This is a genomic window from Salmonella sp. 32070601201500089SM (assembly GCF_017573605.1).
In the GTDB taxonomy this organism is placed as follows: Bacteria; Pseudomonadota; Gammaproteobacteria; order Enterobacterales; family Enterobacteriaceae; genus Salmonella; species Salmonella enterica.
In genome coordinates, this window is the sequence record NZ_JAGETK010000010.1 from 1 (window position 1) to 57671 (window position 57671).

46 protein-coding genes and 2 pseudogenes (1 of these 48 running past the window's edge) are annotated in these 57671 nt (G+C 53.4%); 28 read left to right on the plus strand and 20 right to left on the minus strand.

Translation table 11 applies throughout. The features are described 5' to 3' along the window. Positions 1 to 313 precede the first annotated feature (313 nt). The 4 genes and pseudogenes from J4728_RS24000 to J4728_RS16105 form a co-directional block, all read right to left on the minus strand. Positions 314 to 742: pseudogene (locus J4728_RS24000) on the minus strand (IS3 family transposase); the annotation flags it as partial. A gap of 389 nt (positions 743 to 1131) precedes the next feature. Then, on the minus strand, positions 1132 to 3201 hold the full coding sequence (glyS, locus tag J4728_RS16095) for a glycine--tRNA ligase subunit beta (RefSeq protein WP_208212057.1): 2070 nt from the start codon (positions 3199 to 3201) through the stop codon (positions 1132 to 1134). A 9-nt stretch (positions 3202 to 3210) separates the two neighbouring features. Next, the gene (gene glyQ, locus J4728_RS16100) at positions 3211 to 4122 is read right to left on the minus strand and encodes a glycine--tRNA ligase subunit alpha (RefSeq protein WP_001168551.1); all 912 of its coding nucleotides are present in this window, start codon (positions 4120 to 4122) and stop codon (positions 3211 to 3213) included. Positions 4123 to 4260: 138 nt separating this feature from the next. After that, entirely contained in the window at positions 4261 to 4563 is a 303-nt protein-coding gene (locus tag J4728_RS16105; RefSeq protein ID WP_000605590.1) for a YsaB family lipoprotein, read from the minus strand. 165 nt (positions 4564 to 4728) lie between these two features. Between J4728_RS16105 and J4728_RS16110 the strand changes: the two genes are divergently transcribed. Next, complete coding sequence (locus tag J4728_RS16110) at positions 4729 to 5724, plus strand: acyltransferase (protein WP_208212058.1); 996 nt, start codon at positions 4729 to 4731, stop codon at positions 5722 to 5724. A gap of 22 nt (positions 5725 to 5746) precedes the next feature. Here the strand turns inward: J4728_RS16110 and J4728_RS16115 are convergent, their stop codons facing one another. The 3 genes from J4728_RS16115 to xylA form a co-directional block, all read right to left on the minus strand. Continuing rightward, positions 5747 to 6100, minus strand: coding sequence for a YiaA/YiaB family protein (locus tag J4728_RS16115; RefSeq protein ID WP_208212059.1), 354 nt, complete (start codon positions 6098 to 6100; stop codon positions 5747 to 5749). Between the two features lie 174 nt (positions 6101 to 6274). Continuing rightward, positions 6275 to 7729 carry a xylulokinase gene (gene xylB / locus J4728_RS16120; protein ID WP_000275326.1) on the minus strand — a complete coding sequence of 485 codons (1455 nt, stop codon included), beginning with the start codon at positions 7727 to 7729 and terminating at the stop codon, positions 6275 to 6277. A gap of 99 nt (positions 7730 to 7828) precedes the next feature. After that, positions 7829 to 9151 carry a xylose isomerase gene (gene xylA, locus J4728_RS16125; RefSeq protein ID WP_001149561.1) on the minus strand — a complete coding sequence of 441 codons (1323 nt, stop codon included), beginning with the start codon at positions 9149 to 9151 and terminating at the stop codon, positions 7829 to 7831. 362 nt (positions 9152 to 9513) lie between these two features. Between xylA and xylR the strand changes: the two genes are divergently transcribed. Then, positions 9514 to 10692 carry a D-xylose utilization transcriptional activator XylR gene (gene xylR, locus J4728_RS16130; protein WP_000459824.1) on the plus strand — a complete coding sequence of 393 codons (1179 nt, stop codon included), beginning with the start codon at positions 9514 to 9516 and terminating at the stop codon, positions 10690 to 10692. Positions 10693 to 10752: 60 nt separating this feature from the next. Here the strand turns inward: xylR and J4728_RS16135 are convergent, their stop codons facing one another. Beyond that, positions 10753 to 11577: a protein bax gene (locus J4728_RS16135; protein ID WP_001575119.1), complete on the minus strand. Its 825-nt coding sequence runs from the start codon at positions 11575 to 11577 to the stop codon at positions 10753 to 10755. Between the two features lie 315 nt (positions 11578 to 11892). Between J4728_RS16135 and J4728_RS16140 the strand changes: the two genes are divergently transcribed. Both J4728_RS16140 and avtA read left to right on the plus strand, forming a co-directional pair. Continuing rightward, on the plus strand, positions 11893 to 13920 hold the full coding sequence (locus tag J4728_RS16140) for an alpha-amylase (protein WP_208212060.1): 2028 nt from the start codon (positions 11893 to 11895) through the stop codon (positions 13918 to 13920). Positions 13921 to 14093: 173 nt separating this feature from the next. After that, positions 14094 to 15344, plus strand: coding sequence for a valine--pyruvate transaminase (gene avtA, locus J4728_RS16145; RefSeq protein WP_000144384.1), 1251 nt, complete (start codon positions 14094 to 14096; stop codon positions 15342 to 15344). A 36-nt stretch (positions 15345 to 15380) separates the two neighbouring features. On the opposite strand, the gene J4728_RS16150 is transcribed toward avtA, so the two are convergent. After that, on the minus strand, positions 15381 to 15854 hold the full coding sequence (locus J4728_RS16150; RefSeq protein WP_001078814.1) for a 4Fe-4S dicluster domain-containing protein: 474 nt from the start codon (positions 15852 to 15854) through the stop codon (positions 15381 to 15383). 116 nt (positions 15855 to 15970) lie between these two features. After that, positions 15971 to 16771 carry an IclR family transcriptional regulator YiaJ gene (gene yiaJ / locus J4728_RS16155; RefSeq protein ID WP_000081338.1) on the minus strand — a complete coding sequence of 267 codons (801 nt, stop codon included), beginning with the start codon at positions 16769 to 16771 and terminating at the stop codon, positions 15971 to 15973. Between the two features lie 229 nt (positions 16772 to 17000). Between yiaJ and yiaK the strand changes: the two genes are divergently transcribed. From yiaK to araD, 10 genes and pseudogenes are all read left to right on the plus strand, one after another. Next, positions 17001 to 17999, plus strand: a complete 999-nt coding sequence (gene yiaK, locus J4728_RS16160) for a 3-dehydro-L-gulonate 2-dehydrogenase (protein ID WP_000869012.1) — start codon at positions 17001 to 17003, stop codon at positions 17997 to 17999. Positions 18000 to 18010: 11 nt separating this feature from the next. After that, positions 18011 to 18475, plus strand: a complete 465-nt coding sequence (locus J4728_RS16165; RefSeq protein ID WP_000576102.1) for a YhcH/YjgK/YiaL family protein — start codon at positions 18011 to 18013, stop codon at positions 18473 to 18475. 23 nt (positions 18476 to 18498) lie between these two features. Beyond that, positions 18499 to 19431 carry a DUF4862 family protein gene (locus J4728_RS16170; protein WP_208212061.1) on the plus strand — a complete coding sequence of 311 codons (933 nt, stop codon included), beginning with the start codon at positions 18499 to 18501 and terminating at the stop codon, positions 19429 to 19431. Between the two features lie 138 nt (positions 19432 to 19569). Further along, positions 19570 to 20043: pseudogene (gene yiaM / locus J4728_RS16175) on the plus strand (2,3-diketo-L-gulonate TRAP transporter small permease YiaM). Positions 20044 to 20045: 2 nt separating this feature from the next. Then, positions 20046 to 21323 carry a 2,3-diketo-L-gulonate TRAP transporter large permease YiaN gene (gene yiaN / locus J4728_RS16180; RefSeq protein ID WP_000301818.1) on the plus strand — a complete coding sequence of 426 codons (1278 nt, stop codon included), beginning with the start codon at positions 20046 to 20048 and terminating at the stop codon, positions 21321 to 21323. 11 nt (positions 21324 to 21334) lie between these two features. Further along, complete coding sequence (gene yiaO, locus J4728_RS16185) at positions 21335 to 22321, plus strand: 2,3-diketo-L-gulonate TRAP transporter substrate-binding protein YiaO (RefSeq protein WP_000766340.1); 987 nt, start codon at positions 21335 to 21337, stop codon at positions 22319 to 22321. 3 nt (positions 22322 to 22324) lie between these two features. Beyond that, positions 22325 to 23821 carry an FGGY-family carbohydrate kinase gene (locus J4728_RS16190; RefSeq protein WP_208212062.1) on the plus strand — a complete coding sequence of 499 codons (1497 nt, stop codon included), beginning with the start codon at positions 22325 to 22327 and terminating at the stop codon, positions 23819 to 23821. Beyond that, entirely contained in the window at positions 23818 to 24480 is a 663-nt protein-coding gene (ulaD, locus tag J4728_RS16195; RefSeq protein ID WP_208212064.1) for a 3-keto-L-gulonate-6-phosphate decarboxylase UlaD, read from the plus strand. The genes J4728_RS16190 and ulaD overlap by 4 nt, the downstream gene beginning before the upstream one ends. Continuing rightward, positions 24473 to 25333, plus strand: a complete 861-nt coding sequence (locus tag J4728_RS16200) for an L-ribulose-5-phosphate 3-epimerase (protein ID WP_001528309.1) — start codon at positions 24473 to 24475, stop codon at positions 25331 to 25333. Before ulaD ends, J4728_RS16200 begins: the two co-directional genes overlap by 8 nt. After that, a complete protein-coding gene (gene araD / locus J4728_RS16205; RefSeq protein ID WP_208212066.1) occupies positions 25327 to 26022 on the plus strand; it encodes an L-ribulose-5-phosphate 4-epimerase in 696 nt (231 codons plus the stop codon). Before J4728_RS16200 ends, araD begins: the two co-directional genes overlap by 7 nt. A gap of 160 nt (positions 26023 to 26182) precedes the next feature. Here araD and J4728_RS16210 read toward each other — a convergent pair whose 3' ends face one another. Further along, positions 26183 to 26998: an AraC family transcriptional regulator gene (locus J4728_RS16210; RefSeq protein ID WP_208212068.1), complete on the minus strand. Its 816-nt coding sequence runs from the start codon at positions 26996 to 26998 to the stop codon at positions 26183 to 26185. Between the two features lie 263 nt (positions 26999 to 27261). Here J4728_RS16210 and J4728_RS16215 point away from each other — a divergent pair, with 263 nt between their 5' ends. Then, complete coding sequence (locus J4728_RS16215; protein ID WP_208212070.1) at positions 27262 to 29217, plus strand: glycoside hydrolase family 127 protein; 1956 nt, start codon at positions 27262 to 27264, stop codon at positions 29215 to 29217. A gap of 173 nt (positions 29218 to 29390) precedes the next feature. On the opposite strand, the gene aldB is transcribed toward J4728_RS16215, so the two are convergent. Further along, positions 29391 to 30929 carry an aldehyde dehydrogenase AldB gene (aldB, locus tag J4728_RS16220; RefSeq protein WP_000183988.1) on the minus strand — a complete coding sequence of 513 codons (1539 nt, stop codon included), beginning with the start codon at positions 30927 to 30929 and terminating at the stop codon, positions 29391 to 29393. Between the two features lie 168 nt (positions 30930 to 31097). Here aldB and J4728_RS16225 point away from each other — a divergent pair, with 168 nt between their 5' ends. Beyond that, on the plus strand, positions 31098 to 31979 hold the full coding sequence (locus J4728_RS16225) for an ROK family protein (protein WP_001188271.1): 882 nt from the start codon (positions 31098 to 31100) through the stop codon (positions 31977 to 31979). A 247-nt stretch (positions 31980 to 32226) separates the two neighbouring features. On the opposite strand, the gene selB is transcribed toward J4728_RS16225, so the two are convergent. The 3 genes from selB to J4728_RS16240 all read right to left on the minus strand — a co-directional run bounded on the left by selB (position 32227) and on the right by J4728_RS16240 (position 36172). Beyond that, a complete protein-coding gene (selB, locus tag J4728_RS16230; protein ID WP_208212072.1) occupies positions 32227 to 34077 on the minus strand; it encodes a selenocysteine-specific translation elongation factor in 1851 nt (616 codons plus the stop codon). Further along, positions 34074 to 35465, minus strand: a complete 1392-nt coding sequence (gene selA / locus J4728_RS16235) for an L-seryl-tRNA(Sec) selenium transferase (protein ID WP_001522236.1) — start codon at positions 35463 to 35465, stop codon at positions 34074 to 34076. Before selA ends, selB begins: the two co-directional genes overlap by 4 nt. A gap of 98 nt (positions 35466 to 35563) precedes the next feature. After that, positions 35564 to 36172, minus strand: a complete 609-nt coding sequence (locus J4728_RS16240; protein WP_000766681.1) for a glutathione S-transferase — start codon at positions 36170 to 36172, stop codon at positions 35564 to 35566. A 475-nt stretch (positions 36173 to 36647) separates the two neighbouring features. Here J4728_RS16240 and mtlA point away from each other — a divergent pair, with 475 nt between their 5' ends. The 3 genes from mtlA (at position 36648) to mtlR (ending at position 40520) form a co-directional block, all read left to right on the plus strand. Continuing rightward, entirely contained in the window at positions 36648 to 38564 is a 1917-nt protein-coding gene (mtlA, locus tag J4728_RS16245) for a PTS mannitol transporter subunit IICBA (protein ID WP_000093287.1), read from the plus strand. A gap of 220 nt (positions 38565 to 38784) precedes the next feature. Continuing rightward, complete coding sequence (mtlD, locus tag J4728_RS16250) at positions 38785 to 39933, plus strand: mannitol-1-phosphate 5-dehydrogenase (RefSeq protein WP_000645377.1); 1149 nt, start codon at positions 38785 to 38787, stop codon at positions 39931 to 39933. Further along, on the plus strand, positions 39930 to 40520 hold the full coding sequence (gene mtlR, locus J4728_RS16255) for a mannitol operon repressor MtlR (RefSeq protein WP_000193201.1): 591 nt from the start codon (positions 39930 to 39932) through the stop codon (positions 40518 to 40520). The genes mtlD and mtlR overlap by 4 nt, the downstream gene beginning before the upstream one ends. A gap of 9 nt (positions 40521 to 40529) precedes the next feature. Here mtlR and J4728_RS16260 read toward each other — a convergent pair whose 3' ends face one another. Then, positions 40530 to 40739 (minus strand): hypothetical protein, encoded by a 210-nt coding sequence (locus J4728_RS16260; protein WP_001062558.1) that lies wholly within the window; start codon positions 40737 to 40739, stop codon positions 40530 to 40532. Between the two features lie 290 nt (positions 40740 to 41029). On the opposite strand from J4728_RS16260, the gene J4728_RS16265 reads away from it, so the two are divergent. The 7 genes from J4728_RS16265 (at position 41030) to trmL (ending at position 51318) form a co-directional block, all read left to right on the plus strand. Next, the gene (locus J4728_RS16265) at positions 41030 to 41392 is read left to right on the plus strand and encodes a YibL family ribosome-associated protein (RefSeq protein ID WP_000665687.1); all 363 of its coding nucleotides are present in this window, start codon (positions 41030 to 41032) and stop codon (positions 41390 to 41392) included. Positions 41393 to 41879: 487 nt separating this feature from the next. After that, positions 41880 to 42563: a DUF3251 domain-containing protein gene (locus J4728_RS16270; protein ID WP_208212074.1), complete on the plus strand. Its 684-nt coding sequence runs from the start codon at positions 41880 to 41882 to the stop codon at positions 42561 to 42563. A gap of 43 nt (positions 42564 to 42606) precedes the next feature. Beyond that, on the plus strand, positions 42607 to 46866 hold the full coding sequence (gene sadA / locus J4728_RS16275; protein ID WP_208212076.1) for a trimeric autotransporter adhesin SadA: 4260 nt from the start codon (positions 42607 to 42609) through the stop codon (positions 46864 to 46866). Positions 46867 to 47164: 298 nt separating this feature from the next. Further along, entirely contained in the window at positions 47165 to 48820 is a 1656-nt protein-coding gene (gene lldP, locus J4728_RS16280) for an L-lactate permease (RefSeq protein ID WP_001055305.1), read from the plus strand. After that, positions 48817 to 49593, plus strand: a complete 777-nt coding sequence (gene lldR, locus J4728_RS16285) for a transcriptional regulator LldR (protein ID WP_000636696.1) — start codon at positions 48817 to 48819, stop codon at positions 49591 to 49593. Before lldP ends, lldR begins: the two co-directional genes overlap by 4 nt. Beyond that, entirely contained in the window at positions 49590 to 50780 is a 1191-nt protein-coding gene (gene lldD, locus J4728_RS16290; RefSeq protein ID WP_061375526.1) for an FMN-dependent L-lactate dehydrogenase LldD, read from the plus strand. The genes lldR and lldD overlap by 4 nt, the downstream gene beginning before the upstream one ends. A gap of 64 nt (positions 50781 to 50844) precedes the next feature. Then, positions 50845 to 51318, plus strand: a complete 474-nt coding sequence (trmL, locus tag J4728_RS16295) for a tRNA (uridine(34)/cytosine(34)/5-carboxymethylaminomethyluridine(34)-2'-O)-methyltransferase TrmL (protein ID WP_000932335.1) — start codon at positions 50845 to 50847, stop codon at positions 51316 to 51318. Positions 51319 to 51385: 67 nt separating this feature from the next. Here the strand turns inward: trmL and J4728_RS16300 are convergent, their stop codons facing one another. Further along, positions 51386 to 52390, minus strand: coding sequence for a LacI family DNA-binding transcriptional regulator (locus J4728_RS16300; protein WP_001537635.1), 1005 nt, complete (start codon positions 52388 to 52390; stop codon positions 51386 to 51388). 318 nt (positions 52391 to 52708) lie between these two features. On the opposite strand from J4728_RS16300, the gene J4728_RS16305 reads away from it, so the two are divergent. Next, a complete protein-coding gene (locus J4728_RS16305; protein WP_001218249.1) occupies positions 52709 to 53905 on the plus strand; it encodes an L-talarate/galactarate dehydratase in 1197 nt (398 codons plus the stop codon). Positions 53906 to 53978: 73 nt separating this feature from the next. Beyond that, the gene (locus tag J4728_RS16310; protein ID WP_001092104.1) at positions 53979 to 55289 is read left to right on the plus strand and encodes an MFS transporter; all 1311 of its coding nucleotides are present in this window, start codon (positions 53979 to 53981) and stop codon (positions 55287 to 55289) included. 64 nt (positions 55290 to 55353) lie between these two features. On the opposite strand, the gene cysE is transcribed toward J4728_RS16310, so the two are convergent. From cysE to secB, 3 genes are all read right to left on the minus strand, one after another. Then, positions 55354 to 56175: a serine O-acetyltransferase gene (gene cysE / locus J4728_RS16315; RefSeq protein WP_001112113.1), complete on the minus strand. Its 822-nt coding sequence runs from the start codon at positions 56173 to 56175 to the stop codon at positions 55354 to 55356. Between the two features lie 77 nt (positions 56176 to 56252). Then, positions 56253 to 57272, minus strand: coding sequence for an NAD(P)H-dependent glycerol-3-phosphate dehydrogenase (gpsA, locus tag J4728_RS16320; RefSeq protein WP_001076596.1), 1020 nt, complete (start codon positions 57270 to 57272; stop codon positions 56253 to 56255). After that, positions 57272 to 57671 carry the 3' portion of a protein-export chaperone SecB gene (gene secB, locus J4728_RS16325; RefSeq protein ID WP_000003370.1) on the minus strand. The gene runs 68 nt beyond the window's last position, so the window shows 400 of its 468 coding nt (coding positions 69–468); the start codon falls outside the window, past its right edge; it ends in the stop codon at positions 57272 to 57274. Before secB ends, gpsA begins: the two co-directional genes overlap by 1 nt.

Genomic DNA, 57671 nt, shown 5'->3' on the forward strand with positions numbered 1-57671 from the left:
TGATTACATCGAAATGTTTTATAACAGTAAGCGTCGGCATGGTTCGAGCGATAAGATGCCACCGACAGAATATGAAAACCGATATTACCGACGACTCGAAAGTGTCTAGATTATCCGTGGCAACTCAGAATAACGATATTTCATCCCCATTACTGAACCTTCTGATTTTCATAAAACCTCATTGTGAGAGTTACTTGTAGAACAATACTAATTTTTGTGAAATAGGGCGTCCGTTCCTCGCTCATAGCAGACATTTACGTGAGCGTATCCACCAACGTTCAGGTTTCCTGATAGCATCCCTGTACAGACCTTGTTAATTTCGGCCTTGATAGCTCTTTAGGCGGTATTCAACCGGGCTGAGTCCGTTAAATTTAAGGCTAATTCGTCGGGTATTGTAGTATCGTATGTAATCCTCAATAGCTATCTTAAGTTCATCAATATCCTTAAATTTACTGGTGTAAAAACTTTCTGATTTTAAAGTCCCGAAAAAACATTCTGCACAGGCATTATCAAGGCAGTTGCCTTTGCGGGACATACTTTGGATGATGCCAAACTCTCGTAACTGATACTGGTACCATCAATGACGGTATTGCCAGCCCTGATCTGAATGAAGAACCGGATTGGTACCCGCATCAAGTCTGGCAAATGCCTTCATGAGCATGTCATCGATCATCGGCATAGTTGGACGTTCTGAAATACTGCAGGAGATCGCTTCGTTATTGAAGAGATCAATAATGGGCGCAGTGCACTTTTGATTTATATACCCTTCATACTTCAAGTTGCTTATGTGTTGGCTACGCTCGCTCACCCCAGTCACATAGTTATCTATGCTCCTGGGGACTCACTCCCTTGCCGCCTTTAAGCAACTCGAATTATTTTGGGTATAGTCAGGTGGGGATTTTCTCTGTCTGCCTTTTGGTGAATACCTGAGACAAACAGTCTCAAGCACCCGCAGCTATTCTAACGCCAATATCCGTACCGCCAGCGTTAATGTATTCCTGAAATAATTCTTGCCAATCAATAGAGATAGCCGCGTCTATGAGTTACAGAATTATTAGCGAATCAACTAATACTATTTATGTTATAAAAAAACCTGCCCGAGAGCAGGTTTTTGTTTATTTAACTGAACGCTTATTGCAGTAACGAAATATCCGCAACCTGCAGGAACAGTTCGCGTAGTTTCGACAACAGCGTCAGGCGGTTGATACGGATATCTTTCTCTTCCGCGTTAACCATGACATTTTCGAAGAATTCATCCACCGGCGCGCGCAGTGCCGCCAGCTCAATCAACGCTTCCTGATAACGACCATCGGCAAAGTACGGCTGAAGCTTATCACGCAGCACAACCAGATGTCTGGCCAACTCAATTTCCGCCGCTTCTTTCAGTACGGAGGCGTGGACGATATCGTTCAGCGGCTCAGTGGCTTTCGCTAGGATGTTGGAGACGCGCTTGTTCGCCGCCGCCAGCGCAGAGGCTTCTTCCAGGGTACGGAAATGAGACACCGCCTTCATGCGGGCATCAAAATCTGCCGGACGGGTCGGACGACGCGCCAGTACCGCCTGGATAGTGTCGACGGTGTAACCTTCATCCTGATACCAGGCGCGGAAGCGACCCAGCATAAAATCGATCACATCATCGACTACGTTGGCATTGGTCAGCTTGTCGCCATACAGACGCACCGCTTCTTCGGTCAGCGTTTGCAGATCAAGAGCGAGGTTCTTCTCAACGATGATGCGCAGCACGCCCAGCGCGGCACGACGCAGCGCAAACGGGTCTTTGTCGCCTTTCGGATGCTGACCAATACCGAAGATACCCGCCAGAGTATCCATCTTATCGGCGATCGCCAGCGCGCAGGCCACCGGGTTAGACGGCAGGTCATCACCGGCAAAGCGTGGCTGATACTGTTCGTTCAGCGCCACGGCCACATCTTCCGCTTCACCATCATGGCGCGCGTAGTGCATCCCCATCACGCCCTGGGTGTCGGTGAACTCGAAGACCATGTTGGTCATCAGGTCGCACTTGGAGAGCAGGCCCGCACGAGTGGCGTGGTTGACGTCAGCGCCAATCTGACCGGCAATCCAGCCCGCCAGCGCCTGAATACGGTCGGTCTTGTCGCGCAGCGTGCCCAGCTGTTGCTGGAACAGCACGGTTTGTAGACGCGGCAGATGGTCTTCCAGACGTTTTTTACGGTCGGTATTGAAGAAGAATTCAGCATCTGCCAGACGCGGACGCACCACTTTCTCGTTACCGGAGATAATCTGGGTCGGATCTTTCGACTCGATGTTGGCGACGAAGATAAAGTTCGGCAGCAGCTTGCCCGCGTTGTCATAAACCGGGAAATACTTCTGGTCGCCCTTCATGGTGTACACCAGCGCTTCGGCAGGCACGGCGAGGAATTTCTCTTCGAATTTCGCCGTCAATACCACCGGCCATTCCACCAGCGAAGCTACTTCTTCCAGCAGGCTTTCGCTCAGGTCGGCATTACCGCCAATCTTACGTGCTGCTTCTTCAGCGTCCGCTTTGATTTTGGCTTTACGCGCTTCGTAGTCGGCAATGACTTTACCGCGCTCCAGCAGAATTTGCGGGTACTGGTCAGCATTGTCGATAGTAAACTCCGGCTCACCCATAAAGCGGTGGCCGCGAATGACGCGGTCAGACTGAATACCCAGAATAGTCGCCGGAATGACCTTATCGCCCAACAGCAGGGTCACGGTGTGCACCGGACGCACGAAGTGTACGTCAGACGCGCCCCAGCGCATCAGTTTCGGGATCGGTAGTTTCGCCAGCGAGGTGGCTACCATGTTCGGCACCAGCGCTTCGGTACTTTCGCCCTTCACGTGGGCACGATACAGCAGCCATTCGCCTTTGTCGGTCTTCAGACGCTCGGCCTGATCAACGGTGATCCCGCAGCCGCGCGCCCAGCCTTCTGCCGCTTTGCTCGGTTTGTCTTCGGCGTCAAACGCCTGAGCAATCGACGGACCACGTTTTTCGACTTCGCGATCGGGCTGAGATTCAGCAAGATTCGCCACTTTCAGCGCCAGACGGCGCGGGGCGGCAAACCATTCAACGTTACCGTGCGCGAGGCCGGCGTTATCCAGCTCCGCAGTGAAGTTCGCAGCAAAGGACTCAGCCAAACTGCGCAGTGCTTTTGGTGGCAGCTCTTCAGTGCCGATTTCCACCAGAAAAGTTTTCTCAGACATGGCCGCCTCTTACTTGTCTTTGTTGCACATCGGGAAGCCGAGGGCTTCACGGGAAGCATAATAAGCCTCTGCCACTGCTTTGGTCAGGGTGCGAATACGCAAAATGTAGCGCTGACGTTCGGTGACGGAGATAGCTTTACGCGCATCCAGCAGGTTGAAGCTATGGGCGGCTTTCAGAATACGCTCGTAGGCCGGCAACGGCAGCGGGTTTTCCAGCGCCAGCAGCTGCTGGGCTTCTTTTTCATACTGCTCGAAGCAGGTGAATAAGAAATCCACATCGGCGTATTCAAAGTTATAGGTGGACTGCTCCACTTCGTTTTGATGGAACACGTCGCCGTAGGTGGTTTTACCCAGCGGGCCATCGCTCCAGACCAGGTCGTAAACGCTGTCCACGCCCTGGATATACATCGCCAGACGTTCCAGACCGTAGGTGATTTCACCGGTCACCGGCTTGCACTCCAGGCCGCCGACCTGCTGGAAGTAGGTGAACTGCGTCACTTCCATGCCATTCAGCCACACTTCCCAGCCGAGTCCCCAGGCGCCCAGAGTCGGGTTTTCCCAGTTATCTTCCACGAAACGGATGTCGTGAATGGTCGGGTCCATACCCAGCTCTTTCAGAGAACCGAGGTACAGCTCCTGAATGTTGTCCGGAGACGGCTTAATCACTACCTGGAACTGATAGTAGTGCTGTAAGCGGTTCGGGTTTTCGCCGTAGCGGCCATCGGTCGGACGACGAGAAGGCTGCACATAGGCAGTCGCCATCGGCTCTGGCCCCAGCGCGCGCAGGCAGGTCATTGGATGAGAAGTTCCCGCGCCGACTTCCATGTCCAATGGTTGAACAATGGTGCAGCCCTGGCGAGCCCAGTAATCCTGTAAGGTCAGGATCAAGCCCTGGAAGGTCCTGGTATCAAACTTTTGCATATTATTTCGTGCTGGATACGTGTGGATTTAAAGGAAGGAGCCAGTATACCCGCTGGATGCGAGATATACAGTATGAAACCGGTTTGTTTAGCGAAAATTGCCGGATTTCGCGGCATCACACCTCACCAGGCGCGGCTTTTACCGCATAGAAAGATGTAAAAACTGCCCATCTGCATCAAAAGAGCAGACAAAACTCTCTTTACGGAAGGTATTACCCCGCATCTCATAGCTCCCCTGAAACTGTTCGAAACCGGTAACAGCAATTTTCTGTGCGCCAGTATTGTAACGCTGCGCCGCCTGAGCTTTACACAATGCTTCCATATCCAGCGTGCGTGTTGGGCTCACTTTACTCTGCTGGGCTTTTTGCGTCGGTGGCGGTGTCGCTGTGCATCCCACCAGAGCGATGGCTATCATCACAGAACAGAAATACTTCATTATCATTTTTATTACCGTCTGGTTTGCTGGTCAGTCTTATTATTAAGGTTTGTGGGTAGCAGACACATTGTGCGAATCTCCTTACGCCATCACAAGATGTAGCGTAGAAAGTCGGATTTTTCCAGTGATCCACCGCGCTGGAACTCTATTGAAACGGAAGCTGAGGAACTGATGCAGCCTAAAATTAACTGGATTGATAACCTGCGAGGGATCGCCTGTTTAATGGTAGTGATGATCCATACTACAACGTGGTACATCACCAACGCCCACAGCGTCAGCCCGCTAAACTGGGATATTGCGAATGTCCTGAATTCGGCTTCGCGCGTTAGCGTTCCCCTGTTTTTTATGATTTCAGGCTATCTTTTTTTTGGCGAGCGCTGCGCGCAACCGCGGCATTTTTTACGTATCGCCCTGTGCCTTATCTTTTACAGCGTTGTCGCCCTGGCTTACATTTCACTTTTTACTTCGATCAACGTCGAGCTTTCGCTAAAAAATGTGCTGCAAAAACCCGTGTTTTACCACCTGTGGTTTTTCTTTGCGATTGCGGTGATCTACCTGGTATCGCCATTAATCCAGGTAAAAAACGTGAGCGGCAAAATGCTCCTGATGCTGATGGTGATCATTGGTATTATTGCTAACCCAAATACTGTGCCGCAAAAAACTGGCGGCGTTGAATGGTTGCCCATCAATCTGTATATCAACGGCGACACGTTCTACTACATTCTCTACGGTATCCTGGGCCGCGCCATTGGCATGATGGAGACGCAAAAGCCATCGCTGACGCTTATCTGCGCTGCCCTGTTCATCATCGCGGTATTTGTTATTTCTCGCGGCACATTGCATGAATTACGCTGGCGCGGAAATTTTGCCGATACCTGGTATCTGTATTGCGGTCCCATGGTGTTTATTTGCGCCGTCTCACTGTTCACGGTAGTTAAAAATAAGCTGAATGCGCGGACGTTACCTGGACTGGGGCTTATCTCCCGCCACTCGCTGGGTATTTATGGTTTCCACGCGCTGATTATCCATGCGCTACGTACTAATGGTCTGGAGTTAAAACGTTGGCCGCCGTTAGACATCGTGTGGGTTTTTGCCGCGACGGTGACAGGAAGCCTGCTACTTTCCATGCTGTTACAGCGTATTGATAAACGGAAATGGGTTAGCTAAACGACAATGATGGCTCCGGCCATCATTCATCATCACTGTAGGAAGCGTAAAGATCGGTTCCATATATACTGACCCCCAGCGCCACCAGACACAGTATTTTCAGCGCGCCCGCCAGCGCCAGGTTAAATACGCCGACCGCGACCATGCCGATGCCAAGCAACAGCAAAGATTTGCAACGAGAAAGCAAGCGGCCATTTCCCGTGTGTTCCTGGCGAATTAAGACTGGAAAACCACACATGACGATTGCCGCAAAAAAATATCCCTTTTCGCTTAATGTATGACAGCTTGGCCACAGTCCCACCAGGTATACCACTGCACCGACAACTAACATTCCCAGGCCGAATATCCGTTTCCTGCGCGCAACGTGATCGTCCATCTCACTCTCCTTGTGGTTGTGTTAGACACATTAAGCGAAGAAATAGCGATGAAAAAGGCGCCTGCCCAGCAATAATATAAAAATCAGAAAACACACATACTTACTTCGATATAATTCAATAGAATCAATATTTACGGGAAATGCCTTTCAGCCAAAACCGAAAGGCATTCTGACTTATGACATCAACGGCAACAGCTGCTGATAGAGTCGACGGAAGGTTTCACGACGTTGTTGATAAACCGCATGACGCTGCGCATCAGGATAATGCGCCTGCTCCAGCGGCAACTGCGGCAATACATCGGCGAGCGGGGTCTGTTTATTCACCGCAATTTGCGCCAGACGCGCCGCGCCCAGCGCTGGCCCTACATCGCCGCCAGTACGATAATCAAGCTGTAGCCCGCTAATATCAGATAGCATCTGACGCCAGTATTCGCTGCGCGCCCCGCCGCCGATAAGCGTCACGCTGGCGGGTTTGACGCCGCAGGCGTGAACCACATCCATACCGTCCGCCAGAGCATATCCCACGCCCTCCAGTACCGCCCGCGCCAGTTCCGCCGGGCCATGCTGATGGGTTAAACCAAAGAAAACGCCTTTTGCCTGCGGATTATTGTGCGGCGTGCGCTCGCCGGACAGGTACGGCAAAAACCAGATCGAATCGGCATGCTCATCCGCCTGCTGTGCGGCGGCAATCAGCGCCGGGACGTTCTCCTGCCCGGTGAGTTTAGCCGCCCAGTCCAGACAAGAGGCGGCGCTCAACATCACAGACATTAAATGCCAGCGTTCCGGCAGCGCATGGCAAAAACTGTGTACTGCGCTCTCCGGTTTACTCAGAAAGCCGTCGCTGACGGCAAAATAGACGCCCGATGTTCCGAGTGAGAGCATCGCCTGTCCGGCATCGATCATTCCTACGCCGACCGCGCCAGCCGCATTGTCGCCGCCGCCCGCCACCACAGGTACTGCTGGCATTCCCCATGCGCTGGCCACCTCCGGCAGCAACGTTCCGGTAATGTCACTACCTTCAAATAACGCTGGCATCTGCTGTCGGGTTAAATGACAGGCGTTGAGCATAACGTCGCTCCAGTCGCGCTTTTTCACGTCCAGCCACATCGTTCCCGCCGCATCCGACATATCGCTGGCAAAGACGCCTGTCATTCGCAGCCGCAGAAAATCTTTCGGCAGCAGAACCTTGTCTATCTGGTAGAAAATATCCGGTTCGTGGCGCTGCACCCAAACTAATTTGGGCGCGGTAAAACCGGGCATCATCAGATTACCGGTTATCGCTCGCGACTGTGGCACCTGTTTTTCCAGCCAGGCGCACTCTTCGCTACAGCGTCCGTCATTCCATAAAATCGCTGGTCGCAGAACCTGCTGACGGCTATCAAGCAATGTCGCGCCATGCATTTGTCCGGCGATGCCCAACGCCCGGACGCCGCTTAACGACTGTTGCCGACCTAAACCTTTAACCGCACGATCCGTCGCCTGCCACCACTGCTCTGGTTCCTGTTCCGACCATAAGGGATGCGGACGCGATACGGTCAGTTTTTCAGTATGCGTAGCCAGCACATCGCCCTGCTCATTCAACAGGATAGCTTTTACACCCGATGTACCAAGATCGATCCCGATATACATATTGTGGGTTCCTTTACTGAAAGCGCCCGGCAGCGCTACGCTTACCGGGCTAATCACAACTACAGGCCGGGCTAACGCGGAGTCGCCCGGTAGATAGGGTTATTTATCAAACAGATAACGGTTAACCAGATTTTCTAACAGCTCCTGATGACCGCTTTGATGTACTGGCGCCAGATTATGCTGCTCCGCATACTGCGCCAGTTCGCCTAAGGAGAGTTGTCCTTTCAGAATCTGCTGACCCAGCTCGCCATTCCAGCCGGCATAGCGCTTCGCCACGCGTTTATCCAGCTCGCCGTCTTCAACCATTCGCGCGGCGATTTTCAGCGACAACGCCATCGTATCCATCGCGCCGATATGACCGTAGAACAGATCGTATTTATCGGTGCTCTGGCGACGAACTTTGGCGTCGAAGTTGAGACCGCCCGTCGTGAATCCGCCCGCTTTCAGGATTTCGTACATCACCAGCGCGTTCTCTTCAACGCTAATCGGGAACTGATCGGTATCCCAGCCCAGTTGCGCATCACCGCGGTTGGCATCAACGGAGCCAAAAATACCCAGCGCGATAGCGGTCGCGATTTCATGGTGGAACGAATGGCCCGCCAGCGTCGCGTGGTTCGCCTCAATGTTCACTTTGATCTCTTTTTCCAGGCCGAACTGTTTGAGGAAGCCATAGACCGTTGCAACGTCATAATCATACTGATGTTTTGTCGGTTCCTGCGGTTTCGGTTCAATCAGCAGCGTGCCCTGGAAGCCCATTTTATGTTTGTGCTCGACCACCATTTGCATAAAGCGGCCAATCTGTTCGCGTTCCTGGCGCAGATCGGTATTCAGCAACGTTTCATAACCTTCGCGCCCGCCCCACAGGACGTAATTTTCGCCGCCCAGTTTATGCGTGGCGTTCATTGCCGTAACCACTTGCGTCGCTGCCCAGCTAAAGACTTCCGGGTCCGGGTTAGTGGCGGCGCCTGCGCCATAGCGCGGGTTGGTAAAGCAGTTCGCCGTTCCCCACAGCAGTTTTACGCCGCTCTGCTCCTGTTTCGCCGCCAGCACATCCACCATCTGCGCGAAGTTGTTTTTATATTCTTTCAACGACGCGCCTTCCGGCGACACATCCACGTCATGGAAGCAATAAAAAGGCACATTCAGTTTGTGGAAAAATTCAAACGCCACGTCCGCTTTGCGTTTCGCCAGCTCCAGCGCTTCGCCCGGTTGCTGCCACGGACGATTAAACGCGCCTACACCAAACATATCCGCGCCGTTCCAGCAGAAGGTATGCCAGTAACAGGCCGCGAAACGCAGGTGATCTTCCATACGTTTACCTAAAACCAGCTCGTCGGGATTGTAATGACGAAATGCCAGCGGGTTAGTCGATTGAGGGCCTTCATAGCGAACACGATCGAGTTGGTCAAAATAAGCCTGCATAGTGAGCTCCATAATCAGATAAGACGGCAAGTAAACGACATAACGTCATACTGGAATTTCCTGATTTATTGCTCAATTACGTTATTTCACACCGCTATTAAGAGAATCCCCAAATGTGCTCTGGCTCTCAAAAAAACGCTGAAAACCACAGAAGAAAAAAGCGATCGCGATCGAATCCTGGCAAATAAACAAAAAACCGTAATATATAGATAAGAAATGACAATTGTCATCCGCCGTTTGCTGTGATGAATTTCGCATAACGTTTCAGGCGCAAAATAATTTGTCATCATTCGCCAGACCGTTATGTCAGCCGTTTTGATAGTATCCATGAGTCCAGGTTCACTTTTGCAGGATATATCCTCATGTTTGATAAACGTCACCGCATCACTCTGTTATTTAACGCGAATAAAGCCTATGACCGTCAGGTAGTGGAGGGGGTGGGTGAATATTTACAAGCCTCGCAATCCGAATGGGATATATTTATTGAGGAAGATTTCCGTGCCCGTATCGATAACATTAAAGAGTGGTTAGGCGACGGCGTTATTGCCGATTACGATGATGACGATATCGCGCAATTATTAGCCGATGTCGACGTACCCATTGTCGGGGTCGGCGGTTCTTACCATCTTGCTGAAAATTATCCCGCCGTTCATTACATCGCCACCGATAATCATGCACTCGTTGAAAGCGCTTTCCTGCATTTAAAAGAAAAAGGCGTTAACCGCTTCGCGTTTTACGGTTTGCCCGACTCCAGCCGCAAACATTGGGCGGCGGAACGGGAATACGCCTTTCGCCAGCTGGTCGCCGAGGAAAAATACCGCGGCGTAGTCTATCAGGGGCTGGAAACCGCGCCGGAAAACTGGCAGCACGCGCAAAATCGCCTCGCCGACTGGCTTCAGACGCTGCCGCCGCAAACCGGCATCATTGCCGTAACGGATGCCCGCGCCCGTCACGTATTGCAGGCCTGCGAACACCTGCATATTCCGGTGCCGGAAAAACTTTGCGTTATCGGTATTGATAACGAAGAGTTAACCCGTTATCTGTCGCGCGTCGCGCTTTCCTCCGTCGCGCAGGGGGCGCGGCAAATGGGCTATCAGGCGGCGAAGCTGCTGCACCGTTTGCTGGCGCGTGAAGAGATGCCTTTACAGCGCATTCTGGTGCCGCCGGTGCGCGTCATTGCGCGCCGCTCGACAGACTATCGCTCCCTGACCGATCCGGCGGTTATCCAGGCGATGCACTTTATTCGTAACCATGCCTGTAAGGGCATTAAAGTCGAGCAGGTGCTGGACGCGGTTGGGATTTCACGTTCAAACCTGGAAAAACGTTTTAAGGAAGAAGTTGGCGAGACGATACATGCGCTGATCCACGCCGAAAAGCTGGAAAAAGCGCGTAGTTTGTTGATTTCTACCACGTTGGCGATAAACGAAATTTCGCAAATGTGCGGCTACCCGTCGCTGCAATATTTCTATTCGGTGTTTAAAAAGGAGTACGTCACTACGCCGAAGGAGTATCGCGACCAGCATAGTGAAGCGTTGTTGTAGTTTATCCAGCCTACAGATGCCTTGTAAGCCGGATAGCGTAGCGCCATCCGGCACACAGAATTACATATGCGCGGCGATCAGACGCTGGTTGTCCTGGTACATCGCGAACAAGTAGTTGTTATAGCGCGACCCCTGGGTAGAGTAACCCTTCAGCTTATGAATCATCGCCGTGGCGGTGACTTCCTGATCCGCCTTACGCAGTTGGGCGCGCGACTTGCGGAAAGAGGAATAAGCCGGATGCGTGTTCAGGTTGGCGACATACGCGCTCACCGACTCCTCAACCGACGCGAATTGCGAGTAACCTTTCACCTTACCCGGCGTATTGGTACAACGCCCTTTCGTGCACTTCATGCCGAACAGGTTATTGTTGCTACGCGCCAGTTTAGAGGTTCCCCAGCCGCTTTCCGCCGCCGCCATCGTCGCCACCATGCTGGTTGGGATAATGTCGACGCGCTCCAGCAACGTATTCCACGGAATACGACGCGTGTTGCCGGACCAGCTCACTTTATAGCGCTTCGCGATATCTTTCATACGCGCGCGTTCAGACGGCGACCAGCGGTTCTGGTACTGTTTTGAGATCAGCCAATTACGGTCCGCGGTAATCGCGGCATTTTGGCTGGTGATGTAAGGCATAACGGTCCGGAGAAACGCTTTTTTTCTGGGGGTTCCGGAAGGGTATTTTCGCAAATCAGGAAGTGAACTGCTCTTTGCACTATTGCGAGAATACTCTTGTTTACTGCTAACCTGTTTATAACTTGTCTCAGTTATGTGGGACTTTTGACTCGTTTGTGTTGCGTGCGTCTTTGCCAGCACCTCACCCGAAAATGCGATGGTGAGTAACATAAGAATCATCGCCCCATATCGTCGCATGGGAGTCAATATCATTAGGTCTCCTGGTCGGATTGATACATTCCAACACCTTTTATTTTTCACGAAGTTGAGGTTTGAACCCCAAATTCTAGCAAAAATAGGCTTAAAAAGCACCTCAGGGAATAGTCTTAATCCGAAACTATGTCAAGTATTAACGATAACAGGCAGCAATAATGCCAATAAAATGTGGTGCTTATCGCAAATAGAGGCGTTTTTTTGCGCCTCGTCGCTCACCCTCGCGTCTCCTCCTGCGCGACTCTCTGCTGAGGAGGAGTTCATTCGCCTAAAAACCAGGCAAGCTGATGAATATTGCCCACAAAGGATAGCGTGATGAAACTTGCCGCCTTCGCTCTGACGCTGATACCCGGTATCGCGATCGCCTCATCATGGACCTCACCCGGTTTTCCGACGTTCTCAACGCAGGAAACCGGGCGCTTTACCAGCCATGCTGCATTAACAAAAGGTACACGCGCGTTAACGCTCCATATTGACCAGCAGTGCTGGCAGCCCTCCGGCGCCATAAAACTCAACCAGATGTTGTCGTTAAAACCCTGCGAAGGCGCGCCGCCGCAATGGCGTTTGTTTAAAGATGGCGACTATACGATAACGGTAGATACCCGCTCCGGTACGCCGACCCTGTTGTTATCGATAAAAACTGAACCTAAACGCACCGCGCAGCTCGCCTACCAGTGTCCCGTCTGGGATGGTTCGCCGCTCACGCTGGATGTTCGCCAGACCTTTCCGGAAGGGACGGTAGTGCGCGATTATTACAGTGGTCAAACCGATACCGTCCAAAACGGGCAAATCACGCTGCAACCTGCCGACAGCCACGGGCTTTTATTGCTGGAACGCGCGGAAACCCATGCGTCGGCGCCTTTTAACTGGCGCAACGCCACCGTTTATTTTGTGCTTACGGATCGCTTTCGCAATGGCGATCCAACCAATGACCACAGCTATGGTCGCCATAAGGATGGTATGCAAGAGATTGGCACTTTCCACGGCGGCGATTTGCGTGGGTTGACGAGTCAACTGGACTATCTACAGCAATTAGGCGTGAACGCCTTGTGGATAAGCTCGCCGTTTGAACAGATCCACGGCTGGGTCGGCGGCGGGACAAAAGGCGATTTTCCTCATTACGCCTATCACGGCTATTACACTCAGGACTGGACGACACTGGATGCCAACATGGGCAGCGAAGCCGATCTCCGCGCGCTGGTCGACGGCGCGCACCAGCGCGGCATCCGTATTTTATTTGACGTAGTAATGAATCATGCCGGTTACGCCACGCTGGCGGATATGCAGGAGTATCAGTTCGGCGCGCTCTATTTATCCGGCGCGGAACGGCAAAAAATTCTCGGCGATCGCTGGACAAACTGGCGACCCACCGCCGGACAAAGCTGGCACAGCTTTAACGACTACATCAACTTCAGCGACAGCGCCGCCTGGGAAAAATGGTGGGGGAAAAAGTGGATTCGTACCGATATTGGCGACTACGACAGTCCGGGATTTGACGATTTAACCCTGTCGCTGGCCTTCCTGCCGGATATAAAAACGGAATCTACCACGCCTTCCGGTCTACCCGCGTTCTATGCCAACAAACCCGATACTAAAGCAAAGTTCATTGAAGGCTATACGCCACGGGATTATCTGACTCACTGGTTAAGCCAGTGGGTGCATGATTACGGCATTGACGGGTTCCGGGTCGATACCGCCAAAAACGTTGAGCTTCCTGCCTGGCAACAGCTAAAAACCCAGGCCAGCGCGGCGTTACATGAATGGAAGCAGGCCAATCCGGACAAAGCGCTGGATGATAGCCCGTTCTGGATGACTGGCGAAGCGTGGGGCCACGGCGTCATGAAAAGTGATTATTATCGCTATGGTTTCGACGCGATGATCAATTTTGATTATCAGGAGCAGGCGGCGAAAGCGGTCGATTGCCTGGCGGAAATGGGGCCAGTCTGGCAGCAGATGGCGGATAAAATGCAGGATTTCAACGTATTAAGTTACCTCTCCTCGCATGATACGCGCCTTTTCCGTGAGGGCGGTGATAAGGCGGCGGAACTGCTGCTGCTTTCACCGGGCGCGGTGCAGATCTTTTACGGCGATGAATCCGCTCGTCCCTTCGGCCCCACCGGCTCCGACCCGCTGCAAGGCACCCGTTCAGATATGAACTGGCAGGACGTGAGCGGAAAGTCAGCCGCAGCCGTCGCGCACTGGCAGCGTATTAGCCAGTTCCGCGCCAGACATCCCGCCATCGGCGCAGGCCAACAAACCACGCTGACGCTAAAACACGGGTACGGTTTTGTACGCCAGTACGGCGACGATACGGTGATGGTCGTCTGGGCGGGCCGCCGCTAATCGTGGCGCTACCGGTTCCCTTGCGTACCGGTAGCCCCTTCAAAATAAAAAACTAACCTGATAAAAATTTGTAGCATAAAACATCAACACCACCGCCTGACCCCCATTTGCGCCCCGCCATTTGTAGCGTTATGGTTATCCACTTTGACAGACAGTTCGATAGATCACCCGTTATGACATTTTCACTTTTCGGCGATAAATTTACCCGCCATTCAGGCATTACCCGCCTGATGGAGGATCTCAACGACGGCTTACGCACGCCAGGCGCCATCATGCTTGGCGGCGGTAACCCGGCACACATCCCTGCAATGCAGGATTATTTCCAGACGCTACTGACAGAGATGGTAGAAAGCGGCAAAGCCGCTGATGCGCTTTGTAATTATGACGGTCCCCAGGGAAAAACGGCGCTACTGAATGCACTGGCCGTACTGCTACGTGAAACGCTGGGATGGGATATCGAACCACAGAATATTGCGCTGACAAATGGCAGTCAGAGCGCGTTTTTCTACTTATTTAATCTCTTCGCCGGACGTCGCGCCGACGGCAGTACGAAAAAGGTACTATTCCCGCTTGCGCCGGAATACATCGGCTATGCAGATTCCGGTCTGGAAGACGACCTCTTCGTTTCGGCGCGCCCGAATATTGAGCTGCTGCCGGAAGGCCAGTTTAAGTATCACGTCGATTTTGAGCATCTGCACATCGGCGAAGAAACGGGGATGATTTGCGTCTCGCGCCCGACCAACCCAACCGGTAACGTTATCACCGACGAAGAGCTGATGAAGCTGGACAGACTGGCGAATCAGCACAACATCCCACTGGTGATTGATAACGCTTACGGTGTACCGTTTCCGGGCATTATCTTTAGCGAGGCGCGCCCGCTGTGGAACCCCAATATTATCCTATGCATGAGCCTCTCGAAGCTGGGGCTGCCCGGTTCCCGCTGCGGGATTATCATCGCCAATGATAAGACGATTACCGCCATTGCCAACATGAACGGCATCATCAGCCTTGCGCCCGGGGGCATGGGCCCGGCGATGATGTGCGAAATGATTAAGCGTAACGATCTGCTGCGGCTGTCGGAAACGGTTATCAAACCTTTCTACTATCAGCGCGTTCAACAGACGATCGCGATCATTCGTCGCTATTTATCCGAAGAACGCTGCCTGATTCATAAACCGGAAGGCGCAATATTTTTGTGGCTGTGGTTTAAAGATCTGCCGATTACCACCGAGCTACTCTATCAACGCTTGAAAGCGCGCGGCGTGCTGATGGTGCCAGGCCACTATTTCTTTCCCGGACTGGATAAACCCTGGCCGCACACACACCAGTGTATGCGGATGAACTACGTGCCTGAACCGGACAAAATCGAGGCGGGCGTAAAAATTCTTGCAGAAGAGATAGAACGCGCCTGGCGTGAAGGCTGACGGTTATTCCGGCCATCATGCAGGCCGGAACGACGTTCAGAAAGGTTGAGAATAGAGGCGCTGGCGCTGCACGTGTGCTGCGTCAACGCACTGTAACGCACTGGTCGGGCAGGCTTCCACGCACGCCGGCCCCGCTTCCCGATGCCAGCAAAGATCGCATTTAATCGCCTGCGCGCCTGACGCGGACGCCACCACAGTCATCGCGCCAAACGGGCAAGCCAGCATACAGCTTTTACAACCAATGCAGCGCGATGACGTCACGAAGATATGCCCCCGATCACGGCGAATCGCCTGTACCGGACAGACATTCGCGCACGGCGCGTCCTCACACTGATGGCAGACCGTGGCCGTGGTGAAGCAATCCTCTTTTATCACCCGGATACGCGGCACAAAGTCCGCCGTCGTCACCGCCGCGCTATTCTGCTGCTCCTGATGCGACACCACGCAGGCGACCTCGCAGGTACGACACCCGATACACGCCGACGCATCCGCCATAATAAACCGGTTCATTGTTCTCCCCCTGCGTTAAAACGCCAGAATGCCAGAGAGCCATTCCCCGCCGCTTTGATCCCACTACGCAAACGGACAAATTTTGTCAGATGCCTGATAAAACCTGGCGAGCTGTCTTATTCGCGAACGGTAAATCCCAGCTCATTAGAGATAGCCTGTGCGGTTTCACGCAACGGTTTGAGCAGATTTTTCTCGCCGATCTGTTTTAGCCGTGACGTCGACAGTGAAATAGAAATGGCGTAAGGCACTCGATGGTGAATATCAAACACAGGCACAGCAATACAGGAAACGCCCAGTTCATTTTCTTCGCGATCCATCGCCATGCTGGTTTCACGAATTTGCGCCAGCTCATCGTACATTGCTGGTAAATCGGTAATGGTATTACGAGTCAGCGGCTGGATCTGATCTTTATGGCTTTCCCAGTAAGACGCCACATAATCCGGCTGACCAAACGCCATATAAATTTTCCCCATCGCCGAGCAGTACAGCGGCATATGCTGGCCAATGTAAGCACGCGTGCGCAGCATACCGGTGGTCGGTTCCAGCTTATAAATCAGGATAGCGTGATCATCTTCACGGCTGGAAAAATTCACCGTCTCGCCGGTGGCCAGGTTGAGCGCCTCAAGGTGCGGTGCCGCAACGTGGATGATATTCAGCGATGACAGGGCTTTTTGGCCGACGGCAATAAACTTTGTCGTCAGACGGTAGCTTCCGGCCGCCGGCGCTGGCGTCACGTATCCGCAGGATTGAAGCCCCTGCAACAAACGATGGACGGTACTCTTGTTCAACCCCGCCAGCTCCGACAGGTGCGCCAGTGGGCAACCGTTCGGGTAGTTACTCAAAATTTCTATCAACATCAGGCCACGAAACAGGCTCTGACTCCCCGCAGGCTTCTCTTTATCGTTGTTCTGGCTCATCAGAAAACTCTCTCCTTTCTTGGGCGATCAGATGGTAGCTCAAAGTGTGTTGCAGTTCACGATATCAGCATAAAAAACATAACCCGATGATTTTAATCGTTTTTAAAAACCTTCTCTGGCGTTGCTATGTCAATTTTTGATCTATATATTTGGAACTAGATTTCGAATTATGAAATTTATCGACAAAAAAACATACTAAAATTTCTAACAATCGACCAGGAGAACAGGGATGAAAGTAACTTTCGAAGAGTTAAAAGGGGCCTTCTACCGCGTCTTGCGGTCGCGGAATATTGCGGAAGATACCGCCGACGAGTGCGCGGAAATGTTCGCTCGCACCACCGAGTCCGGTGTCTATTCCCACGGCGTGAACCGCTTTCCTCGCTTCATCCAGCAACTGGATAACGGCGACATTATTCCTGATGCTAAACCGCAGCGGGTTACCAGCCTCGGCGCCATCGAACAGTGGGATGCTCAGCGCGCTATCGGCAACCTGACGGCGAAAAAGATGATGGACCGGGCCATCGAGCTGGCTTCCGATCATGGTATTGGCCTGGTGGCGTTACGTAATGCTAACCACTGGATGCGCGGCGGCAGCTACGGCTGGCAGGCGGCGGAAAAAGGCTATATCGGCATTTGCTGGACCAACTCCATCGCCGTCATGCCGCCGTGGGGGGCGAAAGAGTGCCGTATCGGTACCAATCCGCTGATCGTCGCCATCCCGTCTACGCCGATCACGATGGTGGATATGTCGATGTCGATGTTCTCCTACGGAATGTTAGAAGTTAACCGTCTGGCGGGCCGCGAACTGCCGGTGGATGGCGGTTTCGACGATAACGGTCAGTTGACCAAAGAACCGGGCGTTATCGAGAAAAATCGCCGCATTTTACCAATGGGTTACTGGAAAGGATCTGGTCTGTCGATTGTGCTGGACATGATTGCCACCCTGCTTTCTAACGGTTCTTCCGTTGCCGAAGTGACCCAGGAAAACAGCGATGAGTATGGCGTCTCACAGATTTTCATCGCCATAGAAGTGGATAAGCTGATCGATGGCGCAACCCGCGATGCCAAACTGCAGCGGATTATGGATTTCATCACCACTGCTGAACGCGCCGACGACAACGTCGCGATTCGGCTGCCCGGCCACGAATTTACCAAATTGCTGGATGACAACCGCCGTCACGGTATCACCATTGACGACAGCGTCTGGGCCAAAATTCAGGCGCTGTAAGGAGCCACATCATGATTTTTGGACATATTGCGCAGCCTAATCCGTGCCGGCTACCGTCGGCCATAGAGCAGGCGCTCGATTTCCTGCGCAATACGGACTTTCGCACGCTGGAACCTGGCGTAGTGGAAATCGACGGCAAAAATATCTTCGCGCAGATTATCGATATGACCACCCGCGATGCTGCTGAAAATCGTCCGGAAGTCCATCGCCGCTATCTGGATATTCAGTTTCTGGCATGGGGCGAAGAGACAATTGGGGTTGCCATTGATACCGGTAATAATCAAATCAGCGAGTCATTATTAGAACAGCGCGATATTATTTTTTATCACGACAGTGAACATGAATCATTCATTGAAATGATACCGGGAAGTTATGCCCTGTTTTTCCCGCAGGATGTTCATCGTCCCGGTTGTAATAAAAGCATTGCTACGCCGATACGGAAAATAGTCGTAAAAGTCGCCATAGACGTTTTATAAAATAGAGTTTACTGGAGCACAAAATGAAAAATAATACCGGTTATATTATCGGTGCGTACCCTTGTGCACCCTCATTTCACCAGAAGAGTGAAGAGGAAGAGACGGAATTCTGGCGGCAACTCTCTGATACTCCGGATATCCGGGGGCTGGAGCAGCCTTGTCTTGAACATCTTCACCCGCTCGGCGACGAGTGGTTATTGCGCCATACACCGGGAAACTGGCAAATCGTGGTCACCGCGATAATGGAAACCATGCGCCGCCGTAGCGAAAACGGCGGTTTTGGATTAGCGTCCAGTGACGAGGAACAGCGTAAAGCCTGCGTGGAATACTACCGTCATCTTTATCAGAAGATAAATAAACTCAATGCGAAACCCCCCGGCAAAGTCATAGCCCTTGAGCTTCATGCCGCTCCTCTGGCGGGCAATCCGAACGTGGCGCAGGCAACCGACGCCTTTGCGCGCTCATTAAAAGAGATTGCCAACTGGGACTGGTCCTGCGACCTGGTGCTTGAACACTGCGACGCGATGACCGGCCCCGCACCGCGCAAAGGATTCTTACCGTTAGTAAACGTACTGGAAACTATTGCCGACTATGACATAAGCGTCTGCATTAACTGGGCGCGCTCGGCTATTGAAGGGCGGGATACCTCTCTACCACTGATCCACACGCAGCAGGCCAAACAGGCTGGAAAACTCGGGGCGCTGATGTTCTCCGGTACAACGCTGGATGGAGAATACGGCGAATGGCAGGACCTCCATGCTCCGTTTGCACCTTTCTGTCCACAAAGTCTGATGACGGAGAAACATGTTAAAGAACTCATTACCTCCGCCGCTCCCGAACTGTTGCAGTTTACCGGTATTAAATTGTTGGAAATCAATGCCAGCGCCGATATTAATCACCGCATCAATATATTACGCGATGGTATTAACATGATGAAAAAGGCCACACGCCGCTAACATGAATTAAACATCATCACCTTAATTCTCGGCCTGCAACTCAACGTTGCGCCGACCTAATATAAACCAAACATAAGAAATTAAGTTCCACTATTCAGCATCGAAAGAAATAAGTTTCTATAACCTGATGGAGTCGTTATGAAGCGGGTACTTGAGGGCATACTTGCGGTATTAATTGCCGTACTTTCCTGCATTGTATTTATTAATGTTATTTTACGTTACGGTTTTGAGAGCAGTATTTTGTCGGTAGATGAACTATCACGTTATCTATTTGTATAGCTGACGTTTATTGGCGCCATCGTTGCATTTATGGATAACGCTCACGTTCAGGTTACTTTTGTGGTGGAAAAACTTTCGCCAGCGAATCAACGTCGACTTTCGCTGCTGACGCATTCGCTGATTTTATTGTTATGCCTCGCATTAGGCTGGGGCAGCCTGCAAAAAGCGTTGCAGGACTGGAGCGATCACTCGCCAATCCTCGGTTTACCGATCGGCCTGATGTATATCGCCTGTCTGCCCACAAGCGTTGCCATCGCGTTAATCGAGCTGCGTCGGCTTTATCACTTAATAACGCATAACGATTCCTTTCAACAACCACAGCAAGGAGCCTAATCATGGCCGTGGTGATATTTCTCTGCTGCCTGCTCGGCGGGATCGCGATAGGTTTACCCATCGCCTGGTCGCTGCTGCTTTGCGGCGCTGCTCTGATGGCATACCTGGATATGTTTGACGTGCAGATTATGGCGCAAACCCTGGTTAACGGCGCGGACAGTTTCTCCCTACTGGCCATTCCCTTTTTTGTTTTGGCCGGTGAAATCATGAACGCGGGCGGCCTGTCAAAGCGAATTGTCGACCTGCCGATGAAGCTGGTAGGCCATAAGCCCGGCGGCCTGGGCTACGTGGGTGTTATTGCGGCAATGATTATGGCCAGCCTTTCCGGCTCTGCGGTAGCAGATACCGCTGCGGTCGCCGCGCTGCTGGTGCCAATGATGCGCTCCGCAAACTACCCGATCAACCGCTCCGTTGGGTTAATCGCTTCCGGCGGGATCATTGCGCCAATTATTCCACCCTCGATTCCTTTTATTATCTTCGGCGTTTCCAGCGGCTTGTCGATCAGCAAGCTGTTTATGGCCGGGATCGCACCGGGCATCATGATGGGCGCGGCGCTTATGCTCACCTGGTGGTGGCAGGCCGGGCGATTAAATCTCCCTTCTCAGCTCAAAGCAACACCGCGTGAAATCTGGCAATCATTGGTTTCAGGTATCTGGGCGCTGTTTCTACCGGTGATTATTATCGGCGGCTTCCGTTCCGGACTTTTCACGCCAACGGAGGCAGGGGCGGTCGCCGCGTTTTACGCCCTCTTTGTCGCCGTGGTTATCTATCGGGAATTAACGTTTTCCAGTCTCTACCACGTGCTGGTCAATGCCGCCAAAACGACGTCAGTCGTCATGTTTCTGGTGGCCGCGGCTCAGGTATCCGCCTGGCTGATTACGATCGCGGAATTACCCATGATGGTGTCAGATTTGCTGCAGCCGCTGGTCGACTCTCCGCGACTCTTATTTATCGTCATTATGATCTCAATTATGGTCGTCGGTATGGTGATGGATTTAACGCCAACGGTGTTAATTCTTACCCCTGTATTATTGCCATTAGTTAAAGAAGCCAATATTGACCCAATTTATTTCGGCGTCATGTTCATTATTAACTGCTCCATTGGATTAATCACACCGCCCGTTGGCAACGTCCTCAACGTTATTTCCGGGGTAGCAAAATTGAAATTTGATGACGCGGTAAGAGGCGTATTCCCTTACGTTGTCGTACTGATGTCGCTGCTGGTTTTATTTATTTTTATTCCCGAGCTAATTATCACACCGCTTAAATGGATTAATTAAAGGATAATATTATGAAATTACACGTTATTGCTCGTTCATTATTGATAGCTGGTCTGACGGTTTTCAGCGTGTCGTCTCTGGCGGCGCAATCTTTACGTTTTGGTTATGAAACACCGCAAACTGACTCCCAACATATTGCCGCGAAAAAATTTAACGAATTATTAAAAGAAAAAACTAACGGCGAATTAACGCTAAAACTCTTTCCTGACAGCACATTAGGTAACGCCCAGGCAATGATCAGCGGGGTGCGCGGCGGAACTATTGATATGGAAATGTCCGGTTCGAACAATTTCACCGGCCTGGCCCCTGTATTCAACTTACTTGATGTCCCCTTCCTGTTTCGCGATACCGCGCATGCGCATAAAACGCTCGACGGCAAAGTCGGCGATGAACTGAAAAAATCACTCGATTCAAAAGGGTTAAAAGTCCTCGCCTACTGGGAAAACGGCTGGCGCGACGTCACCAACTCCCGCGCGCCGGTAAAAACGCCGGGCGATTTGAAAGGCTTAAAAATCCGCACTAACAACAGCCCAATGAATATCGCGGCCTTTAAAATCTTCGGCGCGAACCCTATTCCGATGCCGTTCTCCGAAGTCTATACCGGCCTCGAAACCCGTACGATTGATGCCCAGGAACACCCTATCAACGTCGTGTGGTCAGCGAAATTCTATGAGGTACAGAAATACCTCTCCCTCACTCATCACGCCTATTCGCCTCTGCTGCTGGTGATCAATAAAGCCAAATTCGACGCTTTAAGCCCGCAGCTCCAGGAGGCACTGCTGAGTTCCGCTAAAGAAGCGGGTGACTACCAGCGCAAACTGGTCGCCGAAGATCAGCAAAAAATTATCGATGGCATGAAAGCAGCCGGAGTTGAAGTCCTGACCGATATCGACCGTAAAGCCTTCAGCGATGCGCTGGGCAGCCAGGTGCGCGATATGTTCCTGAAAGACAACCCGCAGGGCGCTGACCTCCTGAAAGCCGTGGACGAGGTGCAATAAGTCATGAGCAATTACTGGCTGGGGTTAGATTGTGGTGGGAGTTGGCTAAAAGCCGGGTTGTACGATGGCGCAGGCCGGGAAGTAGCGGTGCAACGCCTGCCGCTGCACGCTTTAAGCCCGCAGCCAGGCTGGGTTGAACGCGATATGACCGAACTGTGGCAACAGTGCGGCTCGGTCATCAGCAAACTGCTGGCGCACACGGGGGTGAGCGGCTCACAAATCCGCGGTCTGGGTATTTCCGCTCAGGGTAAGGGCCTGTTCCTGTTAGATAAAAGCGATCGGCCATTAGGTAAAGCGATACTCTCTTCCGACCGTCGCGCCATGGAAATTGTCCAGCGCTGGCAAAAAGAAGCGGTTCCGCAAAAACTCTACCCGCTGACCCGACAAACTCTATGGACCGGGCATCCGGTCTCCCTTTTACGCTGGGTAAAAGAGAATGAGCCGCAGCGCTACGCGCAGATAGGCTGCGTAATGATGACGCATGACTATCTGCGCTGGTGCTTAACCGGCGTGAAAGGCTGTGAGGAGAGCAACATCTCCGAGTCCAACCTCTACAACATAGCGACGGGCCAGTACGACCCGCGTCTGACCGAGTGGCTGGGCATCAGTGAAATCGACAGCGCGCTGTCCCCCGTGGTGGGTTCAGCCGAAATATGCGGGGAGATCACCGCTCAGGCAGCCGCCATCACCGGTCTGGCGGCGGGTACCCCCGTCGTCGGCGGCCTGTTTGACGTGGTTTCCACCGCCCTTTGCGCCGGTATTGAGGATGAATCAACGCTCAATGCGGTGATGGGCACCTGGGCCGTCACCAGCGGCATCGCTCACGGCCTGCGCGACCATGAGGCCCACCCTTACGTCTATGGCCGCTACGTCAATGACGGGCAGTATATCGTTCACGAAGCCAGCCCGACCTCCTCCGGCAACCTTGAATGGTTTACCGCCCAGTGGGGCGACCTCTCTTTTGACGAGATCAACCAGGCGGTCGCCAGCCTGCCGAAAGCCGGTAGCGACCTCTTTTTTCTGCCGTTTCTCTACGGCAGCAATGCCGGACTGGAGATGACCTGCGGTTTTTACGGCATGCAGGCGCTGCACACCCGCGCGCACCTGCTGCAGGCGATTTATGAAGGCGTGGTCTTCAGCCATATGACCCACCTCAACCGCATGCATGAACGCTTTACCGAGGTTTGCGCCCTGCGCGTTACCGGCGGCCCGGCCCACTCCGACGTCTGGATGCAGATGCTGGCGGACATCAGCGGTTTACGCATCGAGCTGCCGCAGGTGGAGGAGACCGGCTGCTTCGGCGCGGCGCTGGCTGCCCGCGTCGGCACCGGCGTATATCGCGATTTCCGCGAGGCCCAACGCGACCTGCAGCACCCGGTGCGCACGCTGCTGCCGGACATGACCGCACACGCCCTCTACCAGCGCAAATACCGCCAATACCAGGATTTGATTGAAGCACTACAGGGCTATCACGCCCGTATTAAGGAGCACGCATTATGAGCCGACCATTACTGCAACTGGCGCTCGACCATACCCAACCTCAGGCCGCGCAGCGCGATGTTGCCCTGCTACAGAACCATGTCGATATCGTTGAGGCCGGAACCATCCTTTGTTTAACCGAAGGCCTTAGCGCGGTGAAAGCCCTGCGAGCGCAGTGCCCGGAAAAAATCATCGTCGCCGACTGGAAAGTGGCCGATGCCGGTGAAACCCTGGCGCAGCAGGCTTTTAGCGCTGGCGCTAACTGGATGACTATCATCTGTGCCGCGCCGCTCGCGACCGTCGAGAAAGGCCATGCCGTCGCGCAATCCTGCGGCGGTGAAATTCAAATGGAACTATTCGGCAACTGGACGCTGGACGACGCCCGAGACTGGTATCGCGTCGGGGTTCGCCAGGCGATTTACCACCGCGGACGCGATGCGCAGGCCAGCGGGCAGCAGTGGGGCGAAGCGGATCTGGCGCGTATGAAGGCGTTGTCCGACATCGGCCTTGAACTATCGATTACCGGCGGCATTACCCCAGCGGATCTGCCGCTGTTCCGCGACATTAACGTCAAGGCATTTATCGCCGGACGCGCGCTGGCAGGTGCCGCCCATCCGGCGCAGGTCGCCGCCGAATTCCACGCCCAAATTGACGCCATTTGGGGAGAAAAGCATGCGTAATCATCCATTAGGTATTTACGAGAAAGCACTGGCGAAAGATCTCAGTTGGCCAGAGCGGCTGGTGCTGGCAAAAAGCTGCGGTTTTGATTTTGTCGAGATGTCGGTGGACGAAACCGACGAACGTCTTTCTCGCCTCGAGTGGACGCCAGCCCAACGCGCTTCGCTGGTGAACGCGATGCTGGAAAGCGGCGTCGCCATCCCGTCGATGTGCCTCTCCGCCCATCGTCGATTCCCTTTTGGCAGCCGCGACGAAGCGGTACGCGAGCGGGCGCGTGAAATCATGACCAAAGCCATTCGCCTGGCGCGCGACCTGGGGATCCGCACCATCCAGCTGGCAGGTTACGACGTCTATTACGAAGAGCACGACGAAGGCACCCAGCAGCGTTTCGCCGAAGGGCTGGCGTGGGCGGTGGAACAGGCCGCAGCGGCGCAGGTGATGCTGGCAGTGGAGATCATGGATACCGCGTTTATGAACTCCATCAGCAAGTGGAAAAAGTGGGACGAGATGCTTTCGTCACCGTGGTTCACCGTCTACCCGGACGTCGGCAACCTCAGCGCCTGGGGGAACGACGTCACCGCCGAGCTGAAGCTGGGGATTGACCGTATCGCCGCAATTCATCTGAAAGATACGCTGCCGGTGACCGGCGATAGCCCCGGCCAGTTCCGCGACGTGCCGTTTGGCGAAGGATGCGTTGATTTTGTCGGCATCTTCAAAACGCTGCATGAGCTGAATTATCGCGGTTCATTTCTGATTGAGATGTGGACAGAGAAAGCCAGCGAGCCGGTGCTGGAAATTATCCAGGCCCGACGCTGGATTGAATCACGGATGCAGGAAGGAGGTTTCACATGTTAGAGCAACTGAAAGCCGAGGTGCTGGCGGCCAACCTGGCCCTCCCGGCGCACGGGCTGGTCACCTTTACCTGGGGCAACGTCAGCGCGGTCGATGAGACGCGCAAACTGATGGTCATCAAGCCTTCCGGCGTTGAATATGAGGTGATGACCGCCGACGATATGGTGGTGGTAGAGATCGCCAGCGGTAAGGTCGTTGAAGGCCATAAAAAACCGTCGTCCGATACCGCGACCCATCTGGCGCTCTATCGCCGCTATCCGCAGATCGGTGGGATCGTGCATACCCATTCCCGCCATGCGACGATCTGGTCGCAGGCCGGGCTCGATCTGCCCGCCTGGGGCACCACCCACGCCGACTATTTCTATGGCGCGATCCCCTGTACCCAACTGATGACCGTTGAGGAGATTAACGGCGAGTACGAGTATCAGACCGGCGAGGTGATTATTAAAACCTTTGAAGAGCGCGGTCTGGATCCGGCGCAAATCCCGGCGGTATTGATTCATTCGCACGGCCCGTTTGCCTGGGGTAAAAATGCCGCCGATGCCGTCCACAACGCCGTGGTGCTTGAGGAGTGCGCCTATATGGGGCTGTTCTCGCGCCAGCTGGCCCCGCAGCTACCGGATATGCAGCCTGAACTGCTCGATAAACACTATCTGCGTAAACACGGCGCGAATGCCTATTACGGGCAGTAATGCCGGCAGCCACAGCCTGTGTCAGATGGCGGCTGCGCCTTATCCGACCTACAAGATTTGCAATATCAATACGTTGTGATGAGTTCTTGTAGGCCCGATAAGCAAAGCGCCATCGGGCATTCAGTTTGCAACCGCTTTGTCAGAGGGCCAAAGATTATACTCAAGAATTAACGTGTTCCTTACTGTAGCGCCGCTTCCAGGCGGCGGGCGTCAGGCCGGTGTGTTTGCGGAAGATCTGGCGAAAGTAACCAACGTCATTAAAACCGCACCGTTCCGCCACCTCTTTTAACGAACGCGCGTCGCTAATCAGCAACTTTTCCGCCTCGCGCACCCGCTGGCGGTGGATGGCTTCCGTTAGCGTAAGGTGAAATACCCGCCGATAAACGCGTCCCAGATAATCCACATTGCAATGCAGTTCTTTCGCCAGAACCGCGCTGGAAAGCGGCAGGTGATAGTGCGTTCGAATCAGCTGCTGCGCTTGCCAGGCCAGCGACACGCCAGCGGCCTCGGCGTTTTCATTCTGCCGGGCGTCAACGGTGAGCTGCTGCAAAATCAGCAGCACGATGAACTCCAGCGCCGGGCTGCGCTGGTGCTTTTCCTGCTCGTTCATAAACTGGCGAAAAAGCGCAATCAGCGCCTGCGGATCGGCAACCTGGGTATGCTGCGGCACGGAAAGATGCGTCAGCCAGCGCGGGTCGCTGTCCGGCGCTTTGACCTCAAAATGGAGCCAGTAAAATTTAAGATCGGCGGGAAACTCCTCAACGCCAATATGGCGGCGATGCGGCCAAAGCAACAGGCTTTCCCCGGCTTCGACACAGAAAACACATTCTTCTTCCTGAATTTTCAGGCAGCCTTTTTCCACAAATATAATTTCCCACGATTGCAGACGCCTGGCAGGATGACGCCCAATGCCGCGAGAAATAAATAATCCGCCGTTTTGGACTTTAATCGGTAATGTTATGGATAATTCGAGCATTAATATGTCATTTCCCGCTCATTCAGCACCGTATTTCATATTACCTTTTGATTATTAACTAAAAATAGTCCTTTCACTCGATCCATCTCACATTTTTAAATACGGGTCGGAATCGTCATCTTTTTTTACTCTTTTATCGCCTTGTCGCTCACCGCTATCCGGGCAAAATGAATCAGGTCATAACGCGAAAATAAAAATTACTGCCATAAAATACCCCGTCAGCGAGGAATATCTATGACCTCTACAGCCTTAAGGAGCACGAAATGAACGTACTGGAAGTCGATCTGCATAAACTGACGGTCAGCGATCCGTTCCTCGGACAGTATCAACAACTGGTTCGCGATGTGGTTATTCCTTACCAGTGGGATGCGTTAAACGATCGTATTCCAGAGGCTGAACCCAGCCATGCCATTGAAAATTTCCGCATTGCCGCAGGCCAGCAGACGGGCGACTTTTACGGCATGGTCTTTCAGGACAGCGACGTGGCGAAATGGCTGGAAGCGGTTGCCTGGTCACTGTGCCAGAAGCCCGATCCCGCACTTGAGAAAACCGCCGATGAGGTGATTGAACTGGTGGCCGCCGCGCAGTGTGACGATGGCTATCTCAATACGTACTTTACGGCAAAAGCCCCGCAAGAACGCTGGAGCAACCTGGCGGAGTGCCACGAGCTTTATTGCGCCGGGCACCTGATTGAAGCGGGCGTCGCCTTCTTTCAGGCCACCGGCAAGCGTCGGCTGCTAGACGTCGTTTGTCGCCTGGCCGATCATATCGACAGCACTTTCGGCCCTGGCGAAAATCAGCTGCACGGCTATCCGGGCCACCCGGAAATTGAGCTGGCGCTGATGCGTCTGTATGAGGTAACAGAGCAGCCGCGCTATATGACGCTGGCAAGCTACTTTATCGGACAGCGCGGCACCCAACCGCACTTCTACGACGAAGAGTACGAAAAACGCGGCCAAACCTCTTACTGGCATACCTACGGCCCGGCGTGGATGGTCAAAGACAAAGCCTACAGCCAGGCGCATCTGCCAATTTCGCAGCAGCAGACGGCCATTGGCCACGCGGTACGTTTTGTCTATCTGATGACTGGCGTGGCGCATCTCGCTCGCCTGAGCAACGATGAAGGCAAACGCCAGGACTGCCTGCGTCTGTGGAAAAATATGGCGCAGCGTCAGCTGTATATCACCGGCGGGATTGGCTCGCAGAGCAGCGGCGAATCCTTTAGCAGCGATTACGATTTACCGAATGATTCGGTCTATGCGGAAAGTTGCGCTTCAATCGGCCTGATGATGTTCGCCCGCCGGATGCTGGAAATGGAAGCCGATAGCCAGTACGCCGACGTGATGGAGCGCGCGCTGTACAACACCGTCCTCGGTGGTATGGCGCTCGATGGCAAGCATTTCTTCTACGTCAACCCGCTGGAAGTGCATCCAAAATCGTTAAAATTCAACCATATTTACGATCACGTTAAGCCCATCCGCCAGCGCTGGTTTGGCTGCGCCTGCTGCCCGCCGAACATCGCCCGCGTGCTCACCTCCCTTGGTCACTACATCTACACGCCGCGTGCGGATGCGCTGTACATCAATATGTACGTGGGTAACAGCATGGAAATACCGGTTGGAAATGGCGCGCTCAAACTGCGGATTGGCGGGAACTACCCGTGGCAAGAGCAGGTGAAGATCGCCATCGACTCTGTGCAGCCGGTACGTCACACGCTGGCGCTACGTCTGCCGGACTGGTGCCCTGAGGCAAAAGTGACGCTCAACGGGCTGGAAGTGGAACAGGATATTCGCAAAGGTTATCTGCATATCCGTCGAACCTGGCAGGAGGGCGATACGATAACCCTGACGCTGCCGATGCCGGTTCGCCGCGTGTATGGCAATCCGCTGGCGCGTCACGTCGCCGGTAAGGTCGCTATTCAGCGCGGGCCGCTGGTCTATTGCCTTGAGCAGGCCGATAACGGCGAAGAACTGCATAATCTGTGGCTACCAAAAGAGAGTGAATTCCGGGTCTTTGAGGGCAAAGGGCTTTTTGCGCATAAGATGCTGATTCAGGCTGAAGGCGAGAAGCAAAGCGCCCCAGATGCGCAGCATCAGGCGTTGTGGCACTACGATAACGCACCGTCATCGCGCCAGCCGCAGACGCTAACGTTCATTCCATGGTTTAGCTGGGCCAACCGTGGCGAGGGCGAAATGCGGATTTGGGTTAACGAGCGGTAATACTGTGCCGGATGGCGGCTGCGCCTTATCCGGCCTACAAGATTTGCAATATCAGTATATTGCGATGAATTTTTGTAGGCCTGATAAGCGAAGCGCCATCAGACATGACCACCAGGCTAATATCAACGCGGTAGGCCCGATAAGCGCAGCGCCATCGGGCATTACCTCTTGCGTCAGAACAGCCCCAGAGGCTTATCGGAATAGCTCACCAGCAGGCACTTGGTTTGCTGGTAGTGTTCCAGCATCATCTTATGCGTTTCGCGCCCGATGCCCGACTGCTTATAGCCGCCGAACGCAGCATGTGCCGGATAGGCGTGATAGCAGTTGGTCCATACGCGCCCGGCCTGAATGCCGCGCCCCATCTTATAGGCCAGATTGCCGTTGCGGCTCCAGACGCCGGCGCCGAGGCCGTATTGGGTATCGTTAGCGATTTCCAGCGCCTCCTCCATGGTTTTAAAGGTGGTTACCGCCAGCACCGGGCCAAAGATCTCCTCCTGAAAGACGCGCATATTATTCTTACCAAACAGAATGGTAGGCTCAAGGTAATAGCCCTCTTTAAGTTCGCCATCCAGTTCCTTGCGTCGCCCACCGGTCAGAATATCGGCCCCCTCTTTTTTACCGATATCGATATAATTGAGGATAGTCTCAAGCTGGCCGTGGGAGACCTGCGCCCCCATCTGTGTACCGCTATCTAGCGGGTTCCCGCTGCGAATGCTCTCTACCCGGCGAATAGCGCGCTCCATAAAGCGCTCATAGATAGACTCCTGGACCAGCGCACGGCTTGGACAGGTACACACCTCGCCCTGGTTAAAGGCAAACAGGGCAAATCCCTCCAGCGCTTTATCAAAGAACGCATCTTCCTCATCCATCACGTCGGCGAAGAAGATATTGGGCGATTTACCGCCTAACTCCAGCGTTACCGGAATAATATTCTGCGTGGCGTACTGCATGATCTGTTGACCCACTTCCGTCGAACCGGTAAACGCCACCTTCGCGATACGTTTCGAGGTCGCCAGATATTCGCCAATCTCGCCGCCCGCGCCGTTCACGACGTTGACGACGCCCGGCGGTAACAGATCGCCAATGACTTCCATTAACAGCAGAACGGAAAGCGGCGTCAGGCGTGCCGGTTTAAGCACCACGCAGTTACCCGCCGCCAGCGCTGGCGCCATTTTCCAGCTTGCCATCAACAACGGAAAGTTCCACGGGATTATCTGCCCCACGACGCCAAGCGGTTCGTGAAAATGGTAGGCCACGGTTTCGCTATCAACTTCGCTAATCCCGCCCTCCTGCGCACGTATACAGGAGGCGAAATAGCGGAAATGATCGATCGCCAGCGGTACGTCGGCGGCGCTGGTTTCACGAATCGGTTTACCGTTATCCCAGGTTTCCGCTGTCGCCAACAGTTCGAGGTTTTGTTCCATCCGATCGGCGATCTTAAACAAGATAGCGGCACGGTCTTGTACTGACGTATGCGCCCACTTATCTTTCGCCTTATGCGCGGCGTCGAGCGCTAAATCGATATCTTTTTTACCGGAGGAAGCGACTTCACATAGCGGCTGGCCGGTCACTGGCGTCAGGTTTTGATAATATTCGCCGTCGGCGGGCGCAACCCAGTCACCACCAATAAAATTGTCATAGCGGGCTTTTAACTTCAGTGGATACCCGTATTCACCTGGCTGAATACGTGTTGAAGGGGGATTGTTCGTCATGACCAACTCCTTATTGTAAAGGTACTCCACAAGGGTAGACGGTGCTGGTGAATTTTTCGCCAATGATTTCCCGCTTTACGACAGCAATCACGAATTACTTTCCTTTACGTTTCTCCGTCTGGTTTTAGCCATACTAAACAGGTGCCTGTTTAACGTACGGAGAACACTATGCAGCAATATATCGGTATTGATGTGGGAGGAACTCACGTCAAATATGGCGTGATTAACAGTGACGGCGAAGAATTAACCCATCATCAATTCGATACGCCAGAGGACGCCTCCACGTTTACCCGCAAATGGCAGGATGTGGTGGCGCGTTGCCAACAGGACTATGACATTGCGGCAATCGGGGTTAGTTTCCCCGGCCATATTAATCCCCATAACGGTCATGCGGCAAAAGCGGGCGCGCTGGCTTACCTGGATGACGTCAACCTGATGGAGTTGTTCAGCGGGCTGACCGATCTGCCGCTGGTCGTGGAGAACGACGCGAACTGTGCGGCGCTGGGCGAAATGTGGCGAGGTGCCGGGCAGCATTATGACAATCTGGTCTGTATTACCATTGGAACCGGCATTGGCGGCGGTATTATCGTCGGACGAGAACTGTATCGCGGCGCGCATTTTCACGCCGGTGAATTCGGCGTCATGCCGGTCGGGAACAATGGCGAAAGTATGCATAAAATCGCGTCAACCAGCGGATTAATGGCGTCGTGCCGCCAGGCGCTGGCGCTGCCTGCCGAAGAGATGCCGCCTGCGGATGTGATCTTCGAACGAATGGCGACCGATGTTCATCTGCGTGAGGCGGTCAATGACTGGGCGCGTTATCTTTCACGCGGCGTTTACAGCGTGATCTCTATGTTTGATCCGGGCGTGGTGCTGATCGGCGGAGGAATAAGCGAACAGGAAAAGCTCTACCCGCTCCTGACGCGGCATCTTGAAACGTTTGAAATGTGGGAGGCGCTCCAGGTGCCGATTCAGCCCTGCCAACTGGGAAATCAGGCGGGCAGGCTGGGCGCCGTCTGGCTGGCGCAGCAAAAGCTCGATCGAAGCTAACGTGTTACGCCTTATCCGGCCTGCATCGTCTACGCAGGCCCGGTAAGCGTCCGCGCCACCGGGCAAAGGCGTTACATCGCCGTGCGATAAAGTTCCACAATCTCGTCGTGAGTCGCCTGAATAAGGCGCAAAGAATACGGGTGAAATTATCCTGATAACAGGTTCACGCTGGCTATTTTAAGAAGCCAGAAAAATAAAAAGCAACGCAATAATTGTATTGCTTCATTTGTTATTTAATTTAACCATTTCATTCTTTTTGCGGAAATAATAACGCATCACGTAATAAATGATCATTCCCACGACGTCGTGTAAATCCAATCCGGTCAAAATATTCAAGGATCTGAATGGCCAGTTTCCGCCCTACATTCAGCCTGTCGCGAAAATCCGCCGCACACGTTGATCCTCTCTCTTGATCCAGCTCGCGGATCATATTGGCGAAAGCGACAATCCGATCGTTACGATAGTACCGATCTTTTACGATCGCGGTAATGATGCCTTGCTGCGCCGCCTGCCGCAGCACCAGCCGCATCAATTGTTCTTCCGTTCCGGTCTCTTTCGCCAGATCGCGTACCCACCAGGGCTCATCGCCAAATAGCGGTTCGACTTTTTGCCAGACGGCCTGCTGCTCATCGCTAAATCCCGCTTTATGATCCGGCAGATGCAACCAACCGTGATGGCTATGAATCAGGCCCTCGTCGCGCATCCGCTCGATCAGCATCAGAACCAGCGCTTCATCCTCCATTGGCAGGGCCATGCGGCGTAAACGCTCGCGTCCCGGCCCCGGTTCATCGCGGTGCTGTTCGTGGTAGGTCGCCAGCGTATCAAGAATCTTACGCTGCCAGCGGGCGGCGACGGGCGCGCTTAACAGATTGTCTCCGGCCTGGATAAAACCATGTTGCTCAATAAGCTGACGCATACCGACAGGATTAAGCTGACGCGCCCAACCGAAATCCGGCAGGTTGACGGCGCCGCGTTCCAGATGAATGGCCAACGCCGCGCTATCGTCCTGCGCGGCGGCAAGCGTTGAAAGCCAGTGCAAATAATCTGGCTTACGTTTACCGCGACGCGGCGCCTTAAGCGTCACCACGCGTGCGCCGGCAAGGGTGGCGCGTGCGGAAATATCACGCAGCACCAGTCTGTCATTATCGGCCAGCCACAACGGCGTATCAAAGATCAGCTCGGCCAGCCCGCCTTCCAGCAAAGAGACGCGACCGGTCACATGGCTGGCGGCATGGTGAATATGTAGCGGTTGCCATTGGGAAAGCGGCGCATGAAGCGCCAGAGAAACGATCACCCGGGAAAAAGCTTCCCCCACCGGCGCATCGGAAAGCAGCCAGTCGCCGCGGTTAAGCTGCTCCTTCTCCGCATCGCCCGCAATATTGAGCGCAATACGTTGCCCGGCATACGCATGGTCGGTGGGCTGATTTTGCGCGTGTAGACTTCGTACGCGCATCGGCGTATTAACGCCGGTCAACCATAGCGTATCGCCCACGTTTACCTCTCCGCTCAACGCCGTTCCGGTCACCACCAGTCCCGCCCCTTTCACCGTAAACGCACGGTCGATAGCCAGACGGAAGCGATGCTGCGCGGCGTGTAAACGTGCAGGAAGCTGCTGTAAATGAGCGCGAAGTTCTGCAATACCGCGTCCTTCATTGGCGGCGGTGACAAATAAAACGGTATCGGCGAAGCCATAGTTGTCGAGTGCCGCCAGCACCTCTTCACGTACTTCACCGATACGCGCCTCGTCCACGCGATCGGCTTTGGTCAGCGCGACGGTGAGCTGGAGATTACCCGTCAGTTGCAGGATCTGTAAATGCTCGCGCGTTTGCGCCATGACGCCGTCATCACAGGCGACCACCAGCAAAGCGTGATCGATACCGCCTACGCCCGCCAGCATGTTAGAGAGGAATTTTTCATGCCCAGGCACATCGATAAAGCCCAGCACACGACCATCCGGCTGCGGCCAATAGGCGTAGCCCAGATCGATAGTCATCCCGCGTTTTTTCTCTTCCGGCAGGCGATCGGCATTGACCCCGGTAATCGCCTGGAGCAACGTCGTTTTACCGTGGTCTACGTGTCCGGCAGTTGCAATAATCATTTCAGCATCATCTCCATAAACCGGCTTTCGTCTTCAAGACAGCGCATATCCAGCCATAAACGGCCATCATAAATTCGGCCAATGACCGGTACAGGCAGCATGCGCCAGCGGGCCGCCAGCGCCTCCAGCCGACTACCGCGCCCGTCGTGCGGGGTAAAGGTCATGGCGGCGCTGGGAAGGCGGTCTACTGGTAATGAACCGCTGCCGATTTGCGACAGGCAGGGTTTAACCTCCAGCGCAAATTCATCGCCGTAACGTGCCGCCAGCCGCGCCTGTAACCGCTGCGCTTGTTCGCGAATCGACGCTTCACTGCGAGTTAACAGACGCAGGGTGGGTAATTTCTCCGCCAACGCTTCCGGGTGCAGATACAGACGTAACGTTGCCTCCAGCGCCGCCAGCGTCATTTTATCCGCACGCAGGGCGCGTTTCAGCGGATGGCTTTGCAGTTGGGCAATCATCGCTTTTTTGCCGACGATGATCCCGGCCTGCGGCCCGCCCAACAACTTATCGCCGGAGAAGCTTACCAGGCTGACGCCTGCGGCAATGAGCTGCTGCGGCATCGGCTCTTTGGGTAAGCCATATTGGCTTAAATCCACCAGCGAACCGCTGCCCAGATCCGCCACCACCGGAATATCCAGCTCTCGCCCGATTTCCGCCAGTTCCGCTTCCTCTACCGTTTTGGTAAAGCCCTCAATGCTGTAATTACTGGTATGCACCTTCATCAACAGCCCGGTATTTTCATTTACCGCCTGATGGTAATCTTTCGCGTGCGTCCGGTTGGTGGTGCCCACTTCATGCAACGTACAACCCGCCTGGCGCATAACATCAGGAATACGAAACGCGCCGCCGATTTCGACCAGCTCGCCACGCGAAACCACCACCTCTTTGCCGCTGGCGGTCGCCGCCAGCATCAGCAATACCGCCGCCGCATTGTTATTGACGATACAGGCGTCCTCCGCCCCGGTGATACGGCATAACAGCGTCGCCAGCGCCCGGTCGCGATGCCCCCGCCCGGCGCCATCCAAATCGTATTCCAGCGTCACCGGCGCGCGCATCGCCTGCGTTACCGCCTCAATCGCTTCTTGCGCCTGCAATGCGCGGCCAAGATTGGTGTGCAACACCGTCCCCGTCAGGTTAATCACCGGGCGCAGCGCGCTTTGCGCCGCATTTTCCAGCCGGAGTTTCGCCTCTTGCGCCCAGTCTGCGTACCAGTCGGGAAGTGTTTGCGTATTCCGGATGACGTCGCGCGCGTCGTCAAGCATCTGCCTAAGCAGATCAACCACCTGGGTATGGCCATACCGATCGCGCAGAGAAAGAAAAGCGCTATCGTGCAATAAGCGATCGATAGCAGGAAGCTGGCTGTAGAGTGTACGCGTTTCGCTTGTCATGAAAATGCCTGGCTGTTGGTGGCCCTCTCCTGGCGGGAGAGGGATATCGACATAAGGGGGATTGTAACGTGAGTTTGCTCAGGCGGACATAATGCGCGTCAAGCCTTTGGCGCTTCGGTGCGGGCAAAGCTTTCGCGTTGAAAAAGCGTTTCGACCAGTTTGACCAGGTGGGGGCGGCTAACACACCAGCCGGGCGCGACCCGGCGGAAGTTGAGATAGCCTACCGCACAGGCAATCGCGATAGTCGCCAGATTGACCGTATCCGTTTTTAGTGTCCCGTCGCTCAGATAACTTTCGAGCATATCCAGGCTGCGGTTGATTTTTTCCCGCTGGCGCAACAGTTCCGTTTCCGATTGTTGCGCCGCCGGGCGCGCCTGTTCGCGTACAGAAACCAACGCTGCATCCATAATGCCGTCAGCCAACGCTTCAAGCTGGCGAACTTTAAGCGCTGCCATTGGGTCACGCGGGAGCATCGCTGGCGCGATATCCAGCAGCTCAATATATTCCGCGATGATCGGCGAATCGAACCAGTACTCCCCTTTCTCCGTCACCAGCGCTGGCACCTTACCCAGAGGGTTGTATTGCGCCACGCCGTTATCCGCCTCGTAGGGTAGTTCATTAATAAATTCGAAGGTAATGCCTTTTTCGAGCAGCAGAACAGAGATTTTGCGCACAAAAGGGCTGGTGTAGCTACCGATGAGTTTCATGCCGTGTCCTTTTTGCCAACCAGTAAAAATCATAGTATGGCTCAAATAAGACGAAAAGAGACACAAAAGGAGGTTGCTGAATGACATAACGTGAGAGGGCTCGCGACAAAATGTTTGCCGGATCGTATTGACGTTACCCGGGCTTAAAATTTCTTGTGAAGAGGATCACAAAAATTCAACAAAGCACCAAAATAAAAATGTGAAATATCTCACATAAAATGGCCTTTTAAGGGCTAAAAATTAGATTCGTTGTTTTTTTACACAGCCACTTTGTGATCAATATCACATCAATTACCTCTCTACCCCCTATATTTATGTGACACAAATCACATATATAGTCCCTGTCTGGACAGTTGAACGATTCAGTGCCAGATTGCGCAGTATCTACACTACAGGGTCCGGCTACCTCTGCCGCTACATTAACAAACCTCGGGCTTTCAGCCTGCGCGACAGCAACATAAGAAGGGGTGTTTTTATGTCATCCGATATTAAGATCAAAGTGCAAAGCTTTGGTCGATTCCTCAGCAATATGGTGATGCCTAATATCGGCGCGTTTATCGCGTGGGGTATTATCACCGCATTATTTATTCCAACAGGGTGGTTGCCTAACGAAACGCTGGCGAAACTGGTTGGTCCGATGATCACCTACCTGCTGCCGCTGCTCATCGGTTATACCGGCGGTCGTCTGGTTGGCGGCGAACGCGGCGGCGTGGTGGGCGCTATCACTACCATGGGCGTTATTGTCGGCGCGGATATGCCGATGTTCCTCGGCTCAATGATCGCCGGTCCATTAGGCGGCTACTGCATTAAGAAATTCGACAGTTGGGTAGACGGTAAGATCAAATCCGGTTTTGAGATGCTGGTGAACAACTTCTCCGCTGGCATTATCGGTATGATCCTCGCCATCCTGGCGTTCCTCGGTATTGGTCCGGCGGTTGAAGTCCTGTCCAAAATTCTGGCGGCGGGCGTTAACTTCATGGTGGCGCACGATATGCTGCCGCTGGCGTCCATTTTTGTTGAACCGGCGAAAATCCTGTTCCTCAATAACGCGATTAACCACGGCATCTTCTCACCGCTGGGTATCCAGCAGTCCCATGAGATGGGTAAATCCATCTTCTTCCTGATTGAAGCTAACCCGGGTCCGGGGATGGGCGTTCTGCTGGCGTACATGTTCTTCGGTCGCGGCAGCGCTAAACAGTCTGCGGGCGGCGCGGCAATTATCCACTTCCTGGGCGGTATCCATGAGATCTACTTCCCGTACGTGCTGATGAACCCACGTCTGATCCTGGCCGTTATCCTTGGCGGTATGACTGGCGTATTCACCCTGACCATCCTGAACGGCGGTCTGGTTTCTCCGGCTTCTCCTGGCTCCATTCTGGCCGTACTGGCGATGACGCCAAAAGGCGCTTACTTCGCTAACATCGCTGCCATCGTGGCGGCAATGGCGGTCTCCTTCGTGGTTTCTGCAATTCTGCTGAAAACCAGCAAAGTGAAAGAAGAAGATGACATTGAAGCGGCCACCCGTCGTATGCATGACATGAAAGCGGAATCTAAAGGCGCCTCTCCGCTGGCGGCTGGCGACGTGACCAACGACCTGAGCCATGTGCGTAAAATCATCGTGGCTTGCGATGCCGGTATGGGTTCCAGCGCGATGGGCGCAGGGGTACTGCGTAAGAAAGTACAGGATGCGGGCCTGAGCCAGATCTCCGTCACCAACAGCGCCATTAACAATCTGCCGCCGGATGTGGATCTGGTCATTACTCACCGTGACCTTACCGAGCGCGCGATGCGTCAGGTACCGCAGGCGCAGCATATTTCGCTGACCAACTTCCTGGATAGCGGCCTGTACACCAGCCTGACCGAACGTCTGGTTGCCGCACAGCGCCACAATACTAATGAAGAGAAAGTACGCGACCATCTGAAAGACAGCTTTGAGGAGGGTGATAACAACCTGTTCAAACTGGGTGCGGAGAATATCTTCCTGGGCCGTAAAGCCGCTAACAAAGAAGAGGCGATTCGCTTTGCCGGTGAACAACTGGTGAAAGGCGGCTATGTTGAGCCGGAATACGTCGAGGCGATGCTGGACCGCGAAAAGCTGACACCGACTTACCTCGGTGAATCCATCGCAGTTCCGCACGGTACGGTAGAAGCGAAAGACCGCGTGCTGAAAACCGGCGTGGTGTTCTGCCAGTATCCGGAAGGCGTACGCTTCGGTGAAGAAGAAGACGATATTGCCCGTCTGGTCATTGGTATCGCCGCACGTAACAATGAGCACATCCAGGTCATCACCAGCCTGACCAACGCGCTGGATGATGAATCCGTGATCGAACGTCTGGCGCACACCACCAGCGTGGATGAAGTGCTGGAACTGCTGGCAGGTAAAAAAGCTTAACAGTTAAGTATCCCCAAAATAGTTCGAGCTGCAGGAAGGCGGCAACGCAGTGAATCCCCAGGAGCGTACATAAGTACGTGACTGGGGTGAGCGAGGAGAGCCAACGCATCTGCAGTTCGAAATATGAAGGCGATATCCTCTCCCTTGTGGAGAGGGTTAGGTTGAGGGAAAAGCCTCGCCCCAGCCCTCTCGGGTAAAAACATTAATGAAGGTTAATACTATGAAAGCATTACATTTTGGCGCAGGTAATATCGGTCGTGGCTTTATCGGCAAACTGCTGGCTGACGCGGGGATACAACTGACGTTTGCGGATGTAAATCAGGTCGTACTCGATGCCCTGAATGCCCGTCATAGCTATCAGGTTCATGTTGTGGGTGAAAATGAGCAGGTGGATACCGTTTCCGGCGTCAACGCTGTCAGCAGCATCGGCGATGATGTTGTCGACCTGATTGCCCACGTTGATTTAATCACTACTGCCGTGGGTCCGGTTGTGCTTGAGCGTATCGCTCCGGCCATCGCTAAAGGGCTGGCAAAACGTAAGGCGCAGGGCGTGGATGCCCCGCTGAATATCATCGCCTGTGAAAACATGGTGCGCGGCACCACACAGCTGAAAGGCCACGTAATGAATGCGCTGGCGGATGGCGATAAAGCCTGGGTTGAACAGCACGTCGGTTTTGTCGATTCCGCCGTTGACCGCATCGTGCCGCCATCTGCTTCTGCGACCCATGACCCGCTGGAAGTGACGGTAGAAACCTTCAGCGAGTGGATCGTCGATAAAACCCAGTTTAAAGGCGCGTTGCCAAACATCCCGGGGATGGAGTTAACGGATAACCTGATGGCATTTGTCGAACGTAAACTCTTCACGCTGAACACAGGTCATGCTATAACCGCGTACCTCGGCAAATTAGCCGGTCATCAAACCATTCGCGACGCCATTCTCGATGAGAGTATTCGCGCGGTGGTGAAAGGCGCGATGGAAGAAAGCGGCGCGGTGCTGATCAAACGCTACGGTTTTGATGCCGACAAACATGCGGCATACATTCAGAAAATCCTCGGTCGTTTTGAAAACCCGTATCTGAAAGATGACGTCGAACGCGTAGGTCGTCAGCCGCTACGCAAACTCAGCGCGGGCGACCGTCTGATCAAACCGCTGCTTGGCACCCTGGAATATGGTCTGCCGCATGTGAATCTGGTCAAAGGGATCGCGGCGGCGATGCATTTCCGTAGTGATGAAGATCCGCAGGCGCAGGAGTTGGCGGCTCTGATTACCGAAAAAGGCCCGCAGGCCGCGCTGGCGCAAATTTCCGGGCTGGATGCCAATAGCGATGTGGTGGCGGAGGCGGTTAACGCATATAACGCGACCAAATGACGCAGAATCCGGCGCAGGTTAGCCTGCGCCCAAATAACAGATTGTCAGATATGCAGGCAATAATGGAACAAACCCAGGCCTTTGAAAATCGTGTGCTTGAGCGTCTGAATGCTGGCAAAACCGTACGGAGCTTCCTGATTACCGCCGTCGAGTTATTGACCGAGGCGGTGAACATTCTGGTGCTCCAGGTGTTTCGCAAAGACGACTATGCCGTGAAATACGCTGTGGAACCGTTGCTGGACGGCGACGGGCCGCTGGGCGATCTTTCGGTACGTCTGAAACTTATCTATGGCCTGGGCGTACTCAGCCGCACCGAATATGAAGATGCGGAGCTGTTAATGGCGCTGCGCGAAGAGCTGAATCACGATGGCAATGAGTACGCCTTTACCGACGATGAAATCCTCGGGCCGTTTGGCGAACTGCATTGCGTCATGGCGCTGCCGCCGCCGCCGCATTTTGATACATCCGACGCGGCGCTATACGCCATGCAAATTCAGCGCTACCAGCAGGCGGTGCGTTCGACGATGGTTCTCTCTCTGACCGAGCTGATTTCTAAAATCAGCTTAAAAAAGGCCTTTCAAAAGTAAATCCCGCCGTTAACCTCTTTCTTCTTCTTTTGGTCGGTACAGCCGCCGGTAATATTCCAGACGCTGCAAATAAATGGGCGCGCTCTCCGACGGCACTTCGGAAGGAACATAATCACGCGGCGGCGTTTTATTCAAGTACTCACGGAACGCCTGGCTGGACGCCATAAAATCGACGGCTTTATCAATAAGAAGTGGTACGTTCTCACCTATTTTTGCCATGATAGATCCTCCATGTGGGACCCGCGTCTGACTCCCGCGGTCGCTTATTTGAGTTTAGGATCAATTTAGCGTTGTCATTGAGGAAAATGTGCTTAATCGCTTTTCTTGCCGGCAAAAAGGCGCTTCATCTTTTCTTTCGACAAAAAGGATTTTATTCTCAACGAGATAATTAAATAATGAGCAGTGTAATACTTGCCATAATTGATTATCTTTACGTCATGAGTTGTGAAGAATCACTCACTGCGCGCATACTATAAGGTATCTATCCCATTTCTATCAGAAGCTATCCCATGAAAGAAGTTGAAAAAAACGAAATTAAACGCCTGAGCGATCGTCTTGACGCTATTCGCCACCAGCAGGCAGGTCTCTCTCTGGTTGAATCCGCCGATAAATACGCGGAGCTGGAAAAAGAAAAAGAGACGCTAGAAGCAGAAATTATCCGTCTGCGCGAAGTACACAGCCAGAAACTGAGTAAAGAAGCGCAGAAGCTGATGAACCTGCCGTTTCGCCGCGCGATCACTAAAAAAGAGCAGGCCGACATGGGCAAGTTGAAGAAAAGCGTGCGTGGCCTGATTGTTGTCCACCCGATGACGGCGCTGGGCCGGGAAATGGGGCTCAAAGAGATGACAGGTTTCGCGAAGAGCGAGTTCTAAACCTTCCGCATCCCAGGCTCTCAGGACACCCGTTGTACGGAGGATGTCTTGAGAGCATCGGGCTATATTCCGAATTTTTCATGGAAGTATTTACACCGATTATATACAAGTTCATTTTTAACGGTAATCCCTGCTTTTTCAGGATGAAAAATCCCACTATCGTGCCTGTTTGTATTTATACAATGAATTTTTTCATCCTCTTTTCTCATACCCCGCAGAATATGATTGACCCGCAAAATTAAATAACATTATCATCCCTGAAAAAAATCCCCATACATAAACATTATAATTATATTTTTATAAAGCATTGCTATGAGCAATTGATAAATAACGTCGGGTTTTTGCGCGCTTCTATAGAAGCGACGAATGTTTTCATTCTAACCATACGTTAATGAGTTATTGGCAATACTCGCTGAATGATGAGCTAGTTGTATAAATAACAGGTTAACTATTTATATTATATAAATTATTAACAAGGATATTTCATATGCACAAAAATGGAAAATTTATCCCCCTGCTTGCGTTGGGATTCACATTCTTTTTATCTGGTTGTGATTACTTCGCAGATAAACACCTTGTTGAAGAAATGAAAGAACAACAAAAAGAACAAGAAACAAAGATAAACCTGTTAGAAAAACAACAAAAAGAACAAGAAGCAAAGATAAATCTGTTAGAAAAACAACAAGCTACGATTATCAACACAACCAAAAAGGTCACCGAAGTCGTTGGCCGCGTTGAACGCAAACAACGGCTATTCGACTATACAGAACTGGACCCATCACAAACGCACTATTTTATTATTAACAACGGCAATATCGGATTAGCCGGGCGTATTCTATCTATTGAGCCAATAGATAATGGAAGTGTTATTCATCTTGATTTAGTTAACTTACTCAGCATTCCGGTATCAAACCTTGCGTTTAATATGACATGGGGTACGAAAAAACCTTCCGAGGCAAAAGATCTGCCTCGCTGGAAACAACTCCTGCTCAACACGAAAATGGACTCGACAATCGAACTCTTACCGGGAGTATGGACAAACGTCACGCTAACATTAAAAGGCGTATCGCCCAATAATCTTAAGTATCTAAAAATAGGTATTGACATGGAGAATGTCATATTCGACAGCATACAACCTATTAACGATACAAAAAAGAAGCCAAAAAAATAATAGCCATTGATACAATTATTTTAGAAAAGGAAATTACTCATTCATGAATAGAATATTTAAAGTCCTCTGGAATGCCGCTACGGGAACATTTGTTGTCACCAGCGAAACCGCAAAAAGCCGCGGCAAAAAAAACGGCCGCAGAAAGCTGGCGGTTTCCGCACTCATCGGTCTTAGCAGCATTATGGTTTCTGCGGATGCACTGGCCAACGCAGGAAACGATACAGGCGACGGCGTTACTCCAACGGGTACCCAGACTGGAGGAAAAGGGTGGATTGCAATTGGTACTGATGCCACAGCCAATACTTACACCAACGTTGATGGCGCAAGCGCCGCAATGGGTTATAAAGCCTCCGCGATGGGGAAATGGAGTACCGCCATTGGTTCATACAGCCAGTCCACCGGCGACTCTTCGTTAGCGCTTGGCGTAAAATCGGTTTCTGCCGGTGACCGGGCCATTGCAATGGGCGCCTCATCCTCAGCCAGTGGAAGTTATTCAATGGCAATGGGCGTGTATGCCAATTCGAGCGGCGCAAAATCGGTTGCGTTAGGTTATAAATCTGTCGCGAGCGGAGCAACTTCCTCTGCATTAGGTTATCAAGCCACTGCGAGCGGCGACGACAGCGCTGCATTTGGTAATGGCGCAAAAGCGATAGGCACCAACTCAGTTGCCCTTGGCTCGGGCTCTGTCGCCCAGGAAGACAATTCCGTCGCCGTGGGTAACAGCACCACTCAGCGGCAGATCACCTACGTGGCTAAAGGCGACATCAATTCCACCAGTACCGATGCCGTTACAGGTGCGCAAATTTATTCTTTAAGTCAATCCGTCGCCGACCGACTCGGCGGAGGGGCTTCCGTTAATAGTGATGGTACAGTGAATGCCCCCCTCTACGAGGTAGGCACAGGCATCTACAATAACGTAGGCAGTGCATTAAGCGCACTTAACACTTCTATCACTAACACAGAGGCCTCTGTCGCAGGATTAGCCGAAGACGCGCTGTTGTGGGATGAAAGCATCAGCGCCTTTAGCGCTAGCCACACGGGAAACGCCAGCAAAATCACCAATCTGGCGGCGGGTACCCTGGCTGCGGACAGCACCGATGCCGTTAACGGCTCTCAGTTGTTTGATACAAATGAGAAAGTGGATAAGAACACTGCTGATATCGCCACCAACACCACCAATATCAACAGTCTGAGCGACTCCGTCACCACGCTCACCGATGATGCCCTGCTTTGGGATGCAGCCTCTGGCGCATTCAGCGCTAAGCACAACGGAAGCGACAGCAAAATCACCAATCTGGCGGCGGGTACCCTGGCCGCTGACAGCACCGACGCCGTTAACGGCTCCCAGTTGTTTGATACAAATGAGAAAGTGGATCAGAACACCGCTGATATCACCACCAATACCAACAGCATCAATCAGAACACCACTGATATTGCCACCAACACCACCAATATCAACAACCTGAGCGATTCCATCACCACGCTCACCGATGATGCCCTGTTGTGGGATGCAGCCTCTGGCGCATTCAGCGCTAACCACAACGGAAGCGCCAGCAAGATCACCAATCTGGCGGCGGGCACCCTGGCCGCGGACAGCACCGATGCGGTTAACGGCTCCCAGTTGTTTGATACAAATGAGAAAGTGGATCAGAACACCGCTGATATCACCACCAATACCAACAGCATCAATCAGAACACCACTGATATTGCCACCAACACCACCAATATCAACAACCTGAGCGATTCCATCACCACGCTCACCGATGATGCCCTGTTATGGGATGCAGCCTCTGGCACATTCAGCGCCAGCCGTAGCGGAAGCGCCAGCAAGATCACCAATCTGGCGGCGGGCACCCTGGCCGCGGACAGTACAGACGCGGTAAACGGCTCCCAGTTGTATGAAACCAACCAGAAGGTGGATCAAAACACCTCTGCTATCGCAGATATTAATACGTCCATCACCAATCTTAGCTCTGACAACCTGAGCTGGAATGAAACAACGAGTTCGTTCTCTGCCAGCCACGGAAGTAGTACGACAAACAAAATCACCAACGTTGCTGCCGGAGAGCTGTCTGAAGAAAGTACCGACGCGGTTAACGGATCGCAGTTGTTCGAAACCAACGAAAAAGTGGATCAGAACACGACCGATATCGCCGCCAATACCACTAACATCACTCAGAACAGTACCGCGATTGAGAACCTGAATACTTCTGTCTCCGACATTAATACGTCCATTACCGGCCTCACTGATAACGCTCTGTTATGGGACGAAGACATCGGCGCTTTCAGCGCAAACCACGGTGGAAGCACCAGTAAAATAACCAATGTCGCCGCCGGGGCGCTTTCTGAGGACAGTACAGACGCGGTAAACGGCTCACAGTTGTATGAAACTAACCAGAAGGTGGATCAAAACACCTCTGCTATCGCGGATATCAATACGTCCATCACCAATCTTGGTACCGATGCACTGAGCTGGGATGACGAAGAAGGCGCGTTCAGCGCCAGCCACGGTACCAGCGGTACCAATAAGATAACCAATGTAGCAGCAGGTGAAATCGCCAGTGACAGTACTGACGCTGTTAATGGCTCTCAGCTTTATGAAACTAACATGCTGATTTCTCAGTATAATGAATCTATTAGCCAACTAGCCGGCGATACCAGCGAAACCTATATCACGGAAAATGGTACCGGCGTGAAATACATCCGTACGAATGATAACGGGCTTGAAGGCCAGGATGCATACGCAACGGGTAACGGCGCAACGGCAGTAGGTTACGACGCCGTCGCCTCTGGCGCTGGCAGCCTGGCTCTTGGCCAAAACAGCAGCAGCACCATTGATGGCAGTATCGCTTTGGGCAGTGGCTCCACCTCTAACCGCGCTATTACAACCGGTATACGAGAAACGAGCGTAACAAGCGATGGCGTCGTCATTGGCTACAATACAACAGACAGAAAGTTGCTGGGCGCGTTGTCATTGGGGACGGATGGAGAAAGCTATCGTCAAATTACCAACGTTGCTGACGGCTCTGAAGCGCAAGATGCGGTAACAGTTCGTCAGTTACAAAATGCCATTGGTGCGGTCACTACTACACCGACCAAGTACTACCACGCAAACTCAACGGAAGAAGATTCACTGGCTGTCGGAACTGACTCACTGGCAATGGGTGCGAAGACCATCGTCAATGCTGATGCAGGTATTGGTATTGGTCTGAATACACTGGTGATGGCTGATGCCATCAACGGTATTGCTATCGGTTCTAACGCACGCGCCAATCATGCAAACAGTATTGCAATGGGTAATGGTTCTCAGACCACTCGCGGCGCACAGACTGACTACACCGCCTACAACATGGACACACCGCAGAACTCTGTCGGTGAGTTCTCTGTCGGCAGTGAAGACGGCCAACGTCAGATCACTAACGTCGCGGCGGGTTCGGCAGATACCGATGCCGTTAACGTGAGTCAATTGAAAGTAACGGACGCGCAGGTTTCCAGGAATACCCAGAGCATTACTAACCTGAATACTCAGGTATCGAATCTGGATACCCGCGTCACCAATATCGAAAACGGCATTGGCGATATCGTCACTACCGGTAGCACCAAGTACTTCAAGACCAACACCGATGGCGCAGATGCAAATGCCCAGGGTGCGGACAGCGTCGCGATTGGCTCTGGCTCTATTGCTGCCGCTGAAAACAGCGTGGCGTTAGGCACAAATTCCGTCGCAGATGAAGCTAATACTGTGTCTGTCGGCTCTTCTACTCAACAACGCCGTATTACCAACGTTGCCGCAGGGGTGAACAACACTGACGCGGTTAATGTGGCGCAACTGAAAGCCTCAGAAGCAGGCTCCGTGCGTTATGAAACCAATGCAGATGGCTCGGTTAACTATAGCGTGCTCAACCTGGGAGACGGGAGTGGCGGCACCACTCGGATCGGCAATGTTTCAGCGGCGGTGAATGATACGGATGCGGTTAACTATGCGCAATTGAAACGCAGCGTCGAAGAAGCAAACACCTATACCGACCAGAAAATGGGGGAAATGAACAGCAAAATCAAAGGCGTAGAAAACAAGATGAGCGGCGGTATCGCTTCAGCGATGGCGATGGCCGGTCTGCCACAAGCCTACGCCCCGGGCGCCAACATGACCTCGATTGCTGGCGGTACGTTTAATGGTGAAAGTGCCGTCGCCATTGGTGTCTCCATGGTAAGTGAAAGCGGGGGCTGGGTGTATAAACTGCAAGGAACCAGCAACAGCCAGGGCGATTACTCTGCAGCCATTGGCGCGGGCTTCCAGTGGTAATGAAGTAACAACACTCCCGACATCAAAGGCAATGGCATAATGCCATTGCCTTTTCACTTCCCTTTGTGGTCCTCTCCTCTCAATTGGCCCTACCAATTTTAGCCAGTTACCACAGCCTACTCACATTTCACTAAATTAACTCTACAATACCGTTGCCAATAAATAACATCTGGTTAACTATTTGTTGTCATTATCCATACACAACAATATTGGCAGGACCACTTTTACACATAATGTGACTTCAACGAGATGAGCAAAGATTCATCCCATTATGCGTGTGGTTCTCAGGAGACCTGCAATGAACCTCTGGCAACAAAACTATGACCCGGCGGGTAATATCTGGCTTTCCAGCCTGATCGCATCGCTCCCAATCCTGTTCTTCTTTTTCGCCCTGATTAAACTCAAGCTGAAAGGCTACGTTGCCGCTTCGTGGACGGTGGTTATCGCGCTCGCCGTTGCGCTGCTGTTCTATAAAATGCCGGTCGATCACGCGCTGGCATCGGTCGTGTATGGCTTCTTCTACGGGCTATGGCCGATAGCCTGGATAATCATCGCCGCGGTCTTTGTCTATAAAATTTCGGTCAAGACCGGGCAGTTTGACATTATTCGCTCGTCAATTCTGTCGATTACCCCCGACCAGCGTCTGCAAATGCTGATTGTCGGCTTCTGCTTCGGCGCGTTCCTTGAAGGCGCGGCAGGTTTCGGCGCGCCGGTGGCGATAACCGCCGCGCTGCTGGTGGGTCTGGGCTTTAATCCGCTGTATGCGGCAGGGCTGTGCCTGATTGTAAACACCGCGCCAGTCGCCTTTGGCGCGATGGGGATCCCGATTCTGGTTGCCGGACAGGTCACGGGCCTGGACAGCTTTGAAATCGGTCAGATGGTCGGTCGTCAGCTACCGTTCCTGACCATTATCGTCCTGTTCTGGATTATGGCGATTATGGACGGCTGGCGCGGCGTGAAAGAAACCTGGCCTGCGGTGATGGTCGCTGGCGGCTCGTTTGCTATCGCCCAGTATCTCAGCTCCAACTTTATCGGGCCGGAACTGCCGGACATCATCTCTTCACTGGTGTCTCTGGTGTGTCTGACGCTGTTCCTCAAACGCTGGCAGCCGGTACGCATCTTCCGCTTCGGCGATATGGGCGCGTCGCAGGTCGATCAGACGCTGGCCCGCACCCGCTATACGACAGGGCAAATTGTTCGCGCCTGGTCGCCGTTTCTGTTCCTGACCGCCACGGTCACTCTCTGGAGCGTACCGCCGTTTAAAGCGTTGTTTGCCCCCGGCGGCGCGCTGTATGACTGGGTAATTAACGTTCCGGTACCGTATCTCGATAAACTGGTCGCCCGTATGCCGCCGGTCGTACACGAAGCGACCGCTTACGCGGCGGTGTATAAATTTGACTGGTTCTCCGCCACCGGCACGGCGATCCTGTTTGCCGCGCTGTTGTCTATCGTCTGGCTGAAAATGAAGCCCTCAGCCGCAATCCAGACCTTTGGCAGCACGCTGAAAGAGCTGGCGTTGCCGATTTACTCCATCGGCATGGTGCTGGCGTTCGCGTTTATCTCGAACTATTCCGGGCTTTCCTCCACGCTGGCGTTAGCGCTGGCGCACACCGGCAGCGCCTTCACGTTCTTCTCGCCGTTCCTCGGCTGGCTGGGTGTCTTCCTGACCGGGTCCGACACCTCATCTAACGCGCTGTTTGCCTCTCTACAGGCTACCGCGGCGCAGCAAATCGGCGTCTCTGATGTGCTGATGGTGGCGGCGAACACCACTGGAGGCGTAACCGGGAAGATGATCTCGCCGCAGTCTATCGCCATCGCCTGCGCGGCGGTGGGACTGGTAGGGAAAGAGTCCGATCTGTTCCGTTTTACCGTCAAACACAGCCTGATCTTCACCTGTATGGTGGGCGTGATCACTACGCTTCAGGCCTATGTTTTAACCTGGATGATTCCGTGATTGTGATGCCAAAACGCCTGTCAGACGAGATTGCCTCTCGCGTGCGGGCGCTGATTGAAGAACAAAACCTGGAAGCGGGCATGAAATTGCCCGCCGAGCGCCAGTTGGCTCTACAGCTTGGCGTATCACGCAACTCTTTACGCGAAGCGCTGGCGAAGCTGGTCAGTGAAGGCGTGCTGGTGAGTCGTCGCGGCGGCGGGACATTTGTCCGCTGGCAGCACGAAACCTGGTCTGAACAGAATATCGTGCAACCGCTGAAAATGCTGATGGCGAACGATCCGGACTACAGTTTCGACATTCTGGAAGCCCGCCACGCCATTGAAGCCAGTACGGCCTGGCACGCCGCCATGCGTGCCACCGCTGCCGACAAAGAGAAAATCAGACTCTGCTTTGATGCGACGCTCAGCGAAGACCCGGATCTCGCCTCCCAGGCCGACGTGCGCTTTCATCTGGCGATCGCGGAAGCCTCGCACAATGTGGTGCTGTTGCAAACCATGCGCGGTTTCTTCGACGTCCTGCAATCCTCCGTCAAACAGAGTCGCCAGCGTATGTATCTCGTTCCGCCCGTATTCTCAAAGCTGACGGAACAACACCAGGCAGTGATGGACGCCATTCTGGACGGTAACGCCGAGGGCGCGCGTAAAGCGATGATGGCGCACCTCAGTTTTGTCCACACCACGATTAAACGATTTGATGAAGACCAGGCCCGCCAGGCGCGTATTACCCGCCTGCCCGGCGACCATAATGAGATGACCAGGGAGAATAAATCATGATTATTTCAGCAGCCAGCGATTATCGCGCCGCAGCTCAGCGCACGTTGCCTCCTTTCCTCTTCCACTACATCGACGGCGGCGCGTATGCGGAATATACCCTGCGCCGAAATGTGGAAGACCTGTCGCAAGTCGCTCTGCGCCAGCGCGTGCTGAAAAATATGTCCGATTTAAGCCTGGAAACGACCTTGTTTAACGAAACGTTGTCGATGCCGGTGGCATTAGCGCCGGTAGGCCTGTGCGGCATGTACGCCCGTCGCGGCGAAGTACAGGCCGCCGCCGCCGCAGACGCAAAGGGCATTCCGTTCACCCTTTCCACCGTCTCCGTCTGTCCGATAGAAGAAGTTGCACCAACCATTCAGCGCCCGATGTGGTTCCAGCTTTATGTGCTGCGTGACCGGGGCTTTATGCGCAACGCGCTTGAACGTGCGAAAGCGGCGGGCTGCTCCACGCTGGTCTTTACCGTGGATATGCCGACGCCGGGCGCGCGCTACCGTGACGCCCACTCCGGGATGAGCGGCCCAAACGCGGCCATGCGCCGTTACTGGCAGGCGGTGATGCACCCTAAATGGGCGTGGGATGTCGGCCTGAACGGTCGCCCGCATGATTTAGGCAATATTTCCGCCTATCTGGGTAAACCGACCGGCCTTGAGGACTATATCGGCTGGCTGGCAAATAACTTCGATCCGTCCATCTCCTGGAAAGATCTGGAGTGGATACGCGAATTCTGGGACGGCCCAATGGTGATCAAAGGGATCCTCGATCCAGAAGATGCCCGCGATGCGGTACGTTTCGGCGCTGACGGTATCGTGGTGTCGAATCACGGCGGCCGCCAGCTCGATGGCGTGCTCTCTTCCGCCCGCGCCCTGCCCGCCATTGCCGATGCGGTGAAAGGTGATATCGCCATTCTGGCGGATAGCGGGATCCGTAACGGGCTGGATGTCGTGCGTATGATTGCGTTGGGGGCCGATACCGTACTGCTGGGTCGGGCCTATCTCTACGCGCTGGCGACGGCAGGAAAAGCGGGTGTCGCCAATCTGCTGGACCTGATCGAGAAAGAGATGAAAGTCGCCATGACCCTGACCGGCGCGAAAACCATTAGCGAAATCAGTGGCGATTCACTGGTGCAGGAACTGGGGAAAAGTTTGCCCGCCGCGCTGGCGCCAATGAGCAAAGGCGATGCCGCCTGAACGCCTGGCGCGTGAGAGCCCGGTAAATTTCTGCTATTCTGCCCCCCGCATTTAAGGGGGCATCATGCTTAACATCGTACTCTTCGAACCAGAAATCCCGCCGAATACCGGCAACATCATTCGTCTTTGCGCCAATACCGGCTTTCGTCTGCACATCATCGAACCGATGGGGTTTACCTGGGATGATAAGCGCTTACGCCGCGCAGGGCTGGACTATCACGAATTCGCCGCGGTTCAGCGCCATCACGATTATGCCGCCTTTGTCGCCGCCGAAAACCCGCAGCGCCTGTTTGCATTGACGACAAAGGGCACGCCCGCCCATAGCGCCGTAAGCTATCAGGATGGCGATTATTTGATGTTTGGCCCGGAAACGCGCGGCCTGCCCGCCAGCATTCTCGATGCGTTGCCTAAAGAGCAGAAGATTCGCATTCCGATGATGCCGGATAGCCGTAGCATGAACCTGTCGAATGCGGTGTCGGTGGTGGTGTATGAAGCGTGGCGCCAGTTAGGATACCCCGGCGCGGTATTGCGGTCGTAATATATTCAATGCCGGATGGCGGCTAACGCCTGATCCGGCCTGGCCGATCCCGATGGCATGTTCCCGTTTATGCGGACTCTCGCTCAATCAAATGAAAGCCAATATCCACAATAGCTTCTGCGCACGGTTTCTGTTCAATACGATCGGCCAACAGCGTAGCGGCGCGCTGACCAATGGCGCGTCTGTCAACGCTTACGGTAGTAATTGATGGTCGATTGCTGGCGGCAAAATCAAGGTCGCCAAAACCAATAACCGCTAAATCATGCGGGATGCGCAAACCACGGCTTTCCGCCTCCATCATCGCCCCCTGTGCCAGGGTATCAGAACTGCAAACAATGACATCAAACGTCCCTTCGTCAAAAAGCTGGCTTAAACCGCTGCGCCCCAGCGAAAGCGATGCCGGAAGGGGGACATCTACCTGCGGTACGGCATGAATAGCGTGGCGTTGAAGAACACTACATAACCCCTGCTTGCGTTGCGCGGCTCGGCGATCGGCGGTCCACAACAAGCCGGGACGACGATAGCCCTTACTCAGAAGATACTCCCCCGTCGCCTGCCCGACTTTTTCATGGGAAAAACCGACCAGCATATCAAGCGGCGTGGGCGTTAAGTCCCAAATTTCCACCACCGGAATAGCCGCGTTCAGGATGACCTTTTTCAGTTCTATCGTGTGATGGATCCCGGTAAGCACCACGCCATCGGGGCGGCGGGAAAGCAGTGTCGCCACCAACTCCGCTTCCGTTTGTTCGGTATATCCCGCCACGCACAGCAATATGTGATATCCGCGTCGGGCCAGTTCATCGCTCAGTGACTGGATGGTATCGACAAACATGTTGTTGTTAATTTGCGGCACGACGACAGCGATTAATTTACTCCGTCGCGACGCCAGACCACCGGCTAACGCGTTGGGTATGTAGCCTGTGACGCGAACCGCCTGCATGACTTTCTCAACCGTTTTGGGGCGAACCAGTTGTGGCGAATTCAATGCCCGGCTGACTGTCATCGGAGACAGCCCGGCGCTACGTGCTACATCTTCCAGCGTCGGCGCACGAGGTGATTTGGTTCTCTTCACGTCTGATGCCCCTGCAAAGATTGGCTGATTTATCCGCGCATTATTCATCATGCCTGCGGCTATTGCCAGCTTCGCATCAGGAAAGGCCGTAAATACAGTAGCTTATCAAGCTCAGTCATTACAAAATGATAGCGCCATCATTTTGTATTATGCATTTCCACAGATATTTTTGGATCGTGATCCATTTTGCAATAAATCCTGCTTTTTATACGACATATGTGATCAAATGTTCAAATCAACATCAACTTTCTGGATCCTGCGCTCGCTTAATAATAAAAATGTTAGCGCAATCATTTTGTGATTATCAGGAGAAAAAAAATGGCTTTAAGCGCGAATTCCGACGCCGTAACGTATGCAAAAGCGGCGAATACCAGAACCGCGGCAGAAACCGGCGATCGTATCGAATGGGTGAAGCTATCACTGGCTTTTCTACCGCTGGCGACGCCAGTGAGTGACGCGAAGGTACTGACCGGTCGCCAGAAACCTTTGACCGAAGTGGCAATCATCATTGCCGAAATCCGCAGTCGCGATGGCTTTGAAGGCGTTGGTTTTAGCTACTCCAAACGTGCTGGCGGCCAGGGTATTTATGCTCACGCCAAAGAGATAGCCGACAATCTACTGGGCGAAGACCCCAATGATATCGACAAAATATACACCAAGCTGCTGTGGGCCGGAGCCTCGGTGGGGCGTAGCGGGATGGCGGTACAGGCTATCTCCCCTATCGATATCGCCTTATGGGATATGAAGGCTAAACGTGCCGGTCTGCCACTGGCAAAACTGTTGGGCGCGCACCGCGACTCCGTTCAGTGTTACAACACCTCAGGGGGGTTCTTGCATACACCGCTCGATCAAGTGCTGAAAAATGTGGTGATTTCCCGCGAAAATGGCATTGGCGGTATTAAGTTGAAAGTCGGACAACCCAACTGCGCTGAGGATATTCGCCGCTTAACCGCAGTACGTGAAGCGCTTGGGGATGAGTTCCCGTTAATGGTTGACGCTAACCAGCAGTGGGATCGCGAAACGGCTATCCGCATGGGGCGTAAAATGGAACAGTTCAACCTTATCTGGATTGAAGAACCATTAGATGCTTACGACATCGAAGGCCATGCCCAGCTTGCTGCCGCGCTGGATACGCCTATCGCCACCGGGGAAATGCTGACCAGTTTCCGGGAACACGAGCAGTTGATTCTGGGCAATGCCAGCGATTTCGTTCAGCCAGATGCGCCGCGTGTCGGCGGTATCTCTCCGTTCCTGAAGATTATGGATCTGGCGGCGAAACACGGGCGTAAGCTGGCGCCGCACTTTGCGATGGAAGTACACCTGCACCTTTCCGCAGCGTATCCCCTGGAGCCGTGGCTGGAACATTTCGAGTGGCTGAACCCATTATTCAACGAGCAACTTGAGCTGCGCGATGGCCGCATGTGGATTTCCGATCGTCATGGTCTGGGTTTCACGCTCAGTGAACAAGCGCGCCGCTGGACACAATTAACATGTGAATTTGGCAAACGCCCTTAACCCGACTGGCGGGAATCCGTCCCGCCTCTCTTACCTTACAGGATGCATTCTGCCCTTATCTGAGGAGTAGATAATGAACACAATAATAAAGCGCACAAAAGTGCGTCATACCATTCTTATATTTTTATTTCTTGCTACCGTATTTAATTATGCGGATCGCGCAACTCTATCCGTAGTTGCCCCAATAATGAGTAAAGAATTAGGTTTTGATCCGGAAGCGATGGGCCTGGCCTTCTCCTCATTTGGTATTGCCTATGTCATTATGCAACTACCCGGCGGTTGGCTATTAGACCGCTACGGTTCACGACTGGTTTACGGTTGCGCATTGATTGGCTGGTCGTTAGTAACCATGTTTCAGGGAACGATCTATCTGTATGGCAGCCCATTAATTGTACTGGTTATTCTACGTCTGCTGATGGGCGCGATTGAAGCGCCTGCCTTTCCGGCGAACAGTCGTTTAAGCGTACAATGGTTTCCCAATAATGAACGAGGTTTCGTTACTTCAGTTTATCAGGCTGCGCAATATATCTCGCTGGGCATTATCACCCCGCTAATGACGATCATTCTGCATAATTTAAGCTGGCATTTTGTCTTCTATTATATTGGCGCTATTGGCGTGATGCTCGGTATATTCTGGTTAATGAAAGTCAAAGATCCGATGCACCACCCAAAAGTTAATCAAGCGGAAATTGACTATATTCGTAGCGGTGGTGGCGAGCCCTCTCTGGGCTGTAAAAAGGAGCCGCAGAAAATAACGTTCGCGCAGATTAAAACCGTCTGTGTTAACCGGATGATGATCGGTGTTTACATCGGGCAATTCTGCGTCACCTCTATCACCTGGTTCTTCCTGACCTGGTTCCCGACCTACCTGTACCAGGCGAAAGGCATGTCGATTCTGAAAGTCGGTTTTGTGGCCAGTATTCCAGCCATTGCCGGTTTTATTGGCGGCCTGCTCGGCGGCGTGTTCTCCGACTGGCTACTCAAACGCGGCTATAGCCTTACCGTCGCGCGGAAACTGCCTGTTATCTGCGGTATGTTGCTCTCTTGCGTAATTGTGATCGCCAACTACACCTCTTCAGAATTTGTGGTCATTGCGGCGATGAGTCTGGCCTTTTTTGCCAAAGGGTTTGGTAACCTGGGCTGGTGCGTACTCAGCGACACCTCGCCGAAGGAAGTTCTGGGTATTGCCGGCGGCGTATTTAACATGTGCGGCAATATGGCAAGCATCGTTACGCCGCTGGTCATCGGCGTGATTCTTGCCAATACTCAGTCGTTCGACTTTGCCATTTTATACGTTGGCTCGATGGGACTTATTGGTCTCATTTCATATCTGTTTATCGTCGGCCCGCTGGATCGTATCACGCTGACATCATCCGCAGCCTGATTGTCCACATTGCGAATTCTTCGCTCCGCTGTTCCGGGATTGCACTCCATCGGAACAGCGTTTTTCAGATGCCGTCGCCATACTCAAACGTATGGTGTATCCCGTTGAAATGCTGGTCCATATCCATCGACGGCTTATCGCTGCCCGGCTTGCCGACAATACGCGCCGGAACGCCTGCGGCGGTAGTGTGCGGCGGGACAGGCTGTAAAACGACGGAGCCTGCGCCAATTTTCGCGCCGCGCCCCACCTCGATATTGCCGAGAATTTTCGCGCCCGCGCCAATCATCACGCCTTCGCGGATTTTAGGATGGCGATCGCCGCTCGTTTTCCCGGTACCGCCCAGGGTGACGGATTGCAGGATCGACACATCATCCTCAATAACCGCCGTCTCCCCCACCACAATACCGGTGGCATGGTCGAGCATAATCCCACGGCCAATTTTCGCTGCCGGGTGAATATCCACCTGAAACGAGACCGAAACCTGATTTTGCAGGAAGATAGCCAGCGCGCGGCGACCTTTATTCCACAACCAGTGACCAATGCGGTAGGCCTGTAGCGCATGAAAGCCTTTCAGATATAACAGCGGCGTGGAGTATTTATCCACCGCCGGATCGCGAGTGCGCACGGCCTGAATATCGCAGGCTGCCGACGCGATCATTTCCGGGTCGGCGGCATAGGCTTCTTCAACTACTTCACGGATAGCGATAGCGGGCATGATGGGCGAAGCCAGTTTATTTGCCAGCATATAGCTCAGCGCACTGCCCAGATTTTCATGCTTGAGTAGCGTGGCGTGATAAAAACTGGCCAACATAGGCTCACAGTCAGCTAAAGCGCGGGCTTCAGCTTTAATATTCTTCCAGACGATTTCCAGTTCTTCACACGGCATGGCTTACTCCAGACGGGCAGAAAACGACCAACCCGTTCTGTGCGGGTTGGGTCGTTTATGCAAACAGTTCCTTACGGCTAGTGGCGACTCAGCTCTTCCTTGCGGGCGCGACCTAATAACGTTAATGCTGCCTCGCGCGCGTTTTTTCCGCAATACAATACTTGATAAATTTCCTCGGTTATTGGCATTTCAACACCAAAACGGTGCGCCAATTCACGAACTTCTTTCGTATTGCGATAGCCTTCGACCACCTGGCCAATCTTATCCTGCGCGCCTTTAACGTCCATGCCCTGGCCAAGCATCATGCCAAAACGACGGTTGCGCGACTGGTTGTCGGTACAGGTCAGCACCAGATCGCCTAAACCCGCCATCCCCATAAAGGTGGCGGGATCGGCGCCAAGCGCTGCGCCAAGCCGCGACATTTCGGTCAGTCCACGCGTGATTAGCGCCGTGCGGGCGTTCGCGCCGAAGCCGATGCCGTCAGACATCCCCGCGCCAATCGCAATCACGTTTTTCACCGCGCCGCCAAGCTGCACGCCGATAAAATCCGCATTGATATAGACGCGAAAACTTTTTCCGCAGTGCAACAGTTGCTGGAGATCGTCGGCAAAGGTCTCATCGGTTGAGGCCAGCGAGATTGCCGTCGGCAAACCCGCCGCCAGCTCTTTAGCGAACGTCGGACCGGAAATCACCGCCAGCGGGATTTGATCGCCTAACGCCTCGCGAGCGACATCCTGCAACAGGCGCCCCGTTTCCGCTTCCAGGCCTTTGGTCGCCCATACCAGACGCGCATCCGGACGCATCAGCGGTTTAATCTGCCGCAGCACGTCGCTGAAAACATGGCTTGGCACCACCACCAGAATGTTACGACTGGCCGCCAGCGCGGTTGCTAAGTCGCTTTCCAGGTGTAACGTATCGGGAAAAGGCACATCGGGAAGGAACGCGACGTTGCAGCGATCGTGCTCCAGGGTCGCGATATGTTTTGGGTCGTGGCCCCACAGGACAACCTGGTGGCCGTTTCTCGCCAGAGTGATGGCGAGAGCGGTGCCGTACGAGCCGGCACCGATGACTGTCATTGACGCATTACTTTGGTTCATCAGGCATCCTGATGTTCTTCAGTACCTTCGCCAGCCTGCTGCTGCAAATAGTTCATGAACAGCGCATCAAAATTGACCGGCGCAAGGTTCAGTTGCGGGAACGTACCGCGTGAAACCAGGCTGGTGATGCACTCGCGAGCATACGGGAACAGAATGTTCGGGCAGTATGCGCCCAGGCAATGCGCCATCTGAGTACCTTCAATACCGCTGATGGAGAAAATACCGGCCTGCTGAACTTCGCACAGGAACGCGGTTTCTTCCCCCAGGGAAGCCGTTACGGTAACACGCAGCACAACTTCATAAACGTCATCCGCCAGTTGGGAAGATGCCGTATCAAGATCCAGTTTAACCTCTGGCTGCCAATCTTTCTGGAAAACATGCGGTGCGTTTGGCGCTTCG

Coding starts and splice junctions, on each gene's coding strand:
- glyS (WP_208212057.1), bottom strand. CDS start 3,201: ATGTCTGAGAAAACTTTTCTGGTGGAAATCGGCACTGAAGAGCTGCCA.
- glyQ (WP_001168551.1), bottom strand. CDS start 4,122: ATGCAAAAGTTTGATACCAGGACCTTCCAGGGCTTGATCCTGACCTTA.
- J4728_RS16105 (WP_000605590.1), bottom strand. CDS start 4,563: ATGATAATGAAGTATTTCTGTTCTGTGATGATAGCCATCGCTCTGGTG.
- J4728_RS16110 (WP_208212058.1), top strand. CDS start 4,729: ATGCAGCCTAAAATTAACTGGATTGATAACCTGCGAGGGATCGCCTGT.
- J4728_RS16115 (WP_208212059.1), bottom strand. CDS start 6,100: ATGGACGATCACGTTGCGCGCAGGAAACGGATATTCGGCCTGGGAATG.
- xylB (WP_000275326.1), bottom strand. CDS start 7,729: ATGTATATCGGGATCGATCTTGGTACATCGGGTGTAAAAGCTATCCTG.
- xylA (WP_001149561.1), bottom strand. CDS start 9,151: ATGCAGGCTTATTTTGACCAACTCGATCGTGTTCGCTATGAAGGCCCT.
- xylR (WP_000459824.1), top strand. CDS start 9,514: ATGTTTGATAAACGTCACCGCATCACTCTGTTATTTAACGCGAATAAA.
- J4728_RS16135 (WP_001575119.1), bottom strand. CDS start 11,577: ATGATATTGACTCCCATGCGACGATATGGGGCGATGATTCTTATGTTA.
- J4728_RS16140 (WP_208212060.1), top strand. CDS start 11,893: ATGAAACTTGCCGCCTTCGCTCTGACGCTGATACCCGGTATCGCGATC.
- avtA (WP_000144384.1), top strand. CDS start 14,094: ATGACATTTTCACTTTTCGGCGATAAATTTACCCGCCATTCAGGCATT.
- J4728_RS16150 (WP_001078814.1), bottom strand. CDS start 15,854: ATGAACCGGTTTATTATGGCGGATGCGTCGGCGTGTATCGGGTGTCGT.
- yiaJ (WP_000081338.1), bottom strand. CDS start 16,771: ATGAGCCAGAACAACGATAAAGAGAAGCCTGCGGGGAGTCAGAGCCTG.
- yiaK (WP_000869012.1), top strand. CDS start 17,001: ATGAAAGTAACTTTCGAAGAGTTAAAAGGGGCCTTCTACCGCGTCTTG.
- J4728_RS16165 (WP_000576102.1), top strand. CDS start 18,011: ATGATTTTTGGACATATTGCGCAGCCTAATCCGTGCCGGCTACCGTCG.
- J4728_RS16170 (WP_208212061.1), top strand. CDS start 18,499: ATGAAAAATAATACCGGTTATATTATCGGTGCGTACCCTTGTGCACCC.
- yiaN (WP_000301818.1), top strand. CDS start 20,046: ATGGCCGTGGTGATATTTCTCTGCTGCCTGCTCGGCGGGATCGCGATA.
- yiaO (WP_000766340.1), top strand. CDS start 21,335: ATGAAATTACACGTTATTGCTCGTTCATTATTGATAGCTGGTCTGACG.
- J4728_RS16190 (WP_208212062.1), top strand. CDS start 22,325: ATGAGCAATTACTGGCTGGGGTTAGATTGTGGTGGGAGTTGGCTAAAA.
- ulaD (WP_208212064.1), top strand. CDS start 23,818: ATGAGCCGACCATTACTGCAACTGGCGCTCGACCATACCCAACCTCAG.
- J4728_RS16200 (WP_001528309.1), top strand. CDS start 24,473: ATGCGTAATCATCCATTAGGTATTTACGAGAAAGCACTGGCGAAAGAT.
- araD (WP_208212066.1), top strand. CDS start 25,327: ATGTTAGAGCAACTGAAAGCCGAGGTGCTGGCGGCCAACCTGGCCCTC.
- J4728_RS16210 (WP_208212068.1), bottom strand. CDS start 26,998: ATGCTCGAATTATCCATAACATTACCGATTAAAGTCCAAAACGGCGGA.
- J4728_RS16215 (WP_208212070.1), top strand. CDS start 27,262: ATGAACGTACTGGAAGTCGATCTGCATAAACTGACGGTCAGCGATCCG.
- aldB (WP_000183988.1), bottom strand. CDS start 30,929: ATGACGAACAATCCCCCTTCAACACGTATTCAGCCAGGTGAATACGGG.
- J4728_RS16225 (WP_001188271.1), top strand. CDS start 31,098: ATGCAGCAATATATCGGTATTGATGTGGGAGGAACTCACGTCAAATAT.
- selB (WP_208212072.1), bottom strand. CDS start 34,077: ATGATTATTGCAACTGCCGGACACGTAGACCACGGTAAAACGACGTTG.
- selA (WP_001522236.1), bottom strand. CDS start 35,465: ATGACAAGCGAAACGCGTACACTCTACAGCCAGCTTCCTGCTATCGAT.
- J4728_RS16240 (WP_000766681.1), bottom strand. CDS start 36,172: ATGAAACTCATCGGTAGCTACACCAGCCCTTTTGTGCGCAAAATCTCT.
- mtlA (WP_000093287.1), top strand. CDS start 36,648: ATGTCATCCGATATTAAGATCAAAGTGCAAAGCTTTGGTCGATTCCTC.
- mtlD (WP_000645377.1), top strand. CDS start 38,785: ATGAAAGCATTACATTTTGGCGCAGGTAATATCGGTCGTGGCTTTATC.
- mtlR (WP_000193201.1), top strand. CDS start 39,930: ATGACGCAGAATCCGGCGCAGGTTAGCCTGCGCCCAAATAACAGATTG.
- J4728_RS16260 (WP_001062558.1), bottom strand. CDS start 40,739: ATGGCAAAAATAGGTGAGAACGTACCACTTCTTATTGATAAAGCCGTC.
- J4728_RS16265 (WP_000665687.1), top strand. CDS start 41,030: ATGAAAGAAGTTGAAAAAAACGAAATTAAACGCCTGAGCGATCGTCTT.
- J4728_RS16270 (WP_208212074.1), top strand. CDS start 41,880: ATGCACAAAAATGGAAAATTTATCCCCCTGCTTGCGTTGGGATTCACA.
- sadA (WP_208212076.1), top strand. CDS start 42,607: ATGAATAGAATATTTAAAGTCCTCTGGAATGCCGCTACGGGAACATTT.
- lldP (WP_001055305.1), top strand. CDS start 47,165: ATGAACCTCTGGCAACAAAACTATGACCCGGCGGGTAATATCTGGCTT.
- lldD (WP_061375526.1), top strand. CDS start 49,590: ATGATTATTTCAGCAGCCAGCGATTATCGCGCCGCAGCTCAGCGCACG.
- trmL (WP_000932335.1), top strand. CDS start 50,845: ATGCTTAACATCGTACTCTTCGAACCAGAAATCCCGCCGAATACCGGC.
- J4728_RS16305 (WP_001218249.1), top strand. CDS start 52,709: ATGGCTTTAAGCGCGAATTCCGACGCCGTAACGTATGCAAAAGCGGCG.
- J4728_RS16310 (WP_001092104.1), top strand. CDS start 53,979: ATGAACACAATAATAAAGCGCACAAAAGTGCGTCATACCATTCTTATA.
- cysE (WP_001112113.1), bottom strand. CDS start 56,175: ATGCCGTGTGAAGAACTGGAAATCGTCTGGAAGAATATTAAAGCTGAA.
- gpsA (WP_001076596.1), bottom strand. CDS start 57,272: ATGAACCAAAGTAATGCGTCAATGACAGTCATCGGTGCCGGCTCGTAC.